Genomic DNA, 51,026 nt, shown 5'->3' on the forward strand with positions numbered 1-51,026 from the left:
GCGGCGCTGGTCCTGAATCTGGTCCACCACTGGTGATTCCTCCCTTCGCGGGGCCTTGCTGACGATCCGCGCACGGGTCAGTGCAGATCGGTGATCATGCGTAGTCTCTCCTCGTCCGAAACATCAGCGGGGGAGGCTTCGATGGAGATGGTCAGTAGGCGCAGCGCACTGCGCGCCGGTCTGGTTTCGACCGTGGCGGTCGGCGGCCTGGCGGCCACCGAGGCGGCGGCCCAGGCCGCGCCGGTCGGCGCGACGGCGGACACCGGCGTCGGCTGGATCTCGGTCCTCGACCACGGCGCGGTCGGCGACGGGACGACCGACGACACCCCGGCCATCCAGGCGACGCTGAACGCCGCCGCCACCAGCAGGCAGAGTGTGTACTTCCCCGCCGGGCGGGTCTTCCGGGTGCGGGATCAGCTCACGGCGCAGGGGCTCACCGACGTCGTCATCGCCGGCGACGGCGCGACCCTGGCCCTCACCGGGGCAGCGCTCTCGGTCGTCGGGGCCCCGAAGGCCGTGCTGCTGTTCCGCGACTGCCGGCGGGTCAAGCTGGTGGGGCTCACCCTGCGCGACACCGACCGATCCCAGCAGTACAACGGTGTCCGCATCTCCTCCTCCACCGAGATGGTCGTGGACGGCGTCCGGGTCCACAGCGTCCGGGTCAACGGCATCGTGGTGTTCGACGACGTACCTCGGACCACCGATGACGTCCTGATCACCAACTGCACGACCGAGGACACCCGGTTCGGCATCTCGTCCAACGGCAAGGACGTCCGGATCACCGACAACCACGTGGCGATGGACTGGCCGTCGACCGACGAGGCCCGCCGCTACGGTGGCGTGCACCCCGGCTACGGCAGCAACTCCGACTACTTCGACGGCATCTGCGTCTGGGCCGGCGCCGACCGCACGGTGATCGCCAACAACACCATCACCGAGTGCGGGCAGAGCGGTGTCTACGTCCAGGCGGTCTCGAACATCGTCGTCGCGGACAACACGGTGACCGGATGCCAGTTGCGGGGCATCGAGATCGACGGGCTCGGCGACCCGGGCAAGAGCGTGCACGGGCGGGCCATGGGCGTCTCGATCACCGGCAACGTGGTGGTCAACTGCCTTGGTCAGATCAACCTGATCGCGACGACCGACGCGACGGTGGTGGGCAACCGCGTCGCCAACGGCAGCGCCACCAAGCCGTCGTCCGGGATCGCGGTCAACCTCAAGTGCAGCAAGGTCGTCGTGTCCAGCAACCACGTCCGGCAGGCGAACCCGACGATGCCGGCGCTCTTCGTCAAGGACAACGACCCGAACGACACCACGCTGATCTCGACGGACGTCACCCTGGCGTGGAACACCGTCGAGGGTGCCATCCCGTACACCGCGCCGGCGGAGACGGTCGTCATGCAGCGGTCGGGTCCGGCGATGATCACCGCGCAGGGCTCACTGAAGACGAGCGGCAAGGTGATCGCCGGCGGCGGACTCGGCGTGGGCAACAGTGTCACGGCGGCGTCGGTCGGGTCGGTGGTCCGCAAGATGGAGGTCTTCTCCTCCACGGGGCAGAGTCTCGGCTGGGTCGCGATCCACAACAGCTGACATGCGCGCACTTCTCGCACTCATCGTCGCGGTCGCACTGCCGGCCGCGACGCCGCCGACGACGGACGACCCGACGCGCCCCACGCCCAGAGCCCGGGTCGGCATCTGGGCACCGGCCGTGGAGGCCGCCGGCGAATCCTTCAGCAACCAGACGGTCCGGCACGTCGTCTATGCGTCGAGCGGCGGCTGGCTGCCTCGCGTACGGGTCTCCAACCTGCGAGGCACCACACCCCTGGTCGTCGGTCACGTCGACCTCGCCGAGCAGAGCATCGGCGGGGTCGCCAAGACCGGCAGCCACCGCCGGGTCACGTTCGGCGGCTCCGGCACGGTCACGATCCCGGCCGGCGAGGAATGGCTCAGCGACCCGGCCGACATGACGGTGGTGTCCGGGCAGAACCTGCTGATCAGCATCTACCTGCCCGGCGCCACCGGCCCGTCGACGGTGCACCCGGCCGCGCTGACCGACACCTACGTCTCCGTCGCCGGCAACCACGCAGCGGACGACAGCAGCGCCGACTTCTCCACGCCGCGACGGTGGTCCTGGTTCTTCCTCAGCGGCCTCGACGTCGCCAGCGCGACCGCCACGGGCACCGTCGTGACCTTCGGTGACTCGATCACCGACGGCTACTCGTCGAGCCACCTCAGCAACCGGCGCTACCCGGACTATCTGGCCCGACGCCTCGCAGCCCAGCCGGGCGGGCCGAAGCTCGGCGTGGTCAACAAAGGCATGGCGGGCAACATGGTGCTCCGCGACCGCACCCCGGCCGCCGGGGGCCGCAGCGCCCTCAACCGGTTCGACCACGACGCGCTCGGCCTGCCCGGCGTGCGGTCCGTCATCCTGCTCGAAGGCGTCAACGACCTCATGGCCGACGTCACGGCGGCGCAACTGCAGGAGGGGTACCGGCAACTGATCGCGAAAGCCCACGCGCGCGGGGTGTCGGTCTACGGCGGCACGATCCTCCCGTTCGGCGGCGCCAGTTCCCACACCGCCGCCCGCGAGGCCGTGCGGCAGCAGGTGAACACCTGGATCCGGACCAGCGGGGCGTTCGACGGCGTCTTCGACTTCGACGCAGCGCTCCGCGACCCAGCGGACGGGTCGAAGCTGCTCCCGGCGTACGCGCACACCGACAACCTGCATCTCACCGATGCTGGAATGAGTGCCCTGGCCGACTGCGTGGACCTCAGCATGATCGGGACCTGACTGATCACGGCCGTGACCTGGTGCCCCCGGCAGGATTCGAACCTGCGACACACGGTTTAGGAAACGAACTCGCAAGGCCCTGCCTACCAGGGGCGCAAGCAGAACCGCAGGTCACAGGTATTGCTGCAGAGGCATGGAGTAGCGCGTAAGAGCCTCGAAGACACATTCCGTGAGGCCATGGCCTCACCGAAGATGGCCGTCGCAACATACGCGCCGGTCCAGGCGAGCCCAAGAGCCGGTCAGCCAATAACCCGGGATACGAAGGGCACCCAGGAGGGCCGACGGTCGGCGGCAGGCAGACCCGTGACATCGGTGTCGGCTCGTGAAGCAGCCTGGCGACGGGTTGCGCCGGCTGTCCGCCTCCTTTGATCGGTGCGCTTGGAAAAGACGAAGAGGCGCTCATCGAACCGTGATCACGATCATCGGCTGGAGTAGGAGCGGGCGAGCTCGTCCTCGACGAAGGCGGGCTTGACCAGCGTGATCGCCGGGATGGCCGCCACGAGGGCGACGGCGAGCAGAAACAGCAGCGGCAGGGTCCATCCGCCGCTCACGTCGTGCAGCAGCCCGACGAGCAGAGGACCGAGCGCGCCGAGCGCGTACGCGATCCCCTGCGCGAAGCCGCTCAGCGCGACGGTGCCGCCCTGGGTTCGGGTGCGTACGTTGATGAGTACGAGGCTGATTGGAAACAGGATCGAGCCCGAGCCGATGAGCAGCACCCAGAGCAGTGTGAGTGTCGCGGGCGCGAGCAGCAGGCCGAGGTAGCCGAGCACGAAGCTGGCGGTACCGGCGGCGATCAGCCAGCTGACAGAGCGCAGCCGCGCGACGAGCAGGGGTGCGATGAGCGCGATGGGGGCGCTGATGATGCCGGTGACGGCGAGCAGCACACCGGCTTCGGTCGGCGTCGAGCCAGCGATGTCGCCGAGGATCTCGGGCAGCCACGCGAAACACGCGTAGGTAAGGATCGTGCTGGTCGAGAAAACGACGGTGATCGACAGGGCCACGCGTGACCGCCACAGTCGCGTGACGAGGGTGGTGGGCGGGGACTCGACGGCGTCGGTCTCCGAAAGTCGTCGGCGGCGCTCCCGCGTGCTGATGACGAGCCACGGAACGAGCGCGACCACCGAGGTCGCCGCCCATATGCCGAGTGAGAACCGCCATCCGACCTGCTCGGCGACCGGGGAGGCGAGCGCCGCGGGCAGGGCCGTGCTCACTCCCAGGATGCAGACGTAGATGGCGGTCAGCAACGCTATCCGGTCGGGGAAGTAGCGCCGCACGATCGGCGGCAGCAGCACATTGCCGATGCCCGTGCCGGCGAGCGCGACGACACTGCCGACGAGCAGCACCGCGTAGCCCGGGGCGGCTGCGCGCACGAGATGGCCGAGGGTCATGAGCAGCAGCGCCAGCACGATGCCACCGCCGAGGCCGAGGCCGCGGGCGACGCGCGGCGCGACGAACCCCGATACCGCCAGCAGGATCGGTGGCAATGTGCCGAGCAGCCCGACGCCGATGTTCGAAATCGGGATGTCCGCCCGGATGTCACCGAGGATCGGCGACATCACCGCAACCGTCTGGCGCAGGGTGAGCGCGACAAGCACGATGCCCAGCAGCGCGGCCACGCGTCCCGCCCATACGGTAAGGGGTTTATCCGCAGACATCCCCTTACCGTAGTACTTCAGGCGGGATCGTGATCATCACGAATGTCGGCTTCTTGCGGAAGCGGTGAGGCCACGCGAAGTTCCAGATCAGGGAGATGATCTACGTTCGCCTGGTGCCCCCGGCAGGATTCGAACCTGCGACACACGGTTTAGGAAACCGATGCTCTATCCCCTGAGCTACGGGGGCGCGAGTGGTTAGTCTAGCGACCTACGGGGCGACCCGCGTTGGCAGGGACTGGCCCCCGTTGACCTGCGTTGACCGGCGGGCTGGCCCGCCGGACGGCCACACGGCGAGGACAAATTTCCCGACGCACCACCGCGCGAGCGCACCGGCGGCTGACCGCCTGACCTCGACGGTCATCACCCTGGCGGCCAGCCGGCCTGGTCGGTACCTGCTCGACGTCGCTGCATCCCGGCGCGGATGGCGGCGGCCCATCAACCCGCAGGGTCGTCAGGCGGCGTCTGCCCGCCGCAGGTCACGGCCGCTGAGAGCCAATGCCCGGCTGAACGGCGATGCCCCGTCGAAAGTAGCCAGTGGAGCGGCGAAGATACGCATCTGACGACCCTGCTTGCCCATGTCCCGCATGGCCTGGAGGGGCACCTGGGCGACGTCGTCGTCGCACCGCTGCCTCTGCCTGGCAGCCTCCGCCAGGTCTCAGCGGTGGATGGCCAGGTCACTGATGAACATGGTCGTCGGCATCGACACATCACCCATGGTGGTGACAGGGGCTTGCCATGAGCCCGGCTTCGCCCAGGCGCTCGTCGCGGCGCGGGCCTCCTCGTCGAATCGGCTAGCCCCTACCCCAGCCGTAACCAGTTCGCAGCCCTGCGATTGCGCCGGGACCGGCTGCTGCCGGCCGGCGAGGCTGAGCGCGCATCCGACCTGAAGGAGGTAGTTGATCAGGGCCCGCGCGTTCCAGTCCCCGCACGGGGTCGGCGCCTCCATCTGGTCGGGCTTGACGCCGCGCACCAGGTCGCGTAGCTCGCGATCGGCGTTACCGCAGGCCGTGCCGTTCGTCGTGTCGACGACCGTCGACCCGGTGATCGACCTCTAACCAGCGGCTGATCGTGGTTGGGACCTCGGTTGTCACAAACCTGAGCCACACGCTTATCGGGCGCGACCAGCGCGGTGCGCTCGGCTTCGACGCGGGCGGGCTATCGGCTAGCGGTTCGGAGCGGTGGCGTCTGGGATGCCCATCTCCCTCGACCCTTGACTCCGTCACCCGCCAAGCCCGGAGCCACCTGGCTCCGGGCTTGGCTTCTGCCCTACTGAAGTGTTGCGTCAGGTGACCGAGCCGAGTGGGGTGGCGTCATCGCCGGTGGCGCTATTCCCCCTGCTGGTTCCGCTCGAGAGGCCGCACATGCCGAGCCGGTCACTCCGTTCCATCGAGTTCTGGCGCCACCTCTTGGTGACCGGTAACGGTATTTTCAACCCAAAAGAGCTCGCCCGGAAGAACGGGGTAGGTTGCAGTCTCCACGACTGAGTCAATACGCGACTCCAGTTCCTGGACTGACCCTGACCATGCTACAAATCGACTGTTCCATACGTCACCAACACAGACGAGACCATCGCGAAGCAATTCCTTGACCGCTTCCACGCCAAGAGGTAGCGCCTCACGTTCCCTTCGGGCAAGCCACTCGTCGCGAGCGGCCGCAAGAGCTACGACTGTCGTCGAAGGCCCGCCCTGAGGAAAACCGGCTTGGATACGGTCGCCGTAGAACGCCTCCCGTGCGAAAGCGGCTATCTCGGCGATGCTAACCCAGTCGTCGGTTCCACTGATCAAGATCTCTCGTTTGATGTAGGCAACCCTATGATTTGACAATATGAACCTTCTTGACCCTGGCGACCCCAGGAATCGTAATTTCAATTGTTGCTCCACCAGAAAGAGAGCCGTTACGAAACCCGACAGTCGTTCCGTCAGGCAAACGAACCGACACTCCGTCGTAGGTAGGCGGCGTGTTATCCGTGCCACCCTGCGACCACCTGGTGTAGAGGGCTCGCAATTCGCCCTCGTTCGGCACGGTGCGCACCCACTTTTGCTTCCCTGGTGTGAGTCCCTTCAACTCTTCGCCGATGCTCGTCGCACAGGGGATCGGCCCGCTGGTTTGGGCCAGGCGTCTCGTGTCACCAGCCAACACATAGCGCTGGCGGGTTCCATCGTACGTGGACGAGGTCGTTCCCGCGCTCTCAGAAACCGCCGCCTGTTCTTGCTCTGCGGGCCTTCCGCTGCTGTGAAGCGCTCGGGTGCCGGACGCGGCTACCTTCGATCCGGGGACCGGGCAACTGATGTTCTTGCGGAGTTTCTCAATGAGGTTTTTGATGTTGCGGAATTTGTCGGAGTTTTTCCAGGCTTTGCCGGCGGTGCCGAGGGTGCCGATGATCGGGGCTGCGGAGAAGCCGCTGAGGAGGCCGCCAACCCAGTCGCCGCGGCCGAAGGAGATGCCGGCGTCGATGATGTCGCAGGCTTCGCCGGCGCCGGGGACGAGTCCGCAGGCCATCAGGGTGAACTGGAGCATGTCCATCAGGACGTCGGCGTTCTCGCCGATGAGGTGTTTGAGGTCGCCGAGCATGGCGCACCCGGTGGAGGGCACGTTCGTCGGCGTCGCGCACTTCTCCTTGTCCATGAGGGCTTTGGCGAAGTCGGTGAAGACACTCACGCATTGCCGGGACAACGATGACGGGTCGATTGCCAGGCAGCCCCACGTTTTGTGGTTGTCCATCGCGGTGCCGTTGCCGTCCGGGCCGCTGCCCGGTTCGGTGCTGCGGCGTTGCTGCTCGGCTGCTTTGACGCGCTCGAGGTAGATGAGGGTGGCTTCCTGGGCTGCCTGTGCGGCCGCGGTGGCGTCTTTCCCGGCGGCCTCGGCGGATGCTCGGGCGTCGCGCTTGGCCTGGAACGCGGCCTGGGCGTCGGCTTGGGCGCGGTCAGCGGCGGCGGTCGCGGTCGCTGCGGAGCGGGCGGCCGCGCTGGCGCTGGCCTGGGCCCGGTTGGAGGCGGTGCGGGCGGTGACCGCGGACGCGGCCGCCTGGTCGGCTGAGCGTTTGGCGTCGGCTGCGGACGCCGCGGCCTGGTTGGAGAACGTGACCGCCTGCTGGGCTGCCTTGTCCGCCCGCACCTTGGCCGCGTTGGCCTCGTCGACGTAACCCTGGGCCCGTTTGGCTGCCTCCACCGCGCGGTCGGCGTCCTCCAGTGCGGTCTGCGCGTACTGCTGCGCCTCGGCGACGAGCTTCTTCACCGTGCTCAGGTGCGCGGCCTGCTCCTGGTCACGCTGCATCGCGTCGAACTGCCCGGTGCTCAGGAAGTACGACAGCTGCGACGCCGGACCGGCCAGCGCGACCTTCGCGGCGGCTTGCACCTCCGGGCCGCCGTTGCCCATCACCCGGTAGGCCTCGAGCCGCTCGTCGGCCGACCGCGCGGTGTGTTGCCCGGTGCGCAGGAACTGGTGCAACTCCGCCGAGGTCCCGGCCAGAGCACGTTCAGTCGCGGCCTTGAGGTTCACACCCGTGCTCGCGGCCTGCAAAATCTGGTAGGCCGCCTGCCGGTCCTTGGTGACCTTGCCGGCGTAGTTACGGGTGCGCAGGAAGGCCTCGACGGTCGCGTCGTCACCGGTGAGCGCCGTCTGCGCGGCGGTCTTCTCCGCACCGTCGGGCAGCGTGTCCACCAGTCGCCACAGCCGCGCCCGGTCGTCCTGCCCCGCCGCGGAGCGCCGCCCCCCGGACAGCCACAGCCGAATCTCGGCCTCGTCACCGGCGAGCGCGTCGCGGGCAGCCCGCTGGGTCCATTCACCACCAGTGCTCAGGAGTGCCAGCGCGGCCCGGCGTCCCCGATCGACCACCACGGTGGCGTCCGCGCCCGGGGTACTCGCCTCGGTCAGCAGCGTCGCCGTGGCGGCGTTGATCCGGTCCTGCTCAGCGGTGTCCCACAACAGCGAACGGTTCCACGCCGCGAGTTCACCGCCCGCGGCCAGCGACTCCTGCTCGGCCTGCAACGCCGCCTGAGCCTGCTGCACTCCCTGCTCGGTCCACTCCGCCAGCCGGGCCTCGTCCTCCGTGCGCGCCAACGCCTCGACGCTGGCAGCCTGCTCGGCCGCGCTCACCGCGACGTTCGCCGCGTCTACCGCTGCGAGAGCGTGCTTGGCCGACTCGGCGGCGGAGAACTGTGCACGATCCGCAGCATCGGCGGCAGCCAACGCCTGGGTCACCGCCGTCTGCGCGTGCTGCGCAGCCGACTGCGCCAACGCGAACGCCTTGTCCGACGCCTCCTTCGCCTGCCGCGCCAACGCCTCAGCCCGGTCCGCCGCCCGATCCGCCGACGCCGCCGCACCCCGCGCCTGCGCCGCCGCGTTCCGAGCCCGCTGAGCCTGCTGCGCCGACACACCCGACTGCCGACCCGCCTCATCAGCGGCCACACCCGCAGCCGCCGCGTTCCCGGACGCCGACTTCGCCGCCGCCGCCGCAGCCGAAGCCTTCGCCAACGAACGGTCCCGCTCCGCCTTGACCTGCGCCAATTCCTGGGCACGCGCCGCCGCGTCGCGCGCGGCCTCCGCCGCCTCCCGCGCGAGGCGCGCATCCCCGGCGTTCAACCGCGCAGCCGCCGCCGCCTTCTGCGCCCGCGACGCCGCCTGCGCGGTCAACGCAGCCGCCGTCGTCGCCTTGCGCGACGCATCAGCCGCGACCTGCGCCGCCCGCATCGCCGCGTTCGACGCCACCACCGCGTCCCGCGCCGCCTCAGCCGCACCATCAGCCGCGTCCGCCGCCCGACCAGCCGCAGCCGACGCCTTCCGCGCGTCACCACCAGCAGCCCGCGCCTCAGCCTGCGCCGCCAGCGCCGCCTTCTTCGCCTCCTCCGCCGCGTTACCCGCCCGCGTCGAGGTCTCCTCCGCCGCCAACGCCTCCCGCGCCGTCGTCTCACTGGCCTGCTTCGCCTGCTCAGTCAGACTACGAATCGACGCCAACTCCGCATCCCGCGCCCGAGCCACGAACTGACCCCACCGCAGGAACTCCTTCAACTCCTCCGCCGTGCCCTGCAACGCCGCCTGCGCCGCCAGATCCAACATCCGACCACTGTTGTTCGGCGCATTGGCCAACATCCGCGTCGCGGCCAACCGGTCATCAACGTGCTCCGCCGCCTCACGCTGCGACGCGAGGAACTCGTCAATCTGCTCAGCACCACCAGCGAGAGCGCTCTGCGCGGCGCCCTTGACCGTCACACCACCGGATTCCAAGATCCGGTACACCCGCAACCGCTCATCGGCATCCCACGCCGACTCAAACCCACCATTGGCAAACGCCCAGATGTCCTCACGCGACTTGCCCAACGTCGCCAACGCCGCCGCCCGCACCGTCGGCCCATCCATCCCAGCCAACGTCTCAACCGCAGCCCGCTCATCCGCCCGTTGGGCGATGTCATACCCGGTCTCGAAGTAGTAGCGGACATCCTGATCGGAGCCGAGCAGTGCGGTTTCCGCAGCACGCTTGACCGACGACCCACCCTCGAGCAGGTCAACGACGGCCTCGTCGCGCATCTCCATGATCGTGAGATCGCCATCGATCTCGGCGTACGCGGGAATCCCGGAGCCGGCGACCTGCACAACCATCATCACCGCCAGACTGGCGACGACAACTTTCCACCCGCCCCGGATGGTCCTGCGAATTTTCGTGATCATCACCACAGGCCAAGAAGAGCCCATCACAACCCCTATGAATTTGGACAGGCCGAGGCAACCCATGTCCGTGCACCGCGATGGGACACGTGTCATCGACCAGACGCGGCGACAGGAAAAAGGGCCGGGTCACCCCAGGACCGGAGCCGAAAGAAGTACCGGAGGGCCCCGAGGCCCCTCGACGGACCTACTCGTTACGAAGCTCGACCAGGATGGCCTGCGGCGTTTCGCCGTCGTCGCCCGGCTCGATCGCGACCGGCTGGTTCGGCGCCACCTCATAGGTGGGGAGAATCGTGTTGTCCGGCAACTTTGCCTTCACCAGGATCGTCTCACTGCCACCACGCACACCGAACGTGCCAGGAATCTCCAGGGTCAACAGACCCTTCGACCCAATCGTCCGGAAGCAGAAATACATTCCATAGGGCTCGACATCCAGGTGCTTCTCCACCTGGATCAGACCGACGGGGCACTGCGACCCGCTGTACGGACGCGCCGAGTCGAACACAATGTGCCCGTCACCCTTGAAAAGCTTCAACCCGTGCTCGGCCAGAATCGCCTCAGCACCCGGGTAAGCATAATCCTCCACGATGGACGGCGGAGTATCCGCCTGCTCCGCCGCGGAACCACTCGTGGCGCTCAACGCCACTACACCGCCAACAGCAACCAGGACAGCGACGCCAACAAGCGCACTGGCACCCTTCATGATCTCCCCCGTGGAGTTCACGCCTCGACCCCGGATGGGACCGTAGAGCGACGATCGAGACCATATCGGTGATCGGGCATGTCTTCAAGCCCCGAGAATCGCCGACTGACACGGGGTCGGGCGCCAGCTCCCCGGCTAGCTCAATCCAGGGTGCGCATGAGGCACAGGCGTCCGACGAACTGACGTTGGCACTGAGCCCGGGACGGGCTGGTCACGTGGCGCTGCAAGGCATCGCGGCCTGAGCCGGGGCAGGGCGGCGCGACGAGAACAGGGTGCGCCAGAGGGCCTTGATCGAGAAGCACGGACGCGGCAGTGCCATCGTCACAGCACCTACACCGAATGTAGGCTTTTTTCGCATAAGACCGTTTGATGCGAAGAACGCTCGGCTACGTTCCCCTTGGAGGCGGCAACCCTTTTGTCGCTGTCTGCACCGATTGTGACGTGCAGAGACATGGTGTGCGGAGAAGGGCCAGGTAGCTGATGTCCAAGTATCTACACCCGAAGATCAGCGAGGTAGCGGCAGATCAGCCCCGTCCGACGAAGAGGCGGCGGGCACGCTGGCTCGTCGCCGGAGTAGCCGGGCTGACCGGAGTGGCCGGCCTGGCCGCCCTCGCACCGACGGGGGTGAGCAGCGCGATCGGAAAGAGCGGCAGCAGCCTGTCGGACGCCGGAACGCGGCTCCTCGCCGACGGCAGCCGGAGCACCGGCAACGACAACGGGGGTCAGGATCCCGGCGGACGCGACGGCAGCGACCACAAGAAGGACGACGGGCGGGACCGCAAGAAGGACGGCGACCACGGCGACGGCCGGGGTGACGACTTCCGGAACGTGCCCTGCAACGCGGACGAGCTGATCGCGGCGATCGTCCGCGGCAACGCCGGCCAGGGGGCGAAACTCCGGCTCGCCGAGAGGTGCACCTACACGCTGACCCGGTCAGCGCCCCAGCCACCCGTGCCCTTCGGTGCCGTCGGCCTGCCGATCATCACCCAGCGGGTCACGATCGACGGGAATGGGTCGACCATCGTGCGTGCGGCCAACGCCACGCCGTTTCGGATCCTCGAGGTGGGATCCGGCGGAGATCTGACGCTGCGCGACGTCACCATCAAGGGCGGCCAGGCCGACGGTGGGGTCGGCCAGGGCGGCGGTGGCATCCGCATCGACATCGGTGGTAGGGCCACCATCGAGAACACCGACGTGGTCTACAACCAGACCAACGGCCTGGGTGGCGGTATCGCCAACTTCGGCGTCGCGAAGATCCTCGGCCGGAGCGACCACGGCAAGGACTGGGACGACAAGAACAAGGACAAGGACAAGGCGAAGAAGGACGGCGGCAGCAACATCAGCAACAACAGCGCAGTGTTCGACGGCGGGGGCATCCACAACAACGGCAACCTCACCGTGGAGAACACCCGGCTGAGTTACAACAACACCATCGGGACCTTCATCACCCTGCCGCTGGGTGGCGCGGGTGGCGGGTTGTCGAACAGCCGGTCGGCCGTCCTCGACAACGTCAAGGTGGACCACAACACCGCGAGCTTCCGCGGCGGTGGTATCCGCGGCGGGCTCAGCTCCACCACCGAGGTGAGGAACACCGAGGTCAACGACAACAGGGCCAGCAGCGAGGGCGGCGGAATCTTCACCGACGGCACCTTCCACCTCGAGCACAGCAAGATCCACCACAACGAGGCCGGCCAACGCGGCGGCGGTGTCTTCAACCAGATCGGCCAGTTCACGGCCGACGACAGCTGGATCAGCGAGAACACCGCCAGCACGAACAGCGGCATCGAGCACGGCGGCGGCATCTACAACGGCAGCGGCACGGTCAACCTGCGCCGCACCCACGTCGACCGGAACAAGGCCGTGGGGTCGAGTTCGCAGGCCGGCGGCATCTACAACAACGCCACGCTCAACCTCACCGAAACCAAGGTCACGGACAACATCTCCACCCTGGCACCCGGCGGGATCTTCAACGACGGCGGCCAGGTGACCGTTGACCAGAAGTCCGTCATCAGCGGCAACCGACCCACCAACTGCACACCCAGCTCGCCGCCTGTCCCGACCTGCTTCGGCTGATCACCGGATCGCTGCGGCGGTCGGGTAGGGCGAAGACAACGGAACAGGTAGGGGCATCCGGTCCCGCCCGGGTTCGATCACCAGGATCGGACCCGCGGCGGGACCGGATGCGGGCTACGCGACGAGATGGCGTCCGTCCGGTTTGGCGCGGCAGCTCGGGGTACGGCCCTGGTGGAGGGGCAATCGAGGCGAGGGAGACGGCGGTGGCGGACGCGACGGTGTCGGACCTGGTGGTGTCCCGCTTGGCGGACTGGGGTGTGGACCGGGTCTTCGGCTATTCGGGTGACGGCATCGACGGGGTGATGGGCGCGCTCCGACGGGCCGGGCGACCGGAGTTCGTGCAGGCTCGACACGAGGAGACGGCCGCGTTCATGGCGTGCGGTCACGCGAAGTACACCGGCGGTCTGGGTGTGTGCCTGTCGACGCAGGGGCCCGGGGCGGTGCATCTGCTCAACGGTCTCTACGACGCCCGCCTGGACTCCCAACCGGTGGTCGCCCTGGTCGGCCAGCAGGTGACGTCGGTGCTGGGCAGCGGCTACCAGCAGGAGATCGACCTGGTACGCCTCTTCGGCGACGTCTGCGCACAGTTCGTCCAGACCGCGTACACCGCGGAGCAGTTGCCGATGCTGCTGGACCGGGCGATCCGTACCGCCCTGGCGACCCGGAGCCCGACCTGCGTGATCCTGCCGCACGACGTGCAGACCGCGCCCGCTCCCGACCTCGGTGCCCAGCAGCACGGGATCATGGTGACCAACCCCGGGATGCCCGTGCCGGAGCTGCGGCCCCGCGCCGATGATCTGCGGGCCGCCGCGGATCTGCTCAACGCCGGACAGCGGGTGGCGATCCTGGTGGGTCAGGGTGCCCGCGCCGCCGCCGGCGAGGTGGTCGAGCTGGCCGAGGCACTCGGCGCGGGATTGACCGTGTCGCTGCTCGGCAAGCCGGTGCTGGACGAGGCGCTGCCGTTCCACACCGGCGTGATGGGTCACCTGGGCAGCACCGCCAGCAGTTTCCTGATGGGCGAGTGCGACACGCTGCTGATCGTCGGCAGCAACGACCCCTGGTCGGAGTTCTACCCCGCGCCGGGGCAGGCCCGGGCTGTGCAGATCGACATCGACGGCCGGCGTCTGGGCATGCGCTACCCGGTGGAGGTGCCGCTGCTGGGTGACGCAGCCGAGACGATACGGGCTCTCCGGCCGCTGCTCACGCCCGTACCGGATCGGAGCTGGCGGCAGCGTGTCGAGGCCGAGGTGACCCGCTGGCGGGACATCGCCCGGCAGCGGGCCACCGCCGAGGCCGAGCCTCTCAACCCGCAGTACGCCCTGCACGCGCTCAGCGACCGGCTGCCCGCGGACGCGCAGGTGTCGGTGGACGTCGGGTCGGTGACCTACTGGTACGCGCGGCACCTGCGGCTGCCCGTCGGTGTCGACGCGCACCTGTCGAGCACCCTGGCCTCGATGGGCTCGGCGCTGCCGTACGGGTTGGCCGCGAAACTCGCCGCACCGCACCGCCCGGTGGTGGCCCTCGCCGGTGACGGTGCCATGCAGATGAACGGGCTGGCCGAACTGCTCACTGTGGCGCATCGCTGGCAGGACTGGGCGGACCCGCGCTTCGTGGTGCTGGTGCTGCACAACCGCGACCTGGCGGAGGTGAGCTGGGAGCAACGGGAGATGGAGGGCGACCCGCGCTTCGTCGACTCGCAGCGACTGCCGGACGCCCCGTACGCGAAGTGGGCCGAGCTGCTGGGTCTGCACGGCGTGCGGGTCACCACCCCCGCCGAGGTCGACGCCGCCTGGGACCGGGCCCTGTCGGCGGACCGTCCGACGCTGATCGAGGCGATCGTGGATCCCGCGATCCCGTTGCTGCCGCCCGCGCAGCCGTACGAGAAGGTCGCCACGATGTACCAGGCGCTCGGGCGGGAGGACACCGACCTGAGTCGGCGGGCGCTGGCTCACCTGCGCCGCGAGCGGGCCAGCGAGGGCTTCGACGACCCGCAGTGACGGCGGGCAGGTGTCCCGTTCGGGGTGCTGAGGGGCGAATCGCCGAACCGGTGACGGGCGGCGACCGAGACTAGGGGGAAAGCCAGTGGGCCTGGCCAGGCAGTCGGCGCACGCCTTCGTGGGCAGCGCGCTGGCGGTGGTGATCGCCGGGCTGATCGCCCTCGTCACGCACCAACCGTGGCTGTTTCCCAGTCTGGGACCGGCCGTGATGTTGCACGTGGAGAAGCCGAGATCGCCGGAGGCCTCACCGCGCAACACGTTCATCGGGCACGCGGTCGCCCTGCTGGCCGGGTACCTGTTCCTGGTGGTCTGCGGGCTCGCCGACGAACCCTCCGCGCTGCAGGAGGGGGTGAGTGGGCCGCGGATCGTCGCGGTGGCCGGCTCGCTGGCGGTGACCGTGCTGGTGTTGATGCTGCTGAGGGCATCCCACGCCCCGGCCGGGGCGACGACGCTGATCGTGAGTCTGGGTCTGCTGCGTACCCCGACGCAGTTGCTCGTCGCGGCCGGCGCGGTGGTGCTGGTCACCGTCGTCGACTGGTTGTACGGGTGGGTGTCCGGCCGGCCGATGCCGGTGTGGGCAGCACCCGAGCGGTAGTCGAGAGGAGTGCGTCGTGGTGGACCGAATCGCCGACCCGTGGGGTGAGCGAACCCCGTACGGGCCGGGGCAGGAGTGGCCGGTGCGGGTGGATCGGTATCTGGCCGACGGCCGGGGGGATGCCGACGTGGACCGGTGGGTGCAGTCCGCGTCGGTGCTGCACTCCAACGGCGACGCCATGGACATCGGGGTCGCCGACGGACGGATCGTGGGCGTGCGCGGGCGCGCCGTGGACCGGATCAACCGGGGCCGGCTCGACCCCAAGGACCTCTACGGCTGGCAGGCCAACCACAGCCCGGACCGGTTGACCCGGCCGCTGGTCCGCGACGGGGACCGCCTGGTCGAGACGGACTGGGACACCGCGATGGGCCGCGTGGTGGCCCGGTCGAGGGAACTGCTCGACGGGCCGGGGGGTTGGGGGCACTTCGGCTTCTACACCAGCGGCCAACTCTTCCTTGAGGAGTACTACACCCTCGGCCTGATCGGCAAGGCCGGCCTCGGCACACCCCACATGGACGGAAACACCCGGCTCTGCACGGCCACCGCCGCGGCGGCGATGAAGGCGAGCTTCGGCACCGACGGGCAGCCCGGGTCGTACACGGATGTGGACCACTGCGACGCGATCGCGCTGTGGGGGCACAACGTGGCGGAGACGCAGACGGTGCTGTGGATGCGGATGCTGGACCGCCGGCGTGGGCCGAATCCGCCGGCGATGCTGGCGGTGGACCCACGCGCCACCCCGGTCGCCCGGGAGGCCGACCTGCACCTCGCGGTCCGCAACGGCACCAACATGGCCCTGGTGAACGGCCTGCTGCGGGAGATCGTCCGGCGGGGCTGGTACGACCGCGACTACGTCGACGCGCACACCCTGGGCTTCGACGAGCTGTGCCGGGTCATCGACGGCTACCCCCCGCGACGGGTCGCCGAGATCTGCGACGTGCCGGCGGCCGACGTGGAGCGCGCTGCCGAGCTGCTCGGCTCGTCGCAGCGGCTGCTGTCGACCGTGTTGCAGGGCTTCTACCAGTCCAACCAGGCCACCGCCGCCGCCTGCGGCGTCAACAACCTGCACCTGATCCGCGGCATGATCGGCCGGCCGGGGGCGGGCATCTATCAGATGAACGGCCAGCCCACCGCGCAGAACACCCGGGAGACCGGCGCCGACGGCGACCTGCCCGGCCTGCGCAACTGGGACAACACCAAGCACATCGAGGAACTGGCGCGGCTGTGGAACGTCGACGTCGACATGATCCCGCACTGGGCGCCGCCGACGCACGCGATGCAGATCTTCCGGTACGCCGAGCAGGGCTCGATCAAGCTGCTCTGGATCACCGCCACCAACCCGGCGGTGTCGTTGCCGGACCTGGCCCGGATCCGGCGGATGCTGGCCAGGCCCGACCTGTTCGTGGTGGTGCAGGATCTCTTCCGCACCGAGACCGCCGAACTGGCGGACGTGGTGCTGCCCGCCGCCACCTGGGCGGAGAAGACCGGCACGTTCACCAGCGTCGACCGGACGGTGCACATCTCCGACAAGGCGGTCGACCCACCCGGCGAGGCGCGTACGGACCTCGACATCTTCCTCGACTACGCCCGCCGGATGGACTTCCGCGACCGCGACGGCCAGCCGCTGATCCCGTGGACCGGGCCGGAGGAGGCGTTCGAGGCGTGGAAGGAGTGCAGCCGCGGCAGACCCTGCGACTACACCGGCATCACCTACGAGAGGCTTCGCGGCGGCGGCTCGGGCATCCAGTGGCCCTGCACCGAGGAGCATCCCGACGGCACCGAGCGCCTCTACACCGACGGGACCTTCAACACCGACCCCGACTACTGCGAGACGTACGGCAACGACCTGGCCACCGGTGCCGAGTTCACCGAGTCGGAGTACCGCGCCAAGGAGCCGCGCGGAAGGGCGTTCCTGCTCACCGTCGACTACCAGCCCTCACCCGAGGTGCCCGACGACGACCGCCCGATGCTGCTCACCACGGGTCGTACCGTCTACCAGTTCCACACCCGGACCAAGACCGGCCGCGCCCCGCAGCTCAACCAGGCGGCCCCGGACGTGTGGGTGGAACTCAACCCGGACGACGCCGCCCGACTCGACATCGCCGAGGGCGACCTGGTCGCCGTCTCGTCCGCGCGCGGCGCCATCCAGGCCCGCGCCCGGCTCTGCGGCATCCGTCCGGGTGTCGTCTTCGTGCCGTTCCACTACGGGTACTTCGACCAGGACCCGGGCGACCGCACTCCGCGAGCGGCGAACGAGCTGACCATCACCGCGTGGGATCCGGTCTCCAAGCAACCCCTGTTCAAGGTCGCCGCCGTCGCGGTGGCGAAACTCGCCGACGGGCGGGGCGTACCCGCTCCGGCGCCGACGGTCGGTGGCAGCGCGCCACCCGCGGACGCCCACGTGCCACCGACCGTCGGCGGGCCGGCCGCCGAGGCCACCAGCGGGAAGGAGTGAGCTGTGCACCTCGCCCACTACCTCGGCCTCCTGCACCGTGCGCAGGTCAACCTGGCCGACGCGTTCCGGCAGGTCGCCGACGCGCATGCCGAGGAGCCCGACATCCGCCACCTGTGCCAGCGGCAGGCGAAGCTCTGCGACGCGTACGCCGAACAGCTCCAACCGTTCGCCGCCCGCTACGCCGAGGACGCGCCCGACGAGCCCGACCGGCTGCACTCGCAGTTGTTCTCCGGCACCCGGACCGGCGGTATCGGCCTGCTACGGGACCTGCAGGACCTGTACCTGATGGCGGCCGAGTGCGACATCGCCTGGACCGTCGTCGGTCAGGCCGCGTACGGGGTCCGCGACGAGGACCTGCTGGCGGTCGTGCGGCGCTGCGAGGGACAGACCGCCCTCCAGCTCAAGTGGCTGCGTACGCGGATGAAGGCCGCCGCGCCCCAGGCGCTCGTCGTCGCCGACTGACTGATGCCCAGCTCAACAGGGGTCAATCCCGGCCGGAGCGTCTCTGATCACACCGTCTCCAGGCGTGAGTAGGCGTCCTCGGGGTAGGAAGCGTCACGGGTCAAGACGTGCGCCCTCCAGCCTCCCGCGTGGCAGCTCGTGCCGCGGCGGGCGGCCCGCCGATGAGGAGCGGAGGCGTCATGTCGGGGATCGACACATCTGGTGAGCGCGGGGGCCGTCGGTCGGGTCGAGGGCCGGAACGGCTCGGTGATCCGATCATGTCGTTGGCCCTGACCTGTGCCGGTCCGGCGAAGCTGGTCACCGTCGCCGGTGAGATCGACATGAGCAACGCGCACCTGCTCACCGAGTTGGTGGCGTGCGCCTGCCACTCGTCGCCGCCGGTTGTCGCGGTGGATCTCTCCGGGGTGCGGTTCTTCAGCGCGCACGGAGTGGGTGCGCTGTTGGAGGCTCAGCACGTCGCGGTGACCGCCGGGGTCGCGTTCATCCTGCGTGACCCCGCGCCGTGCGTCACCTACCTCCTCGCCACGTCCGGCGCCCTCGGGGACTTCCGGCTCAACCGCGGCGACGGGCACCGTCCCCTCCCGCGACCGGCTACCGCCGACCCGGTGACGCCGGTGCGGGACCACCCCCTGACCAGCGGCTGACCGCCGGTCACCGGCCCCGTGTCGGTTCCGCTCCGGAGACCAGTCAAAAGATAGATAATCTTGCATGTCTTCTCACTATCCGGTATGAAGGCTGCAAGCACGTCTCGGTGCTGGTTCCTCGGGAGGAGCGACGATGAAACATGCCCTGCGCCGCCTACGAACGGTGGCCGTCGCGCTCGGCGCCGGCACACTCGGGCTGAGCTTGCTGTCGGTACCGGCTGCCGAGGCGTACTCGGTCCAACCCCTCGCACCGCAATCCCAGCGGGCCCCCGAATCGGACCAGTTCTCGGCCGAGGGCGTCACCACGGTCGGCGAACTCCGGACCATCGACGGCTCGCTGTCACACGCCAAGGAGGGCGCCACGCAGATCATCCGGCACCCCGGCGCGTCGTACGTCAAGGTGCACTTCAGCTCGTTGCGCCTTGCCGACGGCGAGTACGTGACCGTGTCGAGCCCCGACGGTCGGGAGAGCTACCGGTACGACCGCCACCTGAGCCGGGCGACCGGCGCGGACTACACCACCGACGGCCAGCCGGGCTTCTGGGCGATGTCGGTGGACGGTGACACCGCGGTGGTGACGGTGCACAGCACCCGGTCCTCCCGCACCAGCGCCGCGACCATCGACCGGTTCTGGCGCGGCTACGACGCCACCGAGATCAAGCAGCACAACTTCACCACGCAGTCCGTCTGTAGCACCGACGCCCGCCGCGATGCGGTCTGCTACCAGAGCAGCCACCCCAACGAGTACGCCAGGGGCAGGGCGGTGGCGCGACTGCTGATCAGCGGTGGCGGGCTGTGCACCACCTGGCGGGTCGGCAACACCAACCGCATGTTGACGAACAAGCACTGCTTCTCGACGCAGTCCGCCGTCAGCGGCAGCGAGATGCAGTTCAACTACCAGTGCGCCACCTGTGGCGGCTCGAACCCGGGGGCCGGCACCAAGGTCAGCGGCGCCACCCTCTACAAGGTGAGCAGCGGCGGCTCCAACCAGCTGGACTACACCCTGTACTCGGTGAACAACTTCGCCAACATCCAGTCGTTCGGCACCCTGTACCTGGCGACGACCGCCACCACCAACGGCACCCGGATGTACGTCCCGGGCCACGGCGACGGAAGCCCGAAGCGACTGTCGATCTACGAGGACACCCAGAACGGCGCGACGTGCACGGTGCGGAGCGCGAACTACAACACCTGGAACATCAGCTACAGCTGTGACACCTCCGGCGGCAACTCGGGCTCGCCGGTGCTGAACGCCAGCCACCGGGTGATCGCGCTGCACCACCTCGGCGGTTGCCCGTCGAACCAGGGCGCGAAGGCCCACCTGATCTACAACGAGATCGCCAGCCTGATCGACAACAACGGCTGACGACCGACGTCAACGGACGACACAGGGCCCGGAGCCAACTGGCTCCGGGCCCTGCTGCTGCCCTGGTCAGGGACTGGTGCAGGTGACGTTGCCGGGTGGGGTGGCGCCGTCGCCGGTGGCGGTGAACCCGAACGTGGTCGACGCGTTGGCGCCCACCGTGCCGTTGTAGGCGGCGTTCCGCACGGTGACGCTGCCGGTGGTGCCCGTGTTGGCGCCACCCCACAGGCTGCTGATGGCCTGGCCGCCGGCCAGGGTCAGGCCCACGGTCCAACCGTTGAGGGTCGTGGCCGTGGGGTTGGCCACGGTCACCTCGCCCTGGAAGCCACCGGGCCAACTGTTGACCGCCCGGTAGGTGGCGGCGCAGTCGCCCGGCTCCCCGGTGGGCGGCGGGGTCGTCGGCGGCGGGGTGGTCGGAGGCGGGGTCGTGGGCGGGGTGGTCGACTCGAACTGACTGAAGAACCGCCAGATCTCACCCGAGGTCCACGTCCGGGAGTCGTTCGGGCTGCCGGACCCGTCGACGGGGCTGGGGGTGTGGTCACCATCGAACGCCGCCCACTGCACCGGGTATCCGGCTCGACATCCGGAGTACGCGGTGGTGATGTGGGTGAGGCTGCCCCGGCTCGGCTCACGCGGGCTCTGCGCGGTGCAGCCGTTGTTGCGGACGAACGTGTCGCGCAGTTGCCGGCCCTGCGAGATGTTCAGCACGCTGTCGAAGGTGCCGTGGATGCCGAAGTACGCGACGGGCTGGGTGCCGCCGTTGCATCCGCTGAGGTTGGCGCCCGACAGGACGGTGACCGCGCGGATGACGGTGGGTCGGGCGCAGGCCACCGCGTAGCTCATGGCCCCGCCGTAGCTCCAGCCCAGGGCGAAGCGCTGGGTGGTGTCGACGCAGAGGTCGTTCTCGATCTGGCGGGAGATGTCGTCGAAGAGGGTCAGGTCCCGGCCGTTGGTGTTGGCCCAGCCGGCGTTGAGGCCCTGCGGCGCGACGAAGATCGTGCTGTTGTTCGACAGCGGTTGGAGCCCGTAGTAACCGGCCGAGGTGACGTTGTTGGCCGAGCCGTTCAACCAGTGGAAGCCGAAGACCAGTCGGTAGGGGTGGTTCCGGTCGTACCCGTCCGGGATCCTCAGGTTGTAGGTGCGGCTCTGTCCGCTGCTCTGGATCGTGCGCGTCCCGCTGGTCAGCGTGGGGGCCTTGCCGCAGCCGGCGGTGGCCGCGAGCGCGCCGTTGGTGGCGGCGACCGCTGTCGCACCGAAGCCGCCGCTCAGTGCGCCGCCGGCGGTGGCCGCGAGGAGAAGCACCGCGGCCGTGATGGAGGGGAGGAGAAACCTTCGTTTCCGCATTGGGTGGGCTCCTTGCCGTAGGGCCGTGTCGGCCGGCGACGACTGCGGTCGCCTGGCATCGACTGGGGTGCCCGGACGGGTCACCGACCTGGGAGCCGGCGGGAGGGACGTGCGGCGGCACGTCTGCGCAGACTGGTTGCGGTGACCGGGAGCGTGCCCTTCACTCCCGGGTGAAACATAGCATGTTATCGATAACATGCCGAGCTGGTCCGGCCCCCGGACGTCATGTTCCGAGCGGTCGGGCCGCCCACTCGGCGGCCACCTCCTGCGGGTCACCGGTTCGGAACAGCGGGGGCTCGTGCAGCAGGAAGTCGCGATGGCTGATGTTCCAGGCGTACGCCCCGGCCATGGCGAAGGCCAGCACGTCACCCACGCCGATCGGCCCGGCGGTGGCCGAGGAGGACAGCACGTCCTTCGGGGTGCAGAGCTGCCCGACCACGGTGACCGGCCCCCCGTCGGTGTGCGGGCCGTCGAGGCCACGCCGCCGGTGTACGTGGAAGGGCTGCGCGTGCCCCTTCGCCGCCGGGGTACGCAGGTGGTGGGTGCCCCCGGCCACCACCACGAACCACTCGCCGTAGGAGCGCTTCACGTCGATGACCTCGGTGAGGTACGCCCCGCAGTGGGCGGTGACCGACCGGCCCGGCTCGATGCGCAGCCGCACCCCCGGGTACGCGTCGAGGACGTCGGCCAGTGCCCGCCCGTAGCCCGCCCAGTCGAAGCGCGCCTCCGGGTCGGTGTAGTCGACGGCCATGCCCCCGCCGACGTCGACCTCGCCGGCACCGACCTCGCTGACCGTCCACTCGACCACGGCGGTGGCGACCGCGCCGGCGAGGGAGGCGTCCAGCCCGCTGGCCAGGTGGGCGTGGATTCCGCGTACGTCGATGCCGGCGGGCGGTCGGCGGGCGCACTCGACCGCGTCGGCCGGGTCCATGCCGAACGGGCTGGGCCCACCGCCCATGACCAGGCTCGCGCCGGGCGCGTCGACCGGCAGGTTCACCCGCAGCAGCACCGGGGCCGAGGTGCCCGAGGCGGTGGCCAGCGCGCCGAGTCGCCGAAGCTCGGCGGGCGACTCGACGTGGATGCGGCGCACCCCGGCGGCGAGGGCGGCGGCGAGGTCCGCGTCGGTCTTGCCCGGCCCGGCGTACGCGGCGGGCACCTGCCCCGGCAGCACCTCGGCCAGTCTGCGCAGCTCGCCACGGCTCGCGGCCTCGAATCCGTCGACGACCGGGGCGAGGGTACGCAGCACACCGGGGTCCGGGTTGGCCTTGACCGCGTAGAGCAGCTCCACCTGCCGGGGCAGCGCCGCCCGGATGGATCGGGCCTGCGTGGCCAGCGCGTCGAGGTCGTGGACGTAGACGGGTCGGGTCACCGTGGCCCGCCCAGCGGGTTGGGCACCGACACGAAAGGGGCCGCCCGGTCGGCGTCGCGTCGCCACCGGACCAGCAGGTTCGCCTTCGCCAGCAGCGGCTCACCGTTGAGCAGCGCGCGCAGCTCGGGCGGGTCGTCCAGGTCGGCGGCGACCGCCTCGACGACGGCCCGCAACTCCTGCCAGAGCCGCCGCTCGATCCCCGGTCGCGCGTCGGCGAGTGCACCGCAGATGCCGCCGAGGTGATTGACGAACAGGCAGTAGACGATGCGACGGCGGGCGTCCCCCCGACCGTAGCGGACCTGCGCGGGGACGCCGTCCGGCCAGGTCGTCCACACCTCGGCGTCGAGTTTGACGCCCTCCAGGTCGCGCAGCAGCATGTGTACCGGGCGGCGGTCGCGGTCGAGCACGACGACCACGTTCTGCAGGTGCGCCTCGTGCACGACGCCGTGGCTGAGCCAGGAGCGCAGCACCGCCGGCACCAGCAGCCCGACGTACGCCCGCCACCAGGCCACCGGGTCGGGGGTCACCAGCGGCGTGGCGGCCAGCGCCGCCGCCAGCATCGGCGTGTCCCCCGGACGCAGGTGCGGGCGCAGGCCGCTGCGCAGGATCGTCCCGTACGCCTCGTCCGGGCCGGGGACGTCGACAGTCCGGTAGGCGGGTTCGGTGAGCAGCCCGACGCCGTCCGGCATCGGCACCCGCGCCAGCAGGTCGGTCAGGGCCACCGCGCCGGTCAGCTCGTAGCGGGCGTTCTTACGCAGGCAGTTGGTGATCCGTACGTGCAGGCTGGTCTTGACGAACAGGTCGGCCGCCGGGGCGTAGAGGGTGCGGACGCTCGCCGTCGGCCGCACCGGCACGCCGGCCTCCCCCAGGTCTCGCAACCGGGGATGCGTCGGCGGGATCAGGGACAGCTGCCAGGGGTGCACCGGCAGGACGCGGTGCCCACGCGGGGGCCGGGGCGGGTCGAGGGCGGCCAGGAGCGCGTCGAACGGCCCGGCGCCGGCGGCCAGGTCGTCGGGTACGGCGAGCCAGTGCAGCCGGAACGACGTACGCAGCTCCGGGGCGTACGCCCGCCAGCTCTCCGGGTCACCGCTGCGCCACTTCGGGGTGGGGTGGTGCGGGTGGCCGAAGACCAGTGACTGTTCGGAGTCGACGTACGCGTCGATGGCCGGCTCGCCGGTGGGCGTCGGGTTCTCGGCCGGCCGCTCGGCCAGCAGCCGGGCCACGGTGTCCCGGCTGGCCTGGACCTGCTCGACGAACTCGTCGTTGGCCAGGCCGGTGCGGGTGGTGAGTTCGGCCGCGACCAGGCTGGCCAGCCCGTCCGCGTCCAGGTCGACCCACCGTCCGCTGTCGGTGCGCTGCTGCACCGGGCCGGCGTATCGGTGCGCCCCGAGCGGTGAGTGTCGCGCGACCCCGCAGCGCACCGTCACGTCGAGGTGCCGCAGCAGCAGGTGCGCGGCACCGTCGACCACTGTCGGGCCGCCGTCGGGCGGCGTGAGTTCGCGGACCAGGCAACCGAAGACGGCGTGGGCGGTGGCCAGGTCGGCGAGCTGACCGGTCTCGGTGGCCGGGCGGGAGCGCAACTGGGCGCTCGTCATCGTGTCTCCCGGAGGTAGTTCGGGCCGGTACGCAGGTAGTACTTGTTGATGTCGGCGCAGCCCAGCCGCTGTTTGGGCAGCAGGGTGCCGGCGGTGAGCATCGCCTTGATGGGCAGGTGGGCGGCCCGCAGGACCCGCTCGGTGAAGGTCCGCGCCGCCGGTCCGTCACCCCACCGGTCGCGGGCGGCGGCGAGCCGGGGTGCCAGCGCCTCGGCCGGTGACGGCACGGGCAGCCCTCGCGCCGCCAGCGCGACCAGGGGTGCGGTGGCGGCCAGGTGCAGGGTGATGGTGATGAACACGTCCGCCAGCTCCTGCGGGTCGCGCGCCCACATCCGGTCGTCGTCGAGGGCGAGCCCACCCGGGCCGCCGTGCCGCGGGTCGAGGCGAGCCCCGTCGTTGTCCTTGTAGAGCAGGCCGACCGTGCCGTCGGGGTGCACCAGCAGGTGGATGTTCTGCGGGTGCGCCTCCAGCGCGATCCCGTGGCGCAGCCAGAGGAAGACGTGCCAGTCGAGCAGCAGGTCCAGATAGGACTCCAGCAGCACCTCGGGCCGCTCGGGGCTGATCCGTTCGAGGACCGTTGCTGCGACCGGGTCGGGTGCGGCGAGGGCCGCGACCGGCACCACGTGGACGCCGGCCAGGTCACCCGGGAACCGGCGCAGCAGGAAGCTGCGCCGCTCGTCGCCGCCGACGTGCGCCCAGGTGCTCTCGTCGACGTGTCGGACCCGTCCGGCGAAGGTGGACTCGGCGTTGGCGATCCGGTCGAGCAGCGCGGCGACGGCCGCACCGTCGGCCAGCGAGCCGGGGCGCAGCGTACGGCGGTTGCGGGCACCGAGGCTCGCGGTCGGCAGCGGCAGCTTGAGGTGCAGGTACGGGTCGTGGTCGAACGCCACCGTCCGCATGGAGAGGGTGGGCCGTACGGTGATCGCCGGCAGTTTCGTGACCGGTATCGCGTCGTGCTCGGCGGTGATCGGGTGCGCCGGCAGCAACAGCTGGTCCGACTGTCGTGCGCGCGGCCACCAGGACGGGAGTTCGCCGGTGAGCTGGACGTCCCCGGTGGGGACGGTGTACCAGCGCAGCGCGAAACGCGGGGCGTGCTCCGGGGCGTACCGGAGCAGGTCGTCGTCACCGAGACCGTGCCGGCACCGGTCGGTGGGGTAGACCGGGTGACCGTGGTGGGCGGCGAGCACATCGTCCAGGAGCGCCGCCGGCAGACCCGTCGGCGTGCTGGCGCGTTCGGCGGCCACCTCGGCGAACACCCGCGAGCGGTGTCGGGCCGCGAGCCGCCGCGCGCGCAGGTCGGCGGCGCACTCGACGCCGAAGGCCCGCCAGCCGGCCTCGGCCTCGGCGTTGCCCTGCGGGGCGAGCAACCTGAGCAGGCCTTCCACCGTGTCCGTGCGGTGGGTGTCGCCGCCGCTGTGGACCAACACCATCGGTGCGGCACTGCGCAGGGCCTGCTGGAACCCGTCCGCCCGGACCGGGATGCGCAGCAGGCCGGCGTGGTGCGGCGCCTGCCACCAGCCGGGCCCGTCGGGTCGGCCGGTGCTGAGCAGACCGAGGTGATCCTCACGCAGCAGAGCGTCGAGCACCCGGGCGAACACCTCCCGCTCGCAGTCGTCGCTCACTCGACGATGGTCCACTGGAGGTCTGCGCGGAAGGCGTCCAGCGACCGCCGGACGGCACCCTGGTCGGGGCCCACGGCGTGCAGCACGGCGAGGTAGTCGCGGTTCGTCCCGGTGTGCTCGGCGGCGCGGCCCACCTCCCGCAACGGATGGCAGCCCAGCCGGACTACGCCGTCGACGGTGTCCAGTCGGCCGGGTGCGGCGACGAGGCGGCCGGATCGGTCCGCGCAGACGTACTCGACCTCCGCGTACCGGTCGATCGTGGCCGGCAGGTCGAGGGCGGCCAGCGGCTCGCCGAGGTGCAGCCGGATGACGTGCTCGAACAGCGGCACGCCGAGCAGTTCGGAGAGGATCAGGTCCATCCGGTCACCGATGAGACGGTAGTTCACCTCGATCAGCCGGACCCTGCCGTCGGAGATGACGTACTCGGTGTGGCAGGCGCCGAAGCCGACCCCGAGCGCGTCGAGCCGCGCCCGGAGCTGGGTGCTCTCCTGCTCCGCCGGCGGCGACCAGGCGAGGCTCTCCTCGGTGAAGGTCGGTGGCGGCCCGAGGCCGGTACGCCAGCCGCCGAGGGAGGCCAGCGCCGCGCCGTCGCCGAGGGTCTCGAAGGTCCGCAGCTCGCCGGCGAGGTATTCCTCCACCACCAGGGCCACGTCCGGCCTACGGCCACGGATCTCGGCGATCCGGTCGACCAGCTCGGCACGGTCGACCACCAGGTACGCGTCCTCGCTGGCCACGCCCTCGCGGGGCTTGACCACGGCGGGGAACATCCCGTCCGGCACCTGCGGTGCGGCACCCGGGTCGACGGTGATCGTGCGTACCAGATCGAGGCCGGCAGCCGCGATCACCCGGCGGGCCGCGGCCTTGTCCTTGCAGAGACGGGCGGCGTCGGGATCCTTGCCGGGCAGGCCGAGCTTCCGTGCGGCGATCGCGGTGGCCTCCTGAAGATGGTCGCTGTTGGACAGTAGCGCCACCGGTCGGGTCGCTGCCGTCGCCGCGACCACCGCGGCCGGGTCCCGGACCGCACAGCGCGCCACCGGCACGCCCGCCGGCCACTCCGCGGGCCGGTCGGTCAGCACGGTGACCGACAGCCCGAGCGACGCCGCCGCGGGGAGGAACCCCTCCAGCACGGCGTCGGTGGGGTTGAGCGCGGTCAGGTACAGCCGCATACCGCCTCCGTCGACTACGACGATGTCGTGATTAGGGTAGCCTACCCTTATTGGGCGGTTTTGGGGCGTTCTGCCCGGTGCAGCAGGCCGGCGGCGACCAGCCCACCGATCAGCACCGCCGCGGCGCCCGCCAACTGTCCCGTCTCCAGCGCCGAGGCGAAGGCGACAGTGACGGCCTCCCGCTCGGCACCGTCGCGGGCGGCGGCGAAGGCTGCGGGAAACGATCCGGCGCCGGCCAGGGCCGCCGGCAGCAGGGCGGCGAACCGGGCGTTCAGCACGGCCCCCAGCACCGCGATGCCGAGGCTGCTGCCCACCTCGGTCATGGTGCCGTCGACACCCGCGCCCGCGCCGGCCTTCTGCGCCGGGATGGCGCTCATCACGGCCTCGACGATGGCCGGGTTGGCCAACGCGCACCCGACACCCATCACCAGCAGCCCAACCAGCAGCACCCCGTACCCGTCGGACGGGACGAGGGTGATCACCGCGAGACCGCCCGCGAGCAGCGTCATCCCGATGGCGATGGCGGCGGCCAGACCGAGCCGGCGGATCACGAGCGCGACCACACCGCTGACGTTGAGCAGCACGATGGACAGTGCGAAGGGCGCCATCCGCAGGCCGGCCTCCCACGCCGGATAACCGCGGACGAACTGCAGATGCTGAGTGAGCAGGAACAACGCGCCGGTGGCACCGAACGTGATCAGCACGACCCCGGAGATCGCGCCGACGAAACGCCGGTCCTGGAAGAAGTGCATGTCCAGCATGGGGTGCGGGATCCGCCGCTCCCAGCGGACGAAGAGCCCGAGCAGGAGTACGCCGAGCGCCGCCGCGCCGAGCACCGGGGCCGACGTCCAGCCGTGCTCCGGCCCGGAGATGATCGCCCAGACGACCGCGGTCAGGCCGGCGGTGGAGAGCGCCGCGCCCACCACGTCCAGGCGGCCACCGGCCGGGTCACGGGACTCGGGTATCAGCGCGCGAGCGACGAACAGGCAGACCAGCACGGCGGGCACGTTCACCAGGAAGATCGCGCCCCACGGCAGATGCGCGAGGATGGTGCCGCCGATCGGTGGCCCGGCGGCGAAGCCCAGCGCGCTGGTTGCCGCCCAGATGCCGATCGCCCGGGACCGCTCGGCGGCGTCGAAGACCTGCATCGCGACCGCGAGCGTCGAGGTGACGAGCAGAGCGCCCCCGATGCCCATCCCCGCCCGGGCCGCGATCAGCTGCCCGCTGGTGCTGGCGAGCCCTGCGGCCAGCGAGCCGATCCCGAACAGGACCAGCCCGACCAGCAGCATCCGACGGCGGCCGTACCGGTCGGCGGCGCTGCCGGCGGTCAGCAGCAACCCGGAGAGCACCAACGCGTACGCGTTGATCATCCATTGCACGTCGGCGGTGCTGGCGCCCAACTCGGTGGTGAGTACCGGCACCGCCACGGTCAGTACGGTGTTGTCCAGCACCACCACGAGCTGCGCGACGCAGAGCACGGCCAGGATCAGCCACCGCTGCGGCAGTGGCGCCGAGGCCGTGGTGTCGCTGGCCGGCTCGGTGGCGTCGCTCTCCAGCGCGGTGGTGTTGCTGGCCAACGCGGTGGTGTCGCTGGCCGGCCGAACAGCGGTCACGCCACGGCCTTCACGCCATCCACCGTGGAGTGCTCCGCCGCCGCGTCGACGACGGGACCGGGCCTGCGGGGGAATCGCCGCTGGTGGGCGAGGCCGAGGACGACACCCGCGGCCACCAACACGATGGCCGCGATCGCGACCGGCGGATAGCCGACCCCGTCGGCGGCCGCGAGACCGATGGACGCGGCCACGAACGAGCAGACCAGGCCGAACGACGACAGGACGGTGAAGTCGGTGCCCCCGGTGTCGGGTCGCGAGTAGTCCATGTTGACCGTGTAGAGCACCACGTTGGCGACGGTGTAGGCCACCATGAAGCAGCAGAGCGCGGCGACCGTCCCGCCCAGCGGCGCGCGGCCGTTCATCAACGGCAACAGCAGCAGCGTCGACACCGTGAGGGCAACGCCGCCGACCACGAGCACACCGCCGCGCCCGAACCGCCCGATGCCGAGCCCGGCCACCAGACCCGCCACGATGGCCGGGACGCTGGTCACCACTCCGGTGACGACGCCGATCCGACCCAGCGACCATCCCGCGTCGACCAGGGCCGGCGTCACCAGGGCGTACGCCATCCCCGCCCCGACGTAGACGAGCGGCACCACGCCGAACGTCCACAAGCGGCAGCCGGGCTGGCCGAACACCGACAGCAGCGCCCGGTAGGCCGTGCCGACCTTCGCCACCCGATCGGTGCGCGGAGGTTCCCGGAACCGCAACACCACCAGCAGACCGACCGCCGTCATCGCGGTCAGCAGGCCGATCGCCGCCGCCCAGCCGAACTGGTCGTAGACCAGGACGCAGGCACCGCCGCCGAGCAGGTTGCCGAGGTAGCTCGCGGCCACCTGGATCCCGTTACCGGTCCCCCGGCTCGACTCGGCCAGCATCCGGACCGCGACGGCGTCCACGGCGATGTCCTGCGTGGCGGAGAAGAAGACGTACGCGGCGCAGATCGCGACGATCGGGCCGAGCGCGTCGGCCGGGTCGGTGAACGGCAGCAGTGCCAGCAGCGCGAGCACCAGGGCGCTCTGGAGCACGAGCAACCAGGACCGGTAGTGGCCGCGGTGTTGCGAGCCGTACCGGTCGAGGATCGGCGCCCAGAGGAACTTGATGGGCCAGATCAGGCCGACGATCTGCAACAGGGCCAGCGTGTCCAGCGAGGTGCCGCCGTCGCGCAGGATGGCGGTCAGCCCGACGGTGATGAAACCGACGCCGAGGTACTGCGTGACGTACAGCGCGGTCAGGGTGCCGAGCCGACCCTTCATGCGGCTTTCCAGTAGCCGAGGGAGGTCACCCGGTCCTTGTCGACGCCCAGGGTTCGCCGGATGTGTCGGGTGATGCCACGGGTGGTGGCCGCCTCGCAGGCCACCCAGTAGTGCCCCGCGCCGCTGCTCGGCAGGGCCGCGCAGACCGTGTCGACGAGGTGTTGACCCGCGTCGCGCCGAGGCACCCAGGTGACGTCGTGGTGTGCCCGGGCCCGCAGCGCGAGAGCCTTCTCGCCGTCGTGCGCGTACTCCAGCCAGACCGTCGCCGGGATGTCGGCGCTGGCGTCGAGCAGGCTGTTCACCGCGGGCAGGGAGGCCGCGTCGCCGACGAGGTAGAGATGCTCGGGCGCCGGGTCGGGCAGGTCGAACGCGCTGCCCTGGACGGTTGCGCTGATGGTGTCGCCAACCTGGGCGGTGGTGGCCCAGCGGGCGGCGCAGCCGTCGTGGAGGGCGAATTCGAGGGTGAACCGGCCGGTGGACGGGTCGGGGTCCACCAGTGTGTACGCGCGCTGGTGTGCCCGGCCGTCGTTGTCGAACCACAGCCGGATCCACATCGTGGGGTGCACCCCGCACGCTTCCAGCAGCCCTCCACCGTCCAGGAGGAGCCGTTGATAGTGGCCGTCGATCGACTCGGTGCCCAGCACGGTCAACCGAAAGTCCCGGCCTCCCATGGCCTTGAGGACCAGGGCCTCCCAGTTCCGTTTCACGCACCCCTCCAGGTAAGGTCATCCTTGGTTAGGGGAGGTTAACCTAAGTCGCGCCCCGGATGGAACAGAGGACAGCGCCCGATGACGTACCTGGAGAAAGTCACCGGTCTCGGCGAGTTGTCGTTGGTGACCGTCGACCCCGACCGGCACGCCGCCCTCCTGCACGGCTGGGTCACCCAACCTCGGAACTCGTTCTGGGGCATGGGCGAACACACCCTGGAACAGGTGCGCGAGACCTACGCCTTCGTGGACAGCCTGCCGACGCACCACGCGTACCTGATCATGGTCGACGCGGAGCCGGTCGGCATCTTCCAGACCTACCAGCCCGAGGCGGACCCGGTCGGCGAGCTCTACCGCGTGCAGCCCGGCGACATCGGGATGCACCTGCTGCTCAGTCCCGACCGACGCCTCGCCCGCGGCCTCACCAACGTCGTCGGCCCGGCCCTGGCCCGCTTCCTCTTCCGCGACCCGGCCGCCCAGCGGATCGTGGTCGAGCCGGACGTCCGCAACCACCTCGCCCTGCGCCGACTGGAGATCGAGGGGTTCACCCTCGACTCGGAGATCGACATGGCGGACAAGCGGGCCCAGCTGGCCTTCCTGACGCGCGACCGCTTCGCGGCGAACCACCCCACGCCGGCCTGAGCACCGGCGCGGCGACCTCAGCTGTTGGCGTTCCAGAAGCCGATGAGGGTCGCCGTCCACCAGCCGACCTGAGAGACGGTGGCGGCGGCGACGCCGGCGAGCAGGGCGGACCAGGTCGGCTGACCGTCCACGGCGGCGAGTCGGTCCCGGACCCGGCCGAGGAACAGCCCGTTGATGCCGACCGCCAGCACCGCAAGCAGCTTGACCCAGACCAGCCCGGACGACGTGTCCGGCCCCAGGGCGGCGCCACTGGCGAGCAGACCCACCAGACCCAGCCAGATGAGCAGGTGCGCGCCGCGCGCGGCGGTCAGCACGGTGCCGAGCGGTTCCCGGCGAAGCAGCCAGCGGAGGCTGAACCAGTCCACCGTCAACACCGCGCCGAAGCCCACCACGAGGCAGGTCAGGTGGCAGAAGAGGGCGACCATCCGCCAACCCGGGGTGAGGGTGACGTGCGGCGCGACGAGGATCGCAAGCAGCCACCCGGCGCTCATCGTCAGGATCGAGACGGCGACGGCCGTACGCCCGGCGGCGCGGCGATGACCACCGCGCCAGCCTGCCGCCGGTGTGGCAGCCGCCGCGGCGACCGCACGGGGCGACGAGGTGCCGGGGGTACGGTGTGCGGCGCGTCGTGCGGGGCGGGCGACGTCCGAGGCCCTGGCCCGGTGGGCCGGCGGTGTGACCCGGGCCGGAGGGCGGACGGTGGCGTGGAGGTCAGACGCCGACATCGGTCGGTCTTCTGCGCGGCATGCTCAGTCGACCTGCGGTGTTCCGGTCGCCCCGGGCTGACCGTCCAGCGCGCTCAACTCGGCGGCCCGGGCCTGCTGGATCCGGCCAGCGAGCGCCTTCAGCTCCGGGCTGCCCCCGGCGGTCTGCTCACCCCGGCACAGCACCATGGTCTGCGCGAGGTGTGCCCGCACCAACGCGGCTGCCCGGGACGGCACCTCGGTGTCGGGGGCGGCGCGCAGCTCGGCGAGGCTGGCGTCGGTGACCATGCCCGGCATCTGATGCCCCTCGTGGATGTTCTGCTCCGGGACGTTGCCTGCGGCCAACAGCCCGCGTAGGTCCCGCAATTCGGCCTGGTGAGCCGCCCGCAGGTCACCGAGCAGCGCCCGCAGCGACGGATCCCCGCCCGTCGGACGGGCGTCGACGTGGTCGATCAGCGCGAGCGCACCCTCGTTCATCGGGATCAGCAGTTGGATGAAGGCGTCATCGGTGCTGTTGAGCACCACCGGTGCCATCGGCGCCGGACCGACCGGCGGGGCTGCGGCCGACGGTGATGCGGCCGACGGGGCTGCCGTCGGTGAGGTGACGGTCTGGTCGGTGCGGCCCCAACCCTGGCCGAGGCCGACTGCCACCGTCGTCACGACCAGGGTCGCGACGACTCCGACGATCCGCCGGGCCCCGCCACCGGGCGCCGGGCGTCCGGTCGTGGTCGGCTGCTGGTCCACCGGTGGGCCGCCGCTCAACGGGCGGCCTGGAACGCGCGACCGACCAGGGTCGCCTCGGTGCCGTTGCTGAACAACCCGGACCGGTCCTTGTCCGTGGCGGGCAGACCGAACCACGCGTACCGCTGCACATAGGACAGTTGACCGAGCATGGCGGTCGCTGCGGTGAGGAAGGCCGCCTGCTGCTCCTGGCCGGGGAAGTGTGCGCCGCCGCCGTCGAAGCGGATCAGCGCGAACTCGGTCAACCAGATCGGTTTCCGGTACCGCTGGTAGACGGCCTGGAGATACTGCCGGAGCTGGTCGACGGCGGCGCTGGTCGTGAAGTCGGCGCCGAACCAGTGCAGGGTGATGAAGTCCACGCGGTGACCGCGGGCCTGGGCGCCGGTCATGAACCTGTCCAGCCAACCCTGCGGATCGGGCCCGCCCCAGGCGACCGCCGGGCTGCCCAGCCTGCTGCCCGTCGCCATCAGTTGCGGCCACAGGTCAAGCGCCTGCTCGACGGTCATGTTCGCCTGCTCGGGCATGTCCGGCTCGTTGAAGGTGAGCAGATCCGGTCCTGCCGCCTTGGCCCGGGCCAGCTCCGTGGGGGTGACGTTCTCCGCGCTGCGGATCATGGGCACGAACGTCACACCACGCGGCGTGCTGATCCCCGGGTGCTGGGTGCCCCAGGTGTAGTACCAGCCGGCCTTCGAGTTCGCCAACGCCTGACTGGCCCCGGCGAAGTTCCACACTCCGACGCCCTTGCGGGCGGAGCTGACCGCCGGGGCGACCGGCGCCTTCGACGAGGGGCGCGCGCTCGGCGACGGTGCGACGCTCGGGGAGGCGACGGCGCTGGGCGCGGCGGACGGCGGGGCGGCCCACGAGGGCGCTGGCGGATCCTCGGGCAGGATCACCACCGCCATGGTGATGGCGAGAACGGCTGCGGCCACCCCGGCGGCGAGGGACGGGACCAGGCCACGGGGCCGGTTCACCGCGAGGTCGACGATGCTCGGCCCACCGCCGCCGTCGGAGGGCACACCGCCGGGCGGGGTCGACCCGGCGGTGTGCCCGGCCGTCGGGCCCGGAGGGTGGTACCCGACGGCCGGCGCGGCAGCCGGGGGTGCGGCCGCGCTCGGGAAGTGGGCGCTCAGACCCGTCGGCAACGGCAGCATCGGCAGACCGGCGAGCAGCCGGTCGATCGGCAGGAGCGTGGAGCCCAGTCGCCCGCAGAAGGCGCAGTCGCGGACGTGCCGGGCCAGCCTCTTGCGCCACAGCGGGCTGGGCGTGCCGTCCCACTCGCCGCTCACGGCGCGCAGGTCCGGGCAACCGGGGCGGGCGCCGAGGGCCCGTACGACGCCCCGGGCGCTCTGGATCTGCTCCTTCATCCGGTGGATCCGCACCGCGACGTGCCCGGGTGACAGCCCGAGCGCGTCGGCGACCTCGGCGCGGCTGACCTCGCCGGTCTCCTCCAGCCACCACAGCGACAGCAGTTCCTGGTCGTCCGGGTCGAGCCAACGGGTCGCCTCGGCCACCTCGCGTCGCTGGTCGGTGAGGCCGAGCCGGAGGATGGTCATCCCCGCGAAGTCGGAGGCCGGGTCGGGCACGTTGTGAATCGCGTCGAGCCCGGCGTCGCGGTTGAGCGCGAGGCGGCGGCGCTGTTCCCAGTCGCGCACCTGACGGATGGCGATCGCCACCAGCCACGAGCGGTAGGCCGCCGGGTCGTTGAGCGCGGGCAGGTACCGGATCACCCGTACCAACGTCTCCTGGACCACGTCATCGACGTCGGCGTGACCGCGCAGCGCACGCCCGACGATGTTGTAGACCAGCGGGAGCGAGGCCGCGACGACGTCATCGAGGGCGCGCTGGTCGCCCTGTCGGGCCGCGACGACCAACCCGACATCGGGTAGTGCTCGACCGGCTGACGACATGGGTGTCACTCCTTGTGTGCTCGTCCGCGCGGCACCCGCGCTGCGCGTTGACCGCCCTCAAGATCGGAGACTGGCAGCACCGGGTCGGATTACAGAATTCTCGGCTGCCGGCGGGTCGGATGCGACCCGGGGCCCTCGGCGGCGCATGAGGGGTGCCGACGGCGGGTATGGTGCGAGGTGTCGGTGTCGCCGGGCGTCCGCCCGTGCACGAGACACCTGATCGGGCGCCAGCGTGAGCGCCGCACGTCACGAGGTCGCACGGCGAGAGCCGGGGCCCGGGCGCACTCCTTCGTGAAAGACAGGCATCCTGCATGACATCGAACGACAACGGTCGACCGGCCCTGTTCCTCGCCACGTCGAGCTCCGACGTGCTCGACGGGTCGATGGCGACCTTCGACGGCAGCGAGGAGGCCATGCTGCGGCTGCGCCACCCGTTCGCGGTGAAGCCGGCCCAGCAGGCCCCGATCGCCGGCGACGAGCCGGACCCGCAGGGCTGACCGGCGCGGTCCCACCCGTTTCCGACCGCCATCCACCTGCGCTGGGTCGTACTTTCGGCTAGTAAACGGTCAACATTTCGGGTAGTGTCCGGGTCATCAAGTGAACGACATGACGCGGTGGCGAGGCCCGTGCTCGTGGCCTTGCGACAGCGCACATTCGCCCGTACGTGCGCCCCGGCGTCAGCCGGTTCGGAGACCCTTCCGGTCGACTCGATCGACGGGCAGTGCGGGAAGGACCACTCCCATGGCCATCACTGTCGACACCGCGACCAGCACCAGCATCGACCGGCGGCGCAGCGACCAGAGCCCGGACGACCTCCTGGCCGCCCTGGCGGCGACGCCGGCCGACGACCCTCGCCGCCCAGCCCTGCGGGACCGCGCCATCGAGGCGTGGCTGCCGCTCGCCCGGCACCTGGCCCGCCGCTACGGCGGGCGCGGCGCGCCCGACGACGACCTGGCCCAGACCGCCTCGGTCGGGCTGATCAAGGCCGTGGACCACTTCGACCACAGCCGAGGTGTCGACTTCGCCGGGTACGCCATTCCCACCATCATCGGCGAGATCAAGCGCTACTTCCGGGACCGCACCTGGTCGGTACGCGTGCCCCGCCGCCTCCAGGAGCTACGCCTGTCGATCAGCGCGGCGAACAGCGTCCTGACGCAGACCCTCGGTCGTTCGCCGACCGTTGCCGACATCGCGTCCTACCTGGCCCTGACCGAGGAGACCGTGCTGGAAGGGCTGGAGGGCGCACGCGCCTACCGGGCCACGTCGCTGTCCACCCCGATCGGTGGCGAGGGCAGTCGGGAGCTCGGGGACACCCTCGGCGGCGACGACCACGAGTTCGACGTCGTGGAGATCCGGGTCGCCCTCGGCCCGGCCCTCGCCACCCTGCCGGAGCGCGAGCGCGAGATCCTGAGCCTGCGCTTCCACGGCAACCTGACCCAGTCCCAGATCGCCGACCGGGTCGGTGTCTCGCAGATGCACGTCTCCCGGCTCATCAACCGGTCGTTGGCCACGCTGCGTAGCCACCTCTCCGGCGACAACTCGTTCTGACCGTCGGCGTCGTCGACCACTCAGAGTTGGACGACGTGACCCACCCGCGGCGGCGTACGACCCGCGAGGACGTCGGCCCAGGCCTGTTGCAGGGCCTCCGGCCCGACACCCACCTGAACGTCGAGCCACCCGCTCACCACGGCGGTGAAGCGCTGCCAGGCCTCGGTGAACCGCTGGTCGAGCCCGTCGCGGCCCCAGTCCTGGCCGCGCTTGCGCATCTGGACCGGCGCGAAGAACACCTCCTCGGCGGCGTCGGCGTTCGGCGTCTGGTTGGTGAGCCCGACCGCGATGTCCCGCACCAGCCGGTCGCCGAGGTGCTGGCGCAGGGCGGCACGGGTCGATGGCGCGCCGGACAGGTCGAGGTAGACGGTCGGGACCGCGTCGAGGGTGCTCAGGTCGTCGTACGGGACGACCTCGTCATAGCAGCCGAGTGACCGGGTGAAGGCCACGTTGCCGGGTGAGGTGAGCCCCACCAGACGCGGGCCGCGACCACGCAGCTCGAATGCGGCGGCGTACGCGGTCTTGCTCGACGCCGACGACACCAGCAGCGACTCGGCACCGTAGAAGCCGTTGTCGACGACCTGGTCGGCCAGCATGAACGAGGTGAAGAACAGCGGCCGGAACAGGATCAGCAGGTCCTCCTGGTCGGCCTGGTACGCCGGGTCGCCGGTGGTCGACCGGTACGCGTTGTACGGCGACGGCAACTCGGCCCGGTGCGGGCTCGCGTCGCGGAACCCGGACGCGTCCACCCGGTCCGGCCGCACCACCAGGTGCCCCGCGGGAGGCAGGTAGCCGTAGACCCGCTGCCCCACCTCGACCCCGGCAACCGTCGAGGCGACCACCTCGGCGAAACCCCAGAGCGGCGGCAGGCCCCACTGCGGCCCGAGCCCACGGGCCGCCGGCGGGAAGAACTCCCAGTAGCGCATCGCGTCGCCGAGCACCGCGTAGGTCACGTTGTTGGCGGTGAGGCCGACGCGGTCGACCCGCAGCAGCACCTCACCGTCGGCCACTCCGGGCGTGGCGCCATCGACGAGCGTGCTCAGCCCGAGGTCGTCACGTGCCACGGCGAAGGTCCATGAGTCAGCCATGAGGTGACGCTAGACAGCGCCACAACCGGAGACAAGTGCACTGGGAGTGCAAAATCCCACTGGTGCGGTCAGTGGCGCCTCGCCGCGAGGTCACGGAGGTGCGCGAGCGGCAGGTGCGGCGGTCGCCACTCCACGAAGAGCGCCGTCGCGTCGTCCTCAAGCTGCTCGTCCTGGTAACCGACGACGGCGCGGACCAGGCGACGCATCGTCTCTGGGCTGGGCAACCCGTCGTTGAGGGCCCGGTTGACGAAGTCGACCAGCCGGTCCAGCCCGAAGTGCTCGCCGTCGGCGCTGCGCGCATCGGTGATGCCGTCGGTGTAGGCGAGGATCCGGTCGCCCGGGTGCAGGTCCTCGACGTGCACCTGCGGGCGGCGTGGGGTCAGGTGACCCAGGCCGAGCGGCAACGCGGTCGGCCCGGGCAGCTCACGGATGGCCTTGCCGTCGCGCAGCAACATCGCACCGGGATGACCCGCGTTGATCACGCTCAGCCGGCCGGTCCGACGGTCCAGTTCGAGGAGCAACCCGGTCGCGAAGAAGTTCGGGTGCTCGGATCGCACCCACCGGTCGATGCTGATCGCCGTGTCGACCAGGTCGAGGCCGCACCGGCGGGCGTTGCGGTACGCGCTGACGACCAGCGACGCCAGGGTGCTCGCCTTGATGCCGTGCCCGCAGGTGTCGAAGAGCCCGACGCTGAGGACGTCGTCGTTCAGCGCGTAGTCGAAGATGTCGCCGCCGACGTCGTAACACGGTTCGAGGATGGCGGTGATCACCAGGTCGTCGGTGGCGAAGGTCAGCGGTGGCAGCAGGCCCCACACGATCTCGGCCGCCACCTGCATCGGGAGCCGGCGCCGCATCCGCTCGACCACGTCGCCGTAGAGCCGGCGGTTGACCAGGATCTGGGCGATGTTGACCGCCACCTCCCAGGCCGGCCCGTCCATCGCCTCGTCGGCGGCCGTCGGCGCGACGATCTCCAGCACGCCCATCCGCTCGCACCCGAGCAGCAGCGGCACCCAGACCCGGTCCGGGTTGTCGGGCGCGCGCTGGATGGTGAGGTTGGTGAAGGCCCGGCCGGCGAGGGTCGTCTCGATCGGCAGCTCGTCCCGGTCCAGGCCCGCCCCGAGCAGGGGCACGAGCAGGGACTGCGTGTAGTCGGCCAGATAGAGCACCATCTCACTGGCGTCGAGGGCGGGCGCCGCCTCGGCGATCAGCTGGGACAAGTCGTCCGGCCCGCCACGGGGCGCGTTGAGCTGGAGCCAGCGCACCATCTCGCCGACGTCGCCCAAAATGCGCCTCCCCCCGAACCCTCCCCGACCGCAGGAGCACGTAGTGCCAGCGTGAGGCTACCCTGCCCCACCCCGTTCATCACTCACGGTCGCCGGGCGGTGGGGCCTGCACCATCGCGCTGAGGAGAGCGGACACCGACACGGTGGCGAAGCCGACCCGGGCGTCACTCGCCCCGTACGGCACCCACAGCTCACCGTCGTGAACGAGTGCCCCGCAGGAGTAGACGACGTTGGGTACGTACCCGTCCCGGTCGTTCTCGTCGGGCGCCAGGAGCACACCGGGCAGGTGGGCGACGACCCGCTCGGGTCGGTGCAGGTCGAGCAGGAGCGCGCCGATGGCGTACCGGCGCATCGGCCCGACCCCGTGGGTGAGGACGAGCCAGCCGGAGTCGGTCTCGATGGGAGATCCGCAGTTGCCGACCTGGATCAGCTCCCAACTCTCGCCCGGGGCGTGCAACGGGGCCGGAGCCTGCCAACGGTTGTCGCCGTCCAGAGTGGTCAGACCGATGGTCTCGCCGTCGGAGCGGCACAACGCCAGGTGCCGGCCGCCGACGGTACGCGGGAACAGCGCGATCCCCTTGTTCCGGGCGCCCGGCCCGCGCATCGGGGTCATCTCGAAGCGACGCAGGTCACTGCTGACCAGCGCACGGGTGGCGATGCTCCGCCCGTCGTAGGCGGTGTAGGTGGCCCGGAACACCGGCCCGGAATCGTCGACGAACCGGACGAACCGCGCGTCCTCCATGCCGTTGCTCTCCGCCGGGGTGGCCGGCCAGAGCACCCGTTGGTGCAGGGCCGTGTCAGCGGGGAAGGCCGTGGCGTAGCTACCGGCATTGGTGCGACGCAGTAGTTCGAGGGTGCCCAACCCGGTGCTGCGGGAGAGCAGATCGGGTGGCAGGTTGGCGAGCACCCGCTCGAAGGTGGCCTCGTCGTACCACTCGGGCAGAGCGTCGAGCACCGTGGCGGCGACCTCGTTGTCGCAGTCCTCCTCGGCGAGGCCGGCGACGAGCAGGTCCCGACGGTGCCGTACGCCCACCCGCTGCCCGACGGCCAGCGGGCCGGCCCGGTCGGCGACCGCGATCTGCCGCCCTGGTCCGAGGACCGCGGTGGCGAACCCGATGGAGGACACGTGACCCTCGCCGACCTGGCGCAGGCTGACGGCGACGCGAAGCTGCCCGGCGCCGAGTTCGGTCTGGTCCGGGTGGGCCACCATCGACGGGTTGCAGAGGGCGGCGGCCTCGACGGCGTACTCGTGGCTGAAGTAGGCGCCGACCAGCAGCCGGCTGGTCGGTGAGAGGTCCCGGGCCCGCGCGGCCCGGTGCCGGACCAGGTCGTAGTGGTGGTGGAACGTGCCGGCCAGGTCGCGGTGCCGGGCGCCGAAGCGGTCGAAGGTGTCCCGCAGCAGCCGGCCGGTCTCCTCGTCGCCGAGGCGCGCGACCCGGTCGATGAGTGCCCGCGCGCGGGTGCGTACCACCGCGGCGTCCTCGCCCGGGACGAAGAGCTTGATGATGACCCGGCGTGGGTCCGGGGTGAGGGTGACGTCCTGACGGACGGCCAGACTCCGGGTCACGACCACCGCCGGGCGTGCTGGAGGGTGGAGATGAGCGCGAGGGTGGATTCGGCGCCCTGGTTGAGGTTGGGTCCGTGCGCGGTCAGCCCGTCGTAGCCACCGCCGGTCGCCGGGTCCCACATCGGGGTGTTGAGGTCGTTGTCACCGAGGAACCACCCGACCGCCTGCCGCACCCCGGCGTCCCACTCGGGGTCCCCGGTGACAGTGGCAGCCGTGGCGCAGGCGTCGGCGAAGGCGGCGACCTCGATCGGCTGCTGGTCGTGGTGCAGTCGTACGGCGCCGCGTCGCCACCCCTCGGCGGGTACGACCGACATCCGCCCGTCGCGGAGCTGGACATGGCGCAGCCAGGTCAACATTCGCAGGCCGTCGTCGAGAGGTGGACCGCCCTCGCGAAGCTGACTGGCCGCGATGACCACCTCGGCGAGGGCCGCGTTCGCGTAGGTCAGCTCCTGCCGTGGCCACGGCCACCGCGGGTCCGGCCCGGCCCGACCGACCGTGCTGGCCGCGTCCGCCAGCAGGGACGCGGCGGCGACGTGGCCCGGGTGACGGCGGAGCACCTCGGCCGCGCCCAGACCGGCGAACGCCATCGCGTGCGGCGCCTTGGCGCGTCGGGTGGCACCCCGGCTGAACGCCACCAACGCCTCCTCCCGTACCCAGGGGGCGGGACTGCGGGCGACGGCCGTGCCCAGGCCCCACAGTGCCCGACCCCACCAGTCGCCGAGCCCTGGTTCGTCGGCCCAGCGCCGGTCGTGCCCGAGCCGGTTGTGGAACGCGCCGTCGGTGTCCTGCGCGTGGGTCAGGAACGCCAGGTAGCGCTCCGCCAGCCGGAGCAGCTCGTCGCTCGGCTCCGGCTCACGACTGACGACCACCAGGCCGCGAGCCACGTCGTCGGTGCAGTAGCCGTGCTCGCGGCGGACGATGGCGTGCCGGGCATGCTCGAACAGGCCGGTGTCGTCACTCAGCCGAGCCAGGTGCGCGAAACTCGGCGCGGGTGCCGTCACCCAACGTTCGCCGGTCGCGGTCCGGGGGCGTCCGGTGGTCGCCGTCACGCCGGCACGGCGCTGACGGCGGGCGAGCGGGCGGCCAGGAGTTCCTCGGCGAGGGTGCCGTAGCGGGCGGCCACCGCCGGCCACCGCAGGTGCGCGGCCAGCGGGCGGACCCGCCCGGCCAGCCGGGTGGTCAGACCCGGCTCGGTCAGGACCCGCCGGATCGCCTTGGCCAGCGCCGCCGGGTTCTGATGGGGTACGACCAGACCGGGCCCACCGGTCAGCAGCTCGACGGCGTGCGGGAACGCCGTCGCCACGACGGGCACCCCGGCGGCCACCGCTTCGATGAGGACGCCGGAGGTGACCTGTTCGCGGGAGTCGTAGGGCAGGACGACCACGTCGGCGGAGCGGATCAACCGGCCCAGTGCCTCCTGGTCGTGGTAGATGTCCTGGTAGTCGACGGCGTGCGCGACACCCAACTGGGCGCCGAGCTGGTGCAACCCGGCCCGGTACGCCTCACCGTGGTGCTCGATCACCTTCGGGTGGGTCCGTCCGGCCACCGTGTAGGTCGGAGTCGGCTCCAGGTCCTGCAACCGTGCGAGGGCCCGTAACGACCACTCGATGCCCTTGCCCGGACCGATCAGCCCCCAGGTCAGCAGGTGCGGGCGGGCACGCCGGTCGACGGGCACACCGGCAAGCTCGGCGGCACCGTGCGGTATGACCGTCACCTTGCCCGCTGGCACGGCGTACCCGACGAGCAGCCGGTCCCGGGCGGTGTCGGTCATCGTGACGACCGCCCCGGCGGTGGCCACGATCTGCTCCAGCAGGGATTTCTGCCGGGCGGAGGGCTGACTCAGCACGGTGTGCAGGACCACGATGCTCGGCACGCTGAGCCGCCGCAGCAACGGCAGGACCTCTTCGCCGTCGGTGCCGGGGTAGATGCCGTACTCGTGCTGGACGATCGCCACGTCGTACGCGTTGAGGGCGGCCGCCGCGTCCCGCCAGCCGGCCGGGTCACGCGCCGACCAGGTGTGCACGACCCCGGGCGCGGGCCGTGGGTCGTCGCTGTGGTCGGTGACGCGGACGATGCCGCCGTGGGTGCCGTCGGCGGTGAGCTGGGCGGCGAGGGCCGCGTTGAACGTGGCCAGACCGCACCGGGTCGGTGGGTGGGTGCTGAGGAATCCGTAGCTGGGCATGAACGTCGTGCCTTCCGGTTGTCGGCCACCACAGGAGTACGCGGTGAGCCTCACGCGGGAACGGCGTACGCCGGTCAGCGTGTGTGACCGGCGAAACGAAGGAGGTGTGTGGTTCAGTCAGTGACGAACGAGCTGGTCGTAGACGGCGAGATAGTCGGTGACCATCCGGTCCGCGCTGAAGCGCTGCAGAGCCTGCGCCCGACACTCCACCCGATCGAGGTCGGCGGCCCGGGTGATCGCCTCGACGGCCTGGTCGACGGTGTGGACGAGGAGACCTGTCAACCCTTCGTCGACCACCTCGGGCATGGACCCCCGCCGATAGGCGACGACCGGGGTGCCGCAGACCATCGATTCCACCACCGACAGCCCGAACGGCTCGTCGAAGGCGATCGGGTGCAGCAGTGCGGTGCTCTCACCCAGCACCTCGGCACGCCGTCGCGGGCCCACCGACCCGAGGAAGACGACCTGGTCGCCGTCGATGTGCGGGGCCACCTCTTCGGCGAAGTACCGCTCGTCCTGCACGATCCCGCAGATGGTCAGGGGCCGGCCGGCGCGGCGGGCGATCTCGATCGCGGTGTGGGTGCCCTTGTCCGGGTGGATCCGGCCGAAGGCGGCCAGCCCGGGGCCGGCCTTGTCGGTGAACGGCAGGCCGCCGACGTCGACACCGTGGTAGACGGTGGCGACGTAGTCGAGTTCCGGCGCCCGGTCGGCGTCGGAGATCGACACGTACGACGAGCGGGCTCGACCGTAGGCGGGCAGGATCCCCGCGCCGGAGAAGCCGTGGACCGTGGTCAGCAGCGGAGCGCGGCAGTGCTCCGCGAAGGCCAGGGGCAGCCAGTCCAGGTGGCTGTGCACCACGTCGAACTGCGCCGAGCGGGCCATCGCGTGGGAGACGTGCATCGCCTCCCACACCCGACCGTCCAGGTCGGGGTCGTCCGCGTACCCCCGTGGGCAGACTCCGTCGAGCTGCGCGGAGGTGACGGAGTCGAGTGTCGCGAAGAGCGTCACGTCCACCCCGCGGCTCACCAGACCCTCGGCGAGCAGGCCGGTCACCTGCTCCCACGGGCCGTAGTGGTGCGGGGGCGTACGCCAGGCGACCGGTCCGAGCAGGGCAACCCTCAAGGGGAGGACGCGTCGACGAGATCAGCTGGGTCGAGGTGCAGGGTGGCGAGCAGCCCCGAGTGCTTCGCCGGGTCCACGCGCTCCGGCAGCTCGCGCTCGACCCAGTCGGCCCGGGCCTGCTGGCCCCGGTCGCGAAGTGCGGTGACGATCCGGTCCCTGGCGATCCTCATGTGGTGCTCCCCTGGTTGAGGTGTTCAAAACGATCATTCGCACGGACGGTGGTGTGCACGCGTGCGTCGGATCCGGACCACCAACTGTTCCGACCGCGATGACGGTCGAAACCCGACACCTCGGGCCCTGGTCGGCGATCGGCCGACACGACCAGCGAGTAACGGTGATGGGGATGACGATCGGTAACGCCCCTGATGGGCTGGTGGCGACGGCGTCTGGCGGCCACCGGGATCCCGGGCGACGTGTCCACCGTACGCCCTCGGGGCACTCGACTGCATTCGCACCGGGAGCCAGGCCCGCCGTGTGCTCGGTGGTCAGGGCTCCAGCACCACCTTGCCGGGCCGGCTGCGGGCCTCGGCGAACACCAGTGCGGCGGAGACCTCGTTGAGTGGGTAGCGCGCGGCGATCTGCGGCACGATCACACCTTGGCGCAGCAGGTCGAGCACGGTGCCGAGGTCGGTGCGCAGACGACGCCGGAACGCGGCGCGGCGGGTGAGGTGACCGGCCCAGAAGTTGTAGAAACCGGCCCGGTGGCCGTTCGGCAGCGCGTTCCAGCTGTAGAGGCGGGCCAGCAGCTTCACGAAGACCCACACGACCGACTGGCCGGACCCCACGGCGGCGGCGTTGCCGTAGACGACCAGCTTGCCGCGCGGGGCGAGCAGGTCGTACGAGGTGCGTACGCCCGGGCCGGCGACCGGGTCGAAGACGGCGTCGACGCCACCCGGCGACAGCTCGCGGACGCGCGCGGCCATGGCCGGGTCGCGGTAGTCGAGCGGTTCGACGCCGAGTTCGCGCAGCGCGGCGTGATGCCGTACGGCGGCGGTGCCGATGACCCGCAGGCCGAGGTGGCGTCCAAGCTGGACGAGCACGGTCCCGACGCCGCCGTTCGCGCCGTGCACGAGGATGGTCTGCCCGGCCCGCAGGCCAGCGCCCCGCACCATCTGCCAGGCGGTCACCCCGTTGACGACGACGGTCTCAGCCTCGGCGGGGTCGAGGTCGGCGGGTACGGGGGCCAGGGCGTCGATGTCGACCAGCGCGTGCGAGGCCCAGCCGCCGGTCTTGGTGACCGCCGCGACCCGGGTGCCGACCAGTGAGTCGTCGCCGCCGGGACCGACCGCCCGGACCGTGCCGACGAGGTCGTAGCCGGGCACGAACGGGAACTTCGGCTGGCCGGGGTAGAGAGCGTGGCGCATCTGCTGCTCGGCGAACGAGATGCCGGTCGCCTCGACCTGGACGAGCGCCTGCCCCGGGGCCGGGGCGGGCATGGCGCGGCGGTGCAGCCGGAGGCCGTCGGGCTCCACCACACCGGGCAGCACCACTTCGGTGATCATCGCATCGGTCGTCATCAGGTTCTCCTTGTTTGTAAGTGTGCACTCACACACTTGTCGGGCTGAAAAACTGGGCCGCGGGTGCGGCCCAGGTCGTACGTCGGGTCAGGGGTGGCGGATGCCGGCGGTGAGGGCGCGAGCCCACGGTTCGGGGACCTGCTCCAGACCGGCCGTCACGATCAGGTGGCAGAGCTGGCCGTACGCGAAGAACTGCTGCACCTGCGCGTCGCCGGCGCCGGCCCGGCTCTGCACGAGGGTGGCGACCTGCCGGTAGCCGGCCCGCACCGCCTCGGCGATCTCGGGGATGTCCGTGACGGCCTGCGCCTGGACCTGAAAGAGCAGGAGATCGCGGTCGGCGATCAGCTCCGCGTAGGCGTCACCCATCGCGTCGAGGATCTCCTCCGGGCTGTCGCCCGTGGCGCGCTCCGCCCCCGCCTCGATCGCCTCGGCGATCCGGTCGAAGCACGCACCGGCCGCCGCCACGAACAACCCGAGCTTGCCGGAGAAGAGCCGGAAGACGTACGCCTCGGAGATGCCGGCGGCAGCGGCCACGGCAGTGACCGGGGTGGCGTGGAAGCCGGCCCGCGCAAAAGCCGACACTGCGGCGTTCAGGACGGTGACCCGGCGGGCCTCGGCGGTCGATCGCATGTTTGTAAGTGTGCACTCACAAACAATCGCTGTCAAGCCCGATGGTCAGGGCACGATCCGCAGCGCCCGCTCGACGATGCCGACTTCGTCTTCGCCGCCGGCCCGGCCGCCAGCGAGGCCATGCGCGGGCGTTACGAGCACGTCCCCACCCAGGCGGCTCACTCGGACGGATAGAGACGGGCCGGGTCGCCGGGCCGGAGGCTGTCCGGGACGTCATCCGTGGTGCTGGCGGCGATCGAGCCGAGCAGGGCCAACGAGCGCGCGGACTCCGTACCGGGCTCGGCGTGGTAGATCACCAACAGCTGCCCGTCGGCGCCCGCGACCGCGAGCTTGTCGCAGTACAGGTCGAGGTCGCCCACCTCGGGGTGGCGCAGCCGGCTGACGATGCCCTCGCGCCGACGCACCTCGTGACGTGCCCACAACCGGCGGAAGCAGTCACTCTTGAGGGACAGCTCCCCCACCAACGCCGTCAACCGGGGGTCGTCGGTGGCCCCACCCGAGTCGGCGCGCATCTGCCCCACCACGCTCTGCATCGCCTGCCGCCAGTCGCGGAACAGCTCCTGCTCGGCCGGGTCCAGAAACACCGCGAGCAGTCGGTTGGCGCCCGGGGCGAGGTTCGGCGACAGTGCCCTCGCCATCGGGTTCGAGGCCAGGATGTCGAGGTAGCGGTTCTGCACGAAGGCCGGCATGTCGAGCTGCCGCAGCAGGTGCAGGATGCTGGCCGGCACCCGCTCAGCGGCCGGTCGGGCCGCCCGGCGCGACCGCGCACGGCTGAGCCCGATCATGTACGCGGTCGCCTCCGGGTCCAACCCCAGCACCCCGGCGAGGGCATCGAGGACCTGCACCGAGGGGTGCCGTTCGCGGCCCTGCTCCAACCGCAGGTAGTAGTCGGCGCTGATGCCGGCGAGCATCGCCACCTCCTCGCGCCGCAGGCCCGGCACCCGGCGTAGGCCCACGCCCGGCCCGAGCCCGACATCCTCGGGCCGGACCTGTTCCCGGCGGGCACGCAGGAAGTCGCCGAGCTGGTTGGTCGCGTCCATGCCTCGACGGTAGGCCGCTTCACCGACCGCTGCCTGGTCGTGTCACTACCAGGAACATCTCGCCCTGCCGGACGGTCGGCCGCCGACGCACAGTCGACGCATATCCCTTGCGATTACGGATAGAGGACGACATGAGCGACAACCTTCCCGGCGGCTCCCTGACCCTGGCCGACGGCCTCACGCTGAGCCGGATGGGCTACGGGGCGATGCAACTGGCCGGCCCAGGCGTCTTCGGCCCGCCCCGCGACCGCGAACAGGCTCTCGCCGTACTCCGCGCGGCGGTCGACCTGGGCATCCGGCACATCGACACCAGCGACTTCTACGGGCCGGCGGTGGTCAACGAGCTGATCCGCGAGGCGCTGCACCCGTACCCCGAGGATCTGCACCTGGTCACCAAGGTCGGCGCGCGGCGCGGCGCCGACGCCTCCTGGATCCCGGCCCTGGAGCCGGACGCCCTCAAGGCCCAGGTCCGGGACAACCTGGCGCGCCTCGGCCTGGACGTCCTCGACGTGGTCAACCTGCGGGTCGGTGTCGCGGAGGGCACCGGCGACGATCCCGTCGCCGAGCAGTTCGGCGCGCTGGCGGAGCTGCGCCAGGAGGGACTGATCCGGCACCTCGGGCTCAGCAACGTCACCCTCGACCAGCTCACCGAGGCACAGGCCATCGCGCCCGTGGTCACGGTGCAGAACTCCTACAACGTCGCCAACCGGCAGGACGACGCCCTCGTGGACCGGTGCGCCGCGGAGAACATCGCGTTCGCCGCCTTCTTCCCGCTCGGCGGGTTCACGCCGTTGCAGTCCGACACGCTCAACGACGTGGCCGCCCGACTGGACGCCACACCGCAGCAGGTCGCCCTCGCCTGGCTCCTCCAGCGTTCGCCCACTACCGTGCTGATCCCCGGTACGTCCAGCGTGGCGCACCTGCGGGAGAACATCGCGGCGGCCGACCTGAAGTTGCCGGCCGACGCGATCGAGGAGCTGGACTCCATCGGCGGGTGATCAGCGCGTCTCGTGCTGATGCGGCCGGTTGCGGACGAGGGCGAGCGTGAGCACGGCGGTGACGAGGAAGACGATGCCGTTGATCCGCAACCCGGCCTGGACGCCGGAGGTCATGGCCTCGGCGATCGCCGCCCGGACCGGGTCGGGCAGCGGCTGGTCGCCGGTGACCCCGGCGGCCACCGCCGCCTGCACGGCGCCACGGGTGGGTTCGCCGACCTGGTGCGCGGCCAGCCGGTCGGGCAGCTCGGCCAACATCGTGGTGGTGAGCAGCGTGCCCAGCAGGGACGTGCCGAGCACCGAGCCGACCTGCCGGGCGGCGTTGACCGCGCCGGAGGCCATCCCGGCCTGCGCGGGCGCGACGCTGGCCAGCGCGGCGGCGGTCGCCGGGGCCACCACCAGGCCGCCCGCGGCACCGAACAACGCGAACAGCGGCCACCGGTGACCGAACGACGCGGTGGGCCCCTGGGCCGCCAGGCCGAAGCTCGCCACCGCGCCGAGGACCAGGCCGAGGGTGAGCGGTGCCTTGAAGCCGGTACGACGGATCGCCCGGCCGGCGCCGAAGGCGACGACCACGTAGGCGCCGAAGAGCACCAGCATCCGCCAGCCGGTGTCCAGCGGGCTGAGCGCCTGAACGCGTTCGTGGAAGAGGACCAGCAGGATCGCCACACCGGTGAAGCCGAACAGCGACACCGCGGCGACGACCATGACGGAGGTGAACGACGCCGACCGGAACAGCCGCACGTCGAGCATCGGCGCGTCCGAGCGCAGCTCGACCAGGACGAACGCGACCAGCGCGGCAGCCGCGACGACCCAGGCCACCGCCACCACCGGGCTGGTGTAGCCGTCCTTACCGCCCTGGATCAGGGCGTAGACGGCCGCGGCGATGGCGACGGTGCCGAGCAGCAGACCGGGTACGTCGAGTCGGCCCGCGCTCGGCCGGGACTCGGCCACCCCGACGGCGGCGACGACGAGCGTGACCGCGCCCAGCACGATCGTCGACAGGTAGACGCTGTGCCAGCTGTAGTGCCGCAGCAGCGTGCCGGCGATGAGCGGGCCGATCGCGAGCCCGATGCCGGAGGCTGCCGCCCACGCGGTGATGACCTCGGTGCGGCGGTGCGGGTCGGTGAAGGTCGCGCCGAGGATCGCCAGGCTGTTGGGCAGGATCAGGGCCCCGCCGAGGCCGGCGACCAACTGCCCGACGATCACCCAGGCCACGGTGGGGGCACCGACCACCACGGCACCGCCAACGATCATGGCGAGGATGCCGGCGCCGAACATGCGCCTGCGTCCGTAGCGGTTGCCGAGAGTGGCGGCGGACAGCACCACGCTGGCCACGACCAGGGTGTACGCGCTGGGGATCCAGATCACGGTGGTCGGGTCGACCCGAAGGTCACGCTGGATGGTCGTCAGGGCGGAGACCGTCGCGGTGATCTGGAGGAACGTGATCATCGCGCCCAGGCACATGGCGATCAGGGTCACCGGGCGGGAGCCGCGGACGGACCCGGCGGTGACCGCCCCCGGTACGGGTGCGGTCGGGGCCGTGGTGTTGGTGGTCACTGGCGTCCTCGATGCTGGTCGGTCTGACTTGCGTTCGCGTAAGCCAGCAACGACCCAGTGAACCACCTGGCTAGCTTTTACGCAAGTCAGGTACGCTGGACGGCATGGAGGACCTCCGAGACGACCGCGACACCTGGTCGAGCGAGAACTGCTCGGTAGCCCGGGCGATGGACATCGTGGGCAGCAGGTCGACGGTCCTGATCATGCGCGAGGCGCTGCTCGGCACGCGCCGCTTCGACGACTTCGTTCGCCGGGTCGGCGTCGGCGAGCCCGCCATGGCCGCCCGACTCAAAGAGATGGTCGCCGCCAACCTGCTCGAACGGATCCCCTACCGGGAGCCAGGCCAGCGCACCCGCCACGAGTACCAGCTCACCCGCAAGGGCCACGAACTCCTGCCCGTGATCACCGCACTGCGCAACTGGGGCGACACCTGGGCCGCCGACGATTCCGGCCCGTCCATCGTCGCCACCCACCACGACTGCGGCGAGCCGGTCCACGCGGTACTCCGCTGCGCGGCCGGCCACGAGGTAGCGGACGGCGACATCGACATCGCCGCCGGCCCGGGCCTGATCCGGCGCGGCTGACGGCTGAGGCGCCACCCACCGGTCCGGACCGGGCCGATCAGGACGGATGACACACGGGCCGCCGGACCAGGGCCGCCGGACCAGGGCCACCGGACCAGGGCCACCGGACCAGGGCCGCCGGACCAGGGCCGCCGGACCAGGGCCGCCGGACCAGGGCCGATTCAGGTTCGGCCCGACCGGCTTGACGGCCAGGGCCGCTGGACCGGGCTCGATCTGACGCGGCACGGCACGCCGGGCCGCCGGGCCAGGCTCGATCCGACGTGGCAAGGCATGTGGGCTGACGGCCCGAGGACCTGACGGTGCCAGCGGCGCGCCGCCATCAAATCGATCTTGATCGCTGAAACTGTCGTACGCCTGTTCTAATGTTTGGTCATGGTCGAGGAGTTGGCGCAGGCAGACGACGCGGTCGCTGCGTGCGTTGACGACACCGCCTGGGCTCTCGCCGACGATGAGCTGATCGCCGCTCTCGACGCCGCGCACCGCCTGGAGCAACGCCTCGCCGCCGTCACCCTCGCCCTGGTCCGCGAGATCGACGGTCGGGGCACCGCCCGGGCGCAGGGCGCGTCCAGCACAGCGGTCTGGCTGCGCGAACGACTCCACCTCACCGTGCCCGCCGCCCGCCGGCTCGTCGACCTCGCCGCCGCACTGGACACCGGCAACCCCGGGATACGACAAGCCTTGGCCGACGGGCACCTCACCCTCGACCAGGCCCGGGTCATCGCCGACACCGTCAGCACCGTGCACACCTCAGCCGGCGCGCAGGCCGCCGACAAGGCCGCCCGTGTGCTGGTCGACTGGGCCGGCCAGTTCGCACCGCCCCCTGCTGCGCCACCTCGGCCACCCCC

General features: G+C 71.0%; 43 protein-coding genes and 2 tRNA genes (1 of these 45 running past the window's edge). 16 read left to right on the top strand and 29 right to left on the bottom strand.

Annotated features, from left to right (window positions below; all coding sequences use genetic code 11):
• From LADH09A_RS17950 to LADH09A_RS17960, 3 genes are all read left to right on the top strand, one after another.
• Positions 1 to 36 carry the end of a DoxX family protein gene (locus LADH09A_RS17950; protein WP_238646557.1) on the top strand. 315 nt of this gene lie to the left of the window's left edge, so the window shows 36 of its 351 coding nt (coding positions 316-351); its start codon lies beyond the left edge, outside the window; it ends in the stop codon at positions 34 to 36.
• Positions 37 to 141: 105 nt separating this feature from the next.
• Positions 142 to 1,590, top strand: a complete 1,449-nt coding sequence (locus LADH09A_RS17955) for a right-handed parallel beta-helix repeat-containing protein (RefSeq protein ID WP_238646559.1) — start codon at positions 142 to 144, stop codon at positions 1,588 to 1,590.
• Between the two features lies 1 nt (position 1,591).
• Complete coding sequence (locus LADH09A_RS17960) at positions 1,592 to 2,791, top strand: SGNH/GDSL hydrolase family protein (protein WP_238646561.1); 1,200 nt, start codon at positions 1,592 to 1,594, stop codon at positions 2,789 to 2,791.
• An 18-nt stretch (positions 2,792 to 2,809) separates the two neighbouring features.
• Here the strand turns inward: LADH09A_RS17960 and LADH09A_RS17965 are convergent.
• From LADH09A_RS17965 to LADH09A_RS18000, 7 genes are all read right to left on the bottom strand, one after another.
• Positions 2,810 to 2,885, bottom strand: a tRNA-Arg gene (locus tag LADH09A_RS17965).
• A gap of 325 nt (positions 2,886 to 3,210) precedes the next feature.
• Positions 3,211 to 4,407 (bottom strand): MFS transporter, encoded by a 1,197-nt coding sequence (locus LADH09A_RS17970; protein WP_238646563.1) that lies wholly within the window; start codon positions 4,405 to 4,407, stop codon positions 3,211 to 3,213.
• Positions 4,408 to 4,557: 150 nt separating this feature from the next.
• Positions 4,558 to 4,633, bottom strand: a tRNA-Arg gene (locus LADH09A_RS17975).
• 468 nt (positions 4,634 to 5,101) lie between these two features.
• The gene (locus LADH09A_RS17980; RefSeq protein ID WP_308194609.1) at positions 5,102 to 5,491 is read right to left on the bottom strand and encodes a maleylpyruvate isomerase N-terminal domain-containing protein; all 390 of its coding nucleotides are present in this window, start codon (positions 5,489 to 5,491) and stop codon (positions 5,102 to 5,104) included.
• A 328-nt stretch (positions 5,492 to 5,819) separates the two neighbouring features.
• Positions 5,820 to 6,230: a hypothetical protein gene (locus tag LADH09A_RS17985; protein WP_238646566.1), complete on the bottom strand. Its 411-nt coding sequence runs from the start codon at positions 6,228 to 6,230 to the stop codon at positions 5,820 to 5,822.
• 25 nt (positions 6,231 to 6,255) lie between these two features.
• Entirely contained in the window at positions 6,256 to 10,110 is a 3,855-nt protein-coding gene (locus LADH09A_RS17990) for an ALF repeat-containing protein (RefSeq protein WP_274529692.1), read from the bottom strand.
• A 184-nt stretch (positions 10,111 to 10,294) separates the two neighbouring features.
• Positions 10,295 to 10,831: a hypothetical protein gene (locus LADH09A_RS18000; protein WP_238646568.1), complete on the bottom strand. Its 537-nt coding sequence runs from the start codon at positions 10,829 to 10,831 to the stop codon at positions 10,295 to 10,297.
• A gap of 459 nt (positions 10,832 to 11,290) precedes the next feature.
• Here LADH09A_RS18000 and LADH09A_RS18005 point away from each other — a divergent pair, with 459 nt between their 5' ends.
• The 7 genes from LADH09A_RS18005 to LADH09A_RS18035 all read left to right on the top strand — a co-directional run bounded on the left by LADH09A_RS18005 (position 11,291) and on the right by LADH09A_RS18035 (position 20,402).
• Complete coding sequence (locus LADH09A_RS18005) at positions 11,291 to 12,883, top strand: hypothetical protein (RefSeq protein WP_238646570.1); 1,593 nt, start codon at positions 11,291 to 11,293, stop codon at positions 12,881 to 12,883.
• A gap of 203 nt (positions 12,884 to 13,086) precedes the next feature.
• Positions 13,087 to 14,880, top strand: coding sequence for a thiamine pyrophosphate-requiring protein (locus tag LADH09A_RS18010; protein ID WP_238646572.1), 1,794 nt, complete (start codon positions 13,087 to 13,089; stop codon positions 14,878 to 14,880).
• A gap of 85 nt (positions 14,881 to 14,965) precedes the next feature.
• A complete protein-coding gene (locus tag LADH09A_RS18015; RefSeq protein ID WP_238646574.1) occupies positions 14,966 to 15,475 on the top strand; it encodes an HPP family protein in 510 nt (169 codons plus the stop codon).
• 16 nt (positions 15,476 to 15,491) lie between these two features.
• The gene (locus LADH09A_RS18020) at positions 15,492 to 17,930 is read left to right on the top strand and encodes a molybdopterin oxidoreductase family protein (RefSeq protein WP_238646575.1); all 2,439 of its coding nucleotides are present in this window, start codon (positions 15,492 to 15,494) and stop codon (positions 17,928 to 17,930) included.
• 3 nt (positions 17,931 to 17,933) lie between these two features.
• Entirely contained in the window at positions 17,934 to 18,392 is a 459-nt protein-coding gene (locus LADH09A_RS18025) for a ferritin family protein (protein WP_238646577.1), read from the top strand.
• A gap of 257 nt (positions 18,393 to 18,649) precedes the next feature.
• Positions 18,650 to 19,036 carry an STAS domain-containing protein gene (locus tag LADH09A_RS18030; protein WP_238646579.1) on the top strand — a complete coding sequence of 129 codons (387 nt, stop codon included), beginning with the start codon at positions 18,650 to 18,652 and terminating at the stop codon, positions 19,034 to 19,036.
• Between the two features lie 133 nt (positions 19,037 to 19,169).
• Entirely contained in the window at positions 19,170 to 20,402 is a 1,233-nt protein-coding gene (locus tag LADH09A_RS18035; protein ID WP_238646581.1) for a trypsin-like serine peptidase, read from the top strand.
• A gap of 66 nt (positions 20,403 to 20,468) precedes the next feature.
• Here the strand turns inward: LADH09A_RS18035 and LADH09A_RS18040 are convergent, their stop codons facing one another.
• The 8 genes from LADH09A_RS18040 to LADH09A_RS18075 all read right to left on the bottom strand — a co-directional run bounded on the left by LADH09A_RS18040 (position 20,469) and on the right by LADH09A_RS18075 (position 31,071).
• Complete coding sequence (locus LADH09A_RS18040) at positions 20,469 to 21,743, bottom strand: cellulose binding domain-containing protein (protein ID WP_238646583.1); 1,275 nt, start codon at positions 21,741 to 21,743, stop codon at positions 20,469 to 20,471.
• 223 nt (positions 21,744 to 21,966) lie between these two features.
• The gene (locus LADH09A_RS18045; protein ID WP_238646585.1) at positions 21,967 to 23,112 is read right to left on the bottom strand and encodes an alanine racemase; all 1,146 of its coding nucleotides are present in this window, start codon (positions 23,110 to 23,112) and stop codon (positions 21,967 to 21,969) included.
• Entirely contained in the window at positions 23,109 to 24,707 is a 1,599-nt protein-coding gene (locus LADH09A_RS18050) for an IucA/IucC family protein (protein ID WP_238646588.1), read from the bottom strand. Before LADH09A_RS18050 ends, LADH09A_RS18045 begins: the two co-directional genes overlap by 4 nt.
• Positions 24,704 to 26,329 carry an IucA/IucC family protein gene (locus tag LADH09A_RS18055; RefSeq protein ID WP_238646590.1) on the bottom strand — a complete coding sequence of 542 codons (1,626 nt, stop codon included), beginning with the start codon at positions 26,327 to 26,329 and terminating at the stop codon, positions 24,704 to 24,706. The genes LADH09A_RS18050 and LADH09A_RS18055 overlap by 4 nt, the downstream gene beginning before the upstream one ends.
• A complete protein-coding gene (locus LADH09A_RS18060) occupies positions 26,326 to 27,495 on the bottom strand; it encodes an ATP-grasp domain-containing protein (protein ID WP_238646592.1) in 1,170 nt (389 codons plus the stop codon). The genes LADH09A_RS18055 and LADH09A_RS18060 overlap by 4 nt, the downstream gene beginning before the upstream one ends.
• A 47-nt stretch (positions 27,496 to 27,542) precedes the next feature.
• Positions 27,543 to 29,051 (bottom strand): MFS transporter, encoded by a 1,509-nt coding sequence (locus LADH09A_RS18065; RefSeq protein WP_238646658.1) that lies wholly within the window; start codon positions 29,049 to 29,051, stop codon positions 27,543 to 27,545.
• Between the two features lie 53 nt (positions 29,052 to 29,104).
• On the bottom strand, positions 29,105 to 30,364 hold the full coding sequence (locus LADH09A_RS18070; RefSeq protein ID WP_238646594.1) for an MFS transporter: 1,260 nt from the start codon (positions 30,362 to 30,364) through the stop codon (positions 29,105 to 29,107).
• The gene (locus tag LADH09A_RS18075) at positions 30,361 to 31,071 is read right to left on the bottom strand and encodes a siderophore-interacting protein (protein ID WP_238646596.1); all 711 of its coding nucleotides are present in this window, start codon (positions 31,069 to 31,071) and stop codon (positions 30,361 to 30,363) included. Before LADH09A_RS18075 ends, LADH09A_RS18070 begins: the two co-directional genes overlap by 4 nt.
• Before the next feature lie 81 nt (positions 31,072 to 31,152).
• Here LADH09A_RS18075 and LADH09A_RS18080 point away from each other — a divergent pair, with 81 nt between their 5' ends.
• A complete protein-coding gene (locus LADH09A_RS18080; RefSeq protein WP_238646597.1) occupies positions 31,153 to 31,713 on the top strand; it encodes a GNAT family N-acetyltransferase in 561 nt (186 codons plus the stop codon).
• Positions 31,714 to 31,730: 17 nt separating this feature from the next.
• Here the strand turns inward: LADH09A_RS18080 and LADH09A_RS18085 are convergent, their stop codons facing one another.
• The 3 genes from LADH09A_RS18085 to LADH09A_RS18095 form a co-directional block, all read right to left on the bottom strand.
• Entirely contained in the window at positions 31,731 to 32,438 is a 708-nt protein-coding gene (locus LADH09A_RS18085) for a hypothetical protein (RefSeq protein WP_238646599.1), read from the bottom strand.
• Between the two features lie 24 nt (positions 32,439 to 32,462).
• Positions 32,463 to 33,077: a DUF305 domain-containing protein gene (locus LADH09A_RS18090; protein WP_238646602.1), complete on the bottom strand. Its 615-nt coding sequence runs from the start codon at positions 33,075 to 33,077 to the stop codon at positions 32,463 to 32,465.
• Positions 33,078 to 33,175: 98 nt separating this feature from the next.
• A complete protein-coding gene (locus tag LADH09A_RS18095; RefSeq protein WP_238646604.1) occupies positions 33,176 to 35,065 on the bottom strand; it encodes a sigma-70 family RNA polymerase sigma factor in 1,890 nt (629 codons plus the stop codon).
• Positions 35,066 to 35,376: 311 nt separating this feature from the next.
• On the opposite strand from LADH09A_RS18095, the gene LADH09A_RS18100 reads away from it, so the two are divergent.
• Both LADH09A_RS18100 and LADH09A_RS18105 read left to right on the top strand, forming a co-directional pair.
• Positions 35,377 to 35,562 carry a hypothetical protein gene (locus tag LADH09A_RS18100; RefSeq protein ID WP_238646606.1) on the top strand — a complete coding sequence of 62 codons (186 nt, stop codon included), beginning with the start codon at positions 35,377 to 35,379 and terminating at the stop codon, positions 35,560 to 35,562.
• A 244-nt stretch (positions 35,563 to 35,806) separates the two neighbouring features.
• The gene (locus tag LADH09A_RS18105; protein ID WP_238646607.1) at positions 35,807 to 36,613 is read left to right on the top strand and encodes a SigB/SigF/SigG family RNA polymerase sigma factor; all 807 of its coding nucleotides are present in this window, start codon (positions 35,807 to 35,809) and stop codon (positions 36,611 to 36,613) included.
• 20 nt (positions 36,614 to 36,633) lie between these two features.
• Here LADH09A_RS18105 and LADH09A_RS18110 read toward each other — a convergent pair whose 3' ends face one another.
• The 10 genes from LADH09A_RS18110 to LADH09A_RS18155 all read right to left on the bottom strand — a co-directional run bounded on the left by LADH09A_RS18110 (position 36,634) and on the right by LADH09A_RS18155 (position 47,042).
• Complete coding sequence (locus tag LADH09A_RS18110) at positions 36,634 to 37,701, bottom strand: DUF2855 family protein (RefSeq protein ID WP_238646609.1); 1,068 nt, start codon at positions 37,699 to 37,701, stop codon at positions 36,634 to 36,636.
• A gap of 68 nt (positions 37,702 to 37,769) precedes the next feature.
• A complete protein-coding gene (locus LADH09A_RS18115; RefSeq protein WP_238646611.1) occupies positions 37,770 to 38,984 on the bottom strand; it encodes a PP2C family protein-serine/threonine phosphatase in 1,215 nt (404 codons plus the stop codon).
• Between the two features lie 79 nt (positions 38,985 to 39,063).
• Entirely contained in the window at positions 39,064 to 40,551 is a 1,488-nt protein-coding gene (locus LADH09A_RS18120; RefSeq protein ID WP_238646613.1) for a glycoside hydrolase family 130 protein, read from the bottom strand.
• The gene (locus tag LADH09A_RS18125) at positions 40,548 to 41,552 is read right to left on the bottom strand and encodes a glycosyltransferase (RefSeq protein ID WP_238646615.1); all 1,005 of its coding nucleotides are present in this window, start codon (positions 41,550 to 41,552) and stop codon (positions 40,548 to 40,550) included. The genes LADH09A_RS18120 and LADH09A_RS18125 overlap by 4 nt, the downstream gene beginning before the upstream one ends.
• A 44-nt stretch (positions 41,553 to 41,596) precedes the next feature.
• Positions 41,597 to 42,733: a glycosyltransferase gene (locus tag LADH09A_RS18130; protein WP_238646617.1), complete on the bottom strand. Its 1,137-nt coding sequence runs from the start codon at positions 42,731 to 42,733 to the stop codon at positions 41,597 to 41,599.
• Positions 42,734 to 42,850: 117 nt separating this feature from the next.
• Positions 42,851 to 43,855, bottom strand: coding sequence for a glycosyltransferase family 4 protein (locus LADH09A_RS18135; protein WP_238646619.1), 1,005 nt, complete (start codon positions 43,853 to 43,855; stop codon positions 42,851 to 42,853).
• Positions 43,852 to 44,025, bottom strand: a complete 174-nt coding sequence (locus LADH09A_RS18140) for a hypothetical protein (protein WP_238646621.1) — start codon at positions 44,023 to 44,025, stop codon at positions 43,852 to 43,854. The genes LADH09A_RS18135 and LADH09A_RS18140 overlap by 4 nt, the downstream gene beginning before the upstream one ends.
• Positions 44,026 to 44,340: 315 nt before the next feature.
• On the bottom strand, positions 44,341 to 45,372 hold the full coding sequence (locus LADH09A_RS18145; RefSeq protein ID WP_238646623.1) for a medium chain dehydrogenase/reductase family protein: 1,032 nt from the start codon (positions 45,370 to 45,372) through the stop codon (positions 44,341 to 44,343).
• 87 nt (positions 45,373 to 45,459) lie between these two features.
• On the bottom strand, positions 45,460 to 46,002 hold the full coding sequence (locus tag LADH09A_RS18150) for a TetR/AcrR family transcriptional regulator (RefSeq protein ID WP_238646626.1): 543 nt from the start codon (positions 46,000 to 46,002) through the stop codon (positions 45,460 to 45,462).
• Between the two features lie 158 nt (positions 46,003 to 46,160).
• Positions 46,161 to 47,042, bottom strand: coding sequence for a helix-turn-helix domain-containing protein (locus LADH09A_RS18155; protein ID WP_238646628.1), 882 nt, complete (start codon positions 47,040 to 47,042; stop codon positions 46,161 to 46,163).
• Between the two features lie 131 nt (positions 47,043 to 47,173).
• Between LADH09A_RS18155 and LADH09A_RS18160 the strand changes: the two genes are divergently transcribed.
• Positions 47,174 to 48,040, top strand: coding sequence for an oxidoreductase (locus LADH09A_RS18160; protein WP_238646630.1), 867 nt, complete (start codon positions 47,174 to 47,176; stop codon positions 48,038 to 48,040).
• Here the strand turns inward: LADH09A_RS18160 and LADH09A_RS18165 are convergent, their stop codons facing one another.
• Positions 48,041 to 49,597, bottom strand: a complete 1,557-nt coding sequence (locus tag LADH09A_RS18165; protein ID WP_238646631.1) for an MFS transporter — start codon at positions 49,595 to 49,597, stop codon at positions 48,041 to 48,043.
• A gap of 104 nt (positions 49,598 to 49,701) precedes the next feature.
• Between LADH09A_RS18165 and LADH09A_RS18170 the strand changes: the two genes are divergently transcribed.
• Positions 49,702 to 50,181, top strand: coding sequence for a winged helix-turn-helix transcriptional regulator (locus LADH09A_RS18170; RefSeq protein ID WP_238646633.1), 480 nt, complete (start codon positions 49,702 to 49,704; stop codon positions 50,179 to 50,181).
• Positions 50,182 to 50,553: 372 nt separating this feature from the next.
• Positions 50,554 to 51,026, top strand: a 473-nt coding sequence (locus LADH09A_RS18175) for a DUF222 domain-containing protein (RefSeq protein WP_238646635.1), incomplete at its 3' end; no start/stop codon positions are given.

The sequence above is a fragment of the Micromonospora cabrerizensis genome (assembly GCF_022230955.1).
Taxonomy (GTDB): domain Bacteria; phylum Actinomycetota; class Actinomycetes; order Mycobacteriales; family Micromonosporaceae; genus Micromonospora; species Micromonospora cabrerizensis.

Coding starts and splice junctions, on each gene's coding strand:
- LADH09A_RS17955 (WP_238646559.1), top strand. CDS start 142: ATGGAGATGGTCAGTAGGCGCAGCGCACTGCGCGCCGGTCTGGTTTCG.
- LADH09A_RS17960 (WP_238646561.1), top strand. CDS start 1,592: ATGCGCGCACTTCTCGCACTCATCGTCGCGGTCGCACTGCCGGCCGCG.
- LADH09A_RS17990 (WP_274529692.1), bottom strand. CDS start 10,110: ATGATCACGAAAATTCGCAGGACCATCCGGGGCGGGTGGAAAGTTGTC.
- LADH09A_RS18005 (WP_238646570.1), top strand. CDS start 11,291: ATGTCCAAGTATCTACACCCGAAGATCAGCGAGGTAGCGGCAGATCAG.
- LADH09A_RS18030 (WP_238646579.1), top strand. CDS start 18,650: ATGTCGTTGGCCCTGACCTGTGCCGGTCCGGCGAAGCTGGTCACCGTC.
- LADH09A_RS18035 (WP_238646581.1), top strand. CDS start 19,170: ATGAAACATGCCCTGCGCCGCCTACGAACGGTGGCCGTCGCGCTCGGC.
- LADH09A_RS18040 (WP_238646583.1), bottom strand. CDS start 21,743: ATGCGGAAACGAAGGTTTCTCCTCCCCTCCATCACGGCCGCGGTGCTT.
- LADH09A_RS18050 (WP_238646588.1), bottom strand. CDS start 24,707: ATGACGAGCGCCCAGTTGCGCTCCCGCCCGGCCACCGAGACCGGTCAG.
- LADH09A_RS18060 (WP_238646592.1), bottom strand. CDS start 27,495: ATGCGGCTGTACCTGACCGCGCTCAACCCCACCGACGCCGTGCTGGAG.
- LADH09A_RS18070 (WP_238646594.1), bottom strand. CDS start 30,364: ATGAAGGGTCGGCTCGGCACCCTGACCGCGCTGTACGTCACGCAGTAC.
- LADH09A_RS18080 (WP_238646597.1), top strand. CDS start 31,153: ATGACGTACCTGGAGAAAGTCACCGGTCTCGGCGAGTTGTCGTTGGTG.
- LADH09A_RS18085 (WP_238646599.1), bottom strand. CDS start 32,438: ATGTCGGCGTCTGACCTCCACGCCACCGTCCGCCCTCCGGCCCGGGTC.
- LADH09A_RS18095 (WP_238646604.1), bottom strand. CDS start 35,065: ATGTCGTCAGCCGGTCGAGCACTACCCGATGTCGGGTTGGTCGTCGCG.
- LADH09A_RS18100 (WP_238646606.1), top strand. CDS start 35,377: ATGACATCGAACGACAACGGTCGACCGGCCCTGTTCCTCGCCACGTCG.
- LADH09A_RS18105 (WP_238646607.1), top strand. CDS start 35,807: ATGGCCATCACTGTCGACACCGCGACCAGCACCAGCATCGACCGGCGG.
- LADH09A_RS18110 (WP_238646609.1), bottom strand. CDS start 37,701: ATGGCTGACTCATGGACCTTCGCCGTGGCACGTGACGACCTCGGGCTG.
- LADH09A_RS18130 (WP_238646617.1), bottom strand. CDS start 42,733: ATGCCCAGCTACGGATTCCTCAGCACCCACCCACCGACCCGGTGCGGT.
- LADH09A_RS18140 (WP_238646621.1), bottom strand. CDS start 44,025: ATGAGGATCGCCAGGGACCGGATCGTCACCGCACTTCGCGACCGGGGC.
- LADH09A_RS18145 (WP_238646623.1), bottom strand. CDS start 45,372: ATGACGACCGATGCGATGATCACCGAAGTGGTGCTGCCCGGTGTGGTG.
- LADH09A_RS18150 (WP_238646626.1), bottom strand. CDS start 46,002: ATGCGATCGACCGCCGAGGCCCGCCGGGTCACCGTCCTGAACGCCGCA.
- LADH09A_RS18155 (WP_238646628.1), bottom strand. CDS start 47,042: ATGGACGCGACCAACCAGCTCGGCGACTTCCTGCGTGCCCGCCGGGAA.
- LADH09A_RS18160 (WP_238646630.1), top strand. CDS start 47,174: ATGAGCGACAACCTTCCCGGCGGCTCCCTGACCCTGGCCGACGGCCTC.
- LADH09A_RS18170 (WP_238646633.1), top strand. CDS start 49,702: ATGGAGGACCTCCGAGACGACCGCGACACCTGGTCGAGCGAGAACTGC.